The sequence below is a fragment of the Flavobacterium agri genome (assembly GCF_013401995.1).
GTDB lineage: Bacteria > Bacteroidota > Bacteroidia > Flavobacteriales > Flavobacteriaceae > Flavobacterium > Flavobacterium agri.
Genome location: NZ_JACBJI010000002.1, coordinates 173,015 through 230,685, shown reverse-complemented (window position 1 = coordinate 230,685; position 57,671 = coordinate 173,015). Strand labels below are relative to the sequence as shown.

Genomic DNA, 57,671 nt, shown 5'->3' with positions numbered 1-57,671 from the left:
GGCGGGAAATTACGTCCGAGAATGACCAATACTGGCGCGCCGATCACGACACCAAGCGCGTAGGCCGAAATCAAATGGCCCGCTTCGGGAATCGAAATCGACAGATCGGACGCGATATCGGGCAACAAACCCATGATCACAAATTCGGTAATTCCTATGGTGAGGCCGCCCAACATAAGCGGCAATAGACTTTTTTTCATGATTTTTCAGCGAAAAGAAGATGCAAATTTACGTCCCGCATTTCGTTCGGGCATACATTTTCGCTTCTTAAGGACGAATTGAATTCATCAGCAACAAATCAAAAATCATAATAAATATTTTATACCCCTATTTTTTATAATGCTTTAATCTTAATAACTTTATTTTTTTATATTTTTACCCCTGTATAAATAGGGGTTGATTTTAAATAAATTGAAATGAAAAAGCTAGAGAAACGTTGGATCATCTCCTTCCTGCTGATAACGATCGTCGCCATCGCCGGACTTTTTTGGCCCGAATCGCGCGAAAACGCTAAAACCGCCTCACAATTCGGAACGCTTGAACAGATCAACGTTGCCGATGTCGCGTGGTTGCTCGGCGCTTCGAGCATGGTGCTTTTCATGACGCCCGGGCTTTCGTTTTTCTATGGCGGGATGGTCGGCAAGAAAAACGTAATCTCGACTATGCTGCAAAGTTTCATATGCCTTGGCGTAGTAACCTTGCTATGGGTCGTGGTCGGATTCAGCCTTTCGTTCGGCGACCCTATCGGCTTTACGATCGACGGGAAATTCTACAGCTTCCTCGGCGATCCGACTTCGTTCGCGTTTATGGACAACGTCGGGGTTTTACCGCACAAGGTCATGGCCTCGACCGTGCCGTTCATGCTTTTCGCGTTGTTCCAGATGAAATTCGCCGTGATTACACCCGCGATCATCACCGGATCGTTCGCCGAACGCGTGCGCTTCATTTCGTTCATGCTGTTCATTTGCCTGTTCATCCTTTTCATCTATGCGCCGCTTTGCCACTCGGTCTGGCACCCGAACGGGATTCTGGCGACCTATTTCGGCGTCAAGGATTTCGCCGGAGGAACGGTCGTACACATGAGTGCCGGATTCGCCGCACTTGCCGGAGCGATTATGCTCGGAAAACGCAAAAACGCAAAACACATCCCAACGAACATCCCGTTTGTATTGCTCGGAACCGGAATGCTGTGGTTCGGTTGGTTCGGATTCAACGCCGGATCGGCACTTGCCGCGAACGGAACTGCCGCTATGGCTTTCGGGACGACGACTTCGGCATCGGCTGCAGCCATGCTCACCTGGATTTTCTTCGAACGATTGAACGGACGCAAGGTTTCGGCTTTGGGCGCTTGCGTGGGCGCGGTCGTAGGATTGGTCGCGATCACGCCTGCCGCCGGATTCGTCACGATTCCGCAAAGCATCTTCTTCGGATTCATCACGGCCATCGTTTCCAATAAAGTTTTGACGTCGAAAATCATGCAGAAAATAGACGATACGCTCGACGTTTTCGCGTGCCATGGCGTCGGCGGCATCATGGGTATGATCCTGACCGCGATTTTCGCCCAAGGAGAGAACGCGAGCCTGCTTCACGGCGGATGGAACGTTTTCGGGCATCACATGATGGCGCTCGTGCTCGTATCGGTTTTCACTTTTGCAGGCGCTTGGATTTTGTTCAAAGTGACCAACTATTTCATCCCGTTGCGCGTTTCCGAAGACTCTGAACATCTCGGGCTCGACCTTTCGCAGCACGACGAGACCATCGATCCGTCTAAACCCGAAAAACCTCTAGGTATATTGAACCTCATGCAATCTTAATAACTAGACAACTGTTGCAAACTCCCGCTTTCGATCTCGGCGGGAGTTTTTTTATGTAATTTAGTTGAAAATCGACAACCATGAAATACGTTTATTTTCTACTTCTTTTCGTTTCGGCATCGGTGTTTTCGCAAAAATCAGACATCGACAAAATACTCAACGATTGGCACAAAGCCGCTGCCGACGGGAATTTCAACGGCTACTTCGGTGCTTTTACGAGCGATGCGATCTTCATCGGGACCGAAGCTGCCGAAAACTGGAACATGGAACAGTTCAAAGCGTTTTCCAAACCGTATTTCGACAAAGGGAAAGCGTGGGATTTCAAGCCCGTCGAACGCCACATCTATTTAAGCGCCGACGGCAAAATGGCATGGTTCGACGAATTGCTCGACACCTGGATGAAAATCTGCCGCGGTTCGGGCGTCTTGGTCAAAGAAAACGACAAGTGGAAAATCAAGCATTATGTGTTGTCGATGACCATTCCGAACGACGACGTGGACGGTGTCATCAAAATCATAAGCAAAAACGAAGACGCGTACCTCGAGAAACTCAAACAGAAGAAATGATCGGGTCTTTCGTTTAGAAAATCGATGTTTTGGCGTGCCGGCAGCGCGGAACATTTGCGTTTACGGGAAGTCGCTGCAGCGCTGCCGTCGGGCTGCCCGCTTCTATCTTTTGGTGCCTCTCCCGACGTTTCGGGAGCGCTCGCCACCAAAAGTATATCCGCTTGCATCCCTCACGCGACTCACGTTCGAGAACGCAAATCAGGAATACAAAGCACATCCATCATCCGCAAAAAAGATCCGATATGGCACGATACACCTTACTTTTCGCTACCGCTTTCCTGCTTTTGAATTCGTGTTCGACATCAAACAAAAGCGTCACAAACCCGAACGAAGTCCAAAAAATACTGTTCACAAGCAAACGCGACGGCAACTTCGAGGTATATACGATGCATTCCGACAGCACGAACGTCAAACGACTCACCGACAACCCCAAAACCGATTATGCGCAAAACTGGTCGCCCGACGCGAAACACATCCTGTTCTACAGCGACAGGACGGGCAATGACGAAATCTGGAGAATGGACGCCGACGGTTCGAATACCGTAAACCTCACGAACAATACTGCAAACGAACGCAACGCAGCCTATTCACCAGATGGAAAAACGATCGTTTTCACCTCAGACCGCGACGGTAAAACCGACGACTTGTACCTCATGGATTCCAACGGCGGCAACGTTTCCCGGTTGACCCACAACAAAAGCTATTGCGAAAGCCCGGTCTGGACGCGAGACGGCAAGCATATCATTTTTACGCTCGAGCTGCCGAAAACCGCGACTTCAAAAGCCAACGGAGAACTTTTCATCATCGACAGCAACGGCCAAAACCAGAGGCAACTCACGCGCAAGGAAGGTTTCGATTCGGGAGCCGCGGTGTCGCCCGACGGAAAACGAATCGCGTTCTACGGCCGCTCCGACAAAGGCTTTACCGATATTTTCACCATGAACAGCGACGCGAGCGAAATGCAGAACATCACCAACGACGAAATCGAAGATTATTCGCCGTCGTGGTCGCCTGACGGCCGTTTCATTTCGTTCACTTCGGGAAACGCCTCGAATTACGACGTTTGGAAAATAGACGTGATTACCAGGCAAAAGTTTCGGCTCACGACGCATCCGAAAAGAGACGAATCGCCGATTTATATGCCTTCGAAAAAATAAAAAAACGCCCTTCGGAACCACATCCAAAGGGCGTTTTTATTTAAGGAATTGCTTCTTAAGCGTCTTTCAGATGCTCGAGCATGTCCCGGGTCATATTTTCCAACCCGAATTCGTGCTTCCAGCCCCAATCTTCACGCGCCGACGTATCGTCTATGCTCGAAGGCCAGCTGTCGGCGATCTTTTGACGGAAATCGGGGTTGTACGTGATTTCGAAATCGGGAATGTGTTTTTTGATTTCGTCCGCGATCTCTTTCGGCGTGAAATCCATCGCCGACAAATTATACGAAGAATGTATCTTGATCTGGTCGGCGGGCGCTTCCATGATGCCGATCGTGGCACGGATCGCATCGTCCATGTACATCATCGGCATGCGCGTATCTTCTTTGAGGAAACACTCGTACTTGCCGTCCGATAGTGCTTTGTAGTAAATATCGACAGCGTAATCGGTCGTGCCGCCACCCGGAGGAGTCGACCACGAAATCAATCCCGGATAACGGATGCTGCGTACGTCGACGCCGTAAATGTTGTGGTAATATTCGCACCAACGCTCGCCGCATTGCTTAGAAATCCCATAAACCGTCGACGGTTCCATGACCGTGTATTGAGGCGTTTGGTTCTTCGGGGTAGTCGGCCCGAAAACCGCGATGCTCGACGGCCAGAAAATCTTCTTGATCTTTTTCGCTTTGGCCAGGTTCAGCACGTGGAAAAGCGAATTCATGTTCAGATCCCAGGCGAAAGCAGGATTTTTCTCGGCAGTCGCCGAAAGCAAAGCCGCCATGAGATACACTTCGTCAACGTGGTATTTTTCGATGATGCTTTCGATCTGGTTGAAATCGAGCGCGTTGATCACCTCGAAAATCCCGTCGTTGACCACGTCGTTGTTGAGTTTGCGGATGTCGGAAGCGATCACGTTGTCGACACCGTATTTTTCGCGCAGTTTGTGCGTAAGCTCGGTGCCTATTTGTCCGCAAGCGCCGATTATCAAAATTTTGGGCATAGTTGTGCTGTATTTTGCACAAATATACGTTTTGGTTGCATTCCGTTATCGATTCGTTAATAATTCCTAACGGCTTGCGTGTAATTGCCTTGTGCTGATTACATTTGTACTCCTAATTTTTTGCGACATGGCGAAACGTCTTTTAAGCCTCCTGTTTATCGGCATTCTACTGTTTTCGTGTACAGACGAGGAAAAACGCGCCGCCGAACAGGTAAAAGAGCAAAAGAAAAAGGAGAAGGTTTTTGAAAGCATCAGCCTGAATTGGCGTTTCAACACGAATCCGACCAATCCTACATCCGAAAAATTGATCGCGACCTGGCCCGCTTGGCGTGATTTGTTGCGCGAAATGTCGCAAAAGCCGCAAAGCAGTATCGGGGCTTTCCAGAAAAAGGCGAAAATCCTTTCGGAACGTGCGCTCGCATTGCCGAACAACATTCCGGTAAATTACAACAAACCACAGGTCAAGGCCCGGATCGCCGTATTGACGACCAAAATCAATTCGATCAATCTGTTCATCAACCTCAACGATATCCCGGCCGATAAGGTAAATGCTTTGGTGGCCGACATCAATACCGAAATGCAGGGTTTTCAGGCCCAACTCAGCGAAATCGACCGCAAAACCAGCATTCCGAAAGAACAAGGAGAAGCCGACATGATCCGCATGCTAGACACCGCACGCGCGATTCCCGACGCCGGTTTCAAACCTGAAGACGTAACGCCTTCAAATTCCGCACAAAAACAACAACAAACGCCGCGCCCGAAAGGATTCATGGGAGGACGCGACAGAAAACTACCATAATTGAGCCAGGCAGCCTTATTCAACAAATACGATTCTTCTGCCAAACTGATCCGCATCGCACAAAGCCTCGAACAAAAAGGCCAAAAGTTGCAATTGCGTGGATTGGTCGGGTCTTCATTGTCTTTTGTGGTGCGTTCGCTGTTCAAAAAATCGGAATTGCCGTTTCTTTTGGTGCTTTCCGACAAGGAAGAAGCCGCGTATTACTTAAACGATCTGGAACAGTTGATCGGAGAGGAAGACGTGCTTTTCTATCCGGGTTCGTACCGTCGACCGTACCAGATCGAGGACACCGACAATGCGAACGTATTGCTTCGCGCCGAAGTTTTGAACCGCATCAATTCGCGCAAACGCCCGGCATTGATCGTAAGTTACCCCGAAGCGTTGTCCGAGAAGGTTGTCACGCGCCAACAGCTTGAAAAGAACACTTTGAAAGTTGCGGTCGGCGATAAGATTTCGATCGATTTCATCAACGAAGTGTTGCACGAATACGAATTCCGACGCGTCGATTTCATTACCGAACCCGGTGAATTTTCGGTGCGTGGCGGAATCATCGACGTGTTTTCGTTTTCGAACGACAATCCGTACCGCATCGAATTCTTCGGCAACGAGGTTGATTCCATAAGAAGCTTCGACGTGGAAACACAGCTTTCGATCGAAAAGAAAAAGAAAATCACGATCATACCGAACGTTGAGAATAAATTTTTTGAGGAAAGCCGCGAGAGTTTCCTGGATTACATAAGCGAAAAAACGGTGTTGCTCGTACAGGAACCCGAAATCGCGCTGTCCAAACTCGACAAGATTTTCCAAACGGCCGAGGATACCTTCCAAAAGCTCGATTCGACGATCAAACATGTGGAACCCGAACAATTGTTCGTCAATGCGAAGGCGTTCACGAAACGCGCGGAATTGTTTTCGGTGCTTGAATTTACGGCCAATCCTATGTTTGAGCCGCATCATACATTCGAATTCCACACCAAGCCGCAACCCGCCTTCAACAAGCAATTCGATCTGTTGCTCAACAATTTGGGCGACAACCATTCGAACGGTATCCGAAATTACCTTTTCTGCTCGAACGATACTCAGGCCAAACGTTTTCATGACATTTTCGAGAGTTTGGACGAAGCCAGCCATGAAGACGTTCGCAAACAATACGAAACGATCGTCACGCCTTTGTTCCAAGGTTTCATAGACGACGAACTGCAGGTCGCGTGTTATACCGACCACCAGATTTTCGAACGTTACCACAAATTTTCGATCAAGAACGGCTATTCGAAAAAGCAGACGATCACGCTTAAGGAACTCAATACGTTGTCGGTCGGCGATTATGTGACGCATATCGACCACGGCATCGGGAAGTTTGGCGGATTGCAGAAAATCCAGGTAGAAGGCAAGACACAGGAGGCGATCAAACTCGTGTATGCCGACAACGACATCGTATACGTGAGCATCCATTCGCTTCACAAAATTTCGAAATACAACGGGAAAGACGGCGCGCCTCCGAAAATTTACAAACTCGGCTCGGCGGCCTGGAAAACCCTCAAAAATAAAACGAAGGCGCGCGTCAAGCACATCGCTTTCAACTTGATCCAATTGTATGCAAAACGCCGATTGGAGAAAGGTTTCCAATACGGTCCGGACAGTTATTTGCAGCTCGAACTCGAATCGTCGTTCATTTACGAAGACACGCCCGACCAATTAAAAGCGACCCAGGAAGTCAAAGCCGATATGGAAAGCGAGCGTCCGATGGATCGCTTGGTGTGCGGAGACGTCGGGTTCGGGAAGACAGAAGTCGCGATCAGAGCCGCTTTCAAGGCTGTGGACAACGGAAAACAGGTCGCGATTTTGGTTCCGACGACGATTTTGGCGTATCAACATTACCGCACGTTTTCGGAACGTTTGAAGGAAATGCCGGTTTCAGTTGGTTATTTGAACCGATTCCGAAGTGCGAAACAAAAATCGGAAACGCTCAAGGATTTGGCAGACGGGAAATTGGACATCGTGATCGGGACGCACCAATTGGTCAGCAAAAATGTCAAGTTCAAGAATCTCGGGCTTTTGATTGTCGATGAGGAACAGAAATTCGGCGTAAACGTAAAGGATAAACTCAAGACGCTAGGCGCAAACATCGATACGTTGACGTTGACGGCGACCCCAATTCCCCGGACACTTCAGTTTTCACTGATGGCCGCTCGCGATTTGTCTGTGATCACGACGCCGCCGCCAAACCGTTATCCGATAGAAACCCATGTTGTCGGCTTTAGCGAAGAGACGATGCGCGACGCGATCTCGTACGAAATACAGAGAAACGGACAGGTTTTCTTCATCAACAACCGCATCGAGAACATACGCGAGGTCGCGGGAATGATCCAACGTTTGGTACCAAACGCGAGAATCGGTATCGGCCACGGCCAAATGGACGGCAAGAAACTCGAGGAACTCATGTTGTCGTTCATGAACGGCGAATTCGATGTTTTGGTGGCCACGACCATCATCGAAAGCGGACTCGACGTGCCGAACGCGAATACGATTTTCATCAACAACGCCAATAATTTCGGGCTTTCGGATCTGCATCAGATGCGCGGTCGCGTCGGACGAAGCAACAAGAAGGCGTTCTGTTATTTTATCACGCCTCCGTTTTCGGTGATGACAGAAGACGCGCGAAAACGTATCCACGCGCTTGCACAATTCTCGGAACTCGGCAGTGGTTTCAACATCGCGATGAAAGATCTCGAGATTCGCGGCGCGGGCGATCTGCTAGGAGGCGAACAAAGCGGTTTCATCAACGATATCGGTTTTGAGACGTACCAGAAAATCATGAACGAAGCCATCGAGGAACTCAAGGAGAACGAATTCAAGGATTTGTACCGCGAGATCGAGGGCGAACACGAAAAGGAATACGTCAAAGACATCCAGATCGATTCGGATTTTGAACTTTTGTTCCCTGACGAGTACATCAATACGGTTTCGGAACGTCTGAATCTGTACAACGAATTGAGCTTGATCAAGGACGAGGAAGCGCTTTTCCTTTACGAAAAACGTCTTGTCGATCGCTTCGGACCGTTGCCGAAACAGGCATCGGCATTGCTCAACAGTTTGCGCATCAAATGGATCGCGGCCAAAATCGGCATCGAGAAACTCGTGATGAAACAAGGCAAGATGGTCGGGTATTTCATTTCGGACCACGATTCGGATTTCTTCCAGTCGAAACAGTTCGACAACGTGATCGGATTCATCCAAAAAAATCCGAACCTGGCTCGAATCAAGGAAAAACAGACTACAAGCGGATTGAAGTTATTGCTGACTTTCGAGGATGTCAAATCGGTGAGCAAGGCTTTGGATTTAATGCAGAAAGTGGTTTCTTAACCTTTTTGGCAGATTTTCTGTAATTGGATTTTTCGTTTTTTGGAGACCTTTGAGGTTTTGAAAACCTCAAAGGTCTGGAACAATAAAAAAGCCCTTCCGTTTCCGAAAGGGCTTTTCCATTTATTTCAAATTCTTTTAGAATTTCATGATCTTGAAGTTTGCGCTGTATTCGCCAAATTTCAACTTGAAGAAATACGTTCCCGTAGCGTAAGCCGAAATATCGACTTTGGTTTCAAGTGTATTGGCTTTGTTGGCATACAACAATTGACCTGCGACATTATACACTTCCACGTTGGTTATCTCGGTTCTCGAAACGATATTTACCGCATCTTTGGCCGGATTCGGATAATACGTGAAGTCGATATTCTGGGTATCGTTCACGCCCAACAAATCCTGACATGCAACCGTAGCTGTATAACCGCTTGCCACAACACCTGGATCGGAAACGAAACGAAGTGTCAAAGCTCCGTCGGGAGACGTTGAAACGTAAGAAGGGAAAGGTGCAGACATATCTTCCCCTGTCAAACCTCCGAAAGTCAAGTCTGGAGATGAAGTCGAAGCTCCGTCGTACACATAGATATAATCGTAGTCCGTCTCAAGATCGAATTGAGTGAAATCAAGTTGGATTTTCTTGTTCGCTTGGGTAGGGATCATCACGCGTGTGTAATCCTGGTTGTCGGTATAATCTCCGGCAGTTCCTCCCGTATCGGTAATCGTCACTCCCGAACACCAGTTGGCCGGCGTCGCGAAAATAACCTGGCGAATGGCAGAAGTTACTCCAGACGGGCAAACAGGACGCACTCTTGCTTTGTAGAACGTATTCGGCTGCAAGCTTGAATTAGTGTACGTTTGAGCTGACACTGTCGTGTAGATGCCAAAATTACTCGCTAGTGGGTTCACCAAAACCTGCCATTGGCTGATTGATGATAATTCATCCCAAGTGATTGTCGCCGAGCTCGTCGTGATATTGTTCGCCGTGATGTTGGACACTGTATTGATACAAGTATTGATACAATCTGTACTCAAGCAGCTTCCTCCGTTAACTGCTGTAAGAATTCTTTGTGTAGGCTGAGTACCGAATCCGTTATTGAAATTGATCCCCACGTTGTTGATCAAGTGGCAATAACTCATGATCGTTCCTTTTACGACGCTGCTTGGAATTGGACCTTGTGCGCAGCTTCCTTCCACATAACCTGCCTGGGTGCCGCATCCGTCGATAGCCGTGTTGTTTCCGTTCCAATAACAGCCATGTGTGTGAGGAGAACCTAGCAAGTGCCCCAATTCGTGAGTGACGACTTCAACAGTCCATGAAAAAGTAGGTACCGTAGAATATCCTAAGTCGACATCTGAATAACTATGGTTGTCTCCGCTGCAAAGTCCGTTGATTGTGGCGGCAACACCACCGTTTCCTCCTGGATCAATTCCTAATAACATTCCAACATCACCATTGAACACCGGTCGCAAATCCTGGAACATGTTCAAATAATCACCGGAATTATCTCCCGTATAAGGATCATTTTCAGTCCAGATGAATGTACTTTTAAGTCCGACCGAAATGCCATCATTGGCGTACAGTGTAACGACATTGTTAAACACACCCGTAACCCAGTTTCCTACGTTAGTGGTGTTACTGCCGTTCTGCTGATACAGGTTATAATCGACCTCAAAATAAATGGTAACACAGCGCACGCTTTCTATCGATCTGTCTGTAGATTCTTCCCCTTGTTGGAAATTCGGATTTTCAGCATCAACTTTCATCCCGCAGTTGAATGGATTGGTTACCTTCATGTCGGCATCCGAATAAATGATGTAGTTTTCGGTATTGCCTGGTTTCTGCAATTTCCCGATCACAAGATTCCCGATACCATCGGCCGAAATGATTCCGCTAAGTTCATTGTTGAAAAAACTCAAGGCTACGATTGAATGGTTGTCATCCTTAACGATTCCTCTGTAATATGCCCCTTTTTGATAAGCTATATCTCTTTGTTTATCGGTATCGATTTGGAAAGAGCTGTTGAGAATGTCCGCTTTGTAGAGCTCTACTGTAATTTGGTTGCCCATGTAGGGAACGTCAACCTCTATGGTTTCAGGTTGTGTGCTGAAAATGGTATTTACGTCGGCAGTTCTGATTTTGGCAAAACTTGCCTTTTCGACGGCTTTGGAAACCTCAGCAGATGGCGCCTCATTGTTGGCATCCAAAACCGAAAAATGCCTAAAAACCGATTTAGCGCTTTTCAGTTCGGCAACCCTTTGGGCAACCTTTTGCTGAGAAAACAAATTGGCTGCCAAAAAACAAACCAACAGAGTAAAGATTTTTTTCATTTTTTATATAGTGTTGTAGGTAAAAGTGCGCAAATGTAGCGAATAAAATTATTTTTACCTTTTTTACACGGGTTAGAATTGTTAATTTTTCAGAAATAATAAAATGCATCGCACAAGTGTTCAATCTCATGCCCCGTTTGGGTTAGCGTTACCCCGATAATATCGAAACGCACCTCACAATCAAGAGCATAAGACTGTACGAATTCATTTACGGCCTTGGTCAACATCTGGATTTTTTTTGGTGTCACGAAATCCTGCGGAAGACCAAAAACTACAGAAGAACGGGTTTTGACCTCGACGACCGCCAAGAGGTTTCCCTTGCGCGCGATAATGTCGATTTCGGCTTTTCCGCATATCCAATTCGTTTCGAGGATTTCGTAACCGTGTTTGAACAGAAAAGCCACAGCCAACTCTTCTCCTTTTTTTCCGAGTTCATTGTGTAAGGCCATCGGTGTGTTTTGGCCAATGTAGCGGTTTGCCGAAAAACCCGATTACATATTTTCTGCCGAAATTGTTAAAGTCATTCAAATTTTACAGTCGAACCGTTTTCGCTCACGTCGATGGAGACCACACCTCCGATGATCAATGCCCGATTGTCCTTGATATGACCGGCCGGAAAATTATAGATGACGGGAAAATTATAATCCTTGAAAATGTCCTGTGCGATTTCGAGCGCGTCTTTGCCCCAAGGAATTTCATTGTCGTTCATTTCGGTCATCCCGCCGATGATTACGCCTTTGATGTTGTCGAAATAACCGTTGCGCTTCAGGTTGAAAAGCATGCGGTCGATGTGGTACAGATATTCGTCAAGATCTTCTATGAACAGGATTTTGCCCTTAACGTCTGCTTCCGATTTGGAACCGATAATGCTGTATAAAACCGACAAATTCCCACCCACGAGTTCGCCTTTCGCTTTTCCTTTCCGATTGAACGTATGTGCATCTAGTTTATACTCCGGCTTTTGGCCGAAAAGAGCTTTTTTGAGCGATTCTTTGGCGTCTTCGGTGGCGTTTTTCGCACTTACCCCGACAAGTCCGTGGATGGTTTGGTAGCCAAGCGTGTTCAGATGGGAATGCAAAACGGTCATATCGCTGAAACCGACGATCCATTTTGGTTTTTGCTTGAATCTGTTGAAGTTGACGCGGTCGATGATGCGCACGGTTCCATATCCGCCTTTTGCGCCGACTATTGCTTTTATCGACGGATTGTCGAGCATTTCCTGCAAGTCGGTGGCGCGTTGCCAGTCGGGGCCCGCGAGCTGGTTGTCGCTTTTGCCGATGGATTTGCCGAGGACGACGTTTAATCCCCAACTTTTGAAAAGATCGATTGCAGGCTGAAGGTTCACGGCTTCGACTTTGCGCGCCGTCGCGATGATTGCGATCGTGTCACCTTTTTTGAGGTTTGGCGGCGCTGTCGTTTTTCGAGTCTGGGCTTGCAAAAGTTGGCTTGTCAAGAGCAGCAGAAGCAGGAATGTTCTCATGTTTTCAAAGATAAGAGGCAAGTGGAAAATGGCATAGGATTTTTTGGTGGATTTGGGAAATGGGTTTAACAAAATGTACAGAAAAACTGTAATGAAGTCTCATAGCTGCATCTGAACTTTGTAGACCTAACAGGTTTTAAAAACCTGTTAGGTCTTACAACCCAAAAATCAGATGGGTTTTTGATGGGTCCGACTTTCGAATTCAAATCGGAAACTTCTTTCAAAAACGATCGCCCTAGCCCGGATGGCAGCGGCTAGCCTTTTGAAGACCCGAGAGCTATGCTCGAATTGTATGGAGCGCAGCGCAATAAAAAAGACTTGGTTTTTCTTGGGGTGAGGCAGCGACCGAAGGAGGCTCGTCCCGCCCTAAAGAAAACCGGCTTTTTCAAAAAAGCTAATAGCGGACAGCCGAAAAAAGCTTCTAAAAATCATTGTCTTTATCAGGATTCCGCAGGCTTTAACATCCGAACTTTTATGCGTAATTTTGCGCACATTTCAATCACTATGATCCAAAATCCTAAACGATATACGATTACGGCCGCATTGCCGTACACGAACGGACCGATCCACATCGGGCATTTGGCGGGCGTTTACGTGCCTTCGGACATTTATGCGCGATACCTCAGAATCCAGGGAAAAGACGTTGCGTTCATCTGCGGAAGCGATGAACACGGGGTCGCCATCCCGATGAAAGCGCGCAAGGAAGGTTTAACGCCTCAGGAAGTCATCGACAAATACGATGGCATCATCCGTAAATCGTTCGAGGATTTCGGGATTTCGTTCGACAATTATTCGCGGACTTCGCGCCAGGTACATTATGACACGGCTTCGGAGTTTTTCAGAAAATTGTACGACGAAGGAAAATTCATCGAGGAAGAAACCGAGCAGTTGTACGATGCAAAGGCGAACCAGTTTTTGGCAGACCGTTTCGTAACCGGAACTTGCCCGAAATGCGGCAACGAAAATGCTTACGGCGACCAATGCGAAAACTGCGGAAGTTCGTTGAACGCAACCGATCTTATCAACCCAAAGTCAACCATAACGGGCGACACGCCGATTTTGAAAAAGACGACACACTGGTTTTTACCGCTCGACCAATACGACGTTTTCCTCAATAAATGGATTCTCGAAGATCATGCGAAAGACTGGAAAAAGAATGTTTTGGGCCAAGTGAAATCGTGGCTCGACGACGGTTTAAAGCCGCGTGCCGTGACGCGGGATCTGGATTGGGGAATTCCCGTTCCGGTCGAAGGCGCCGAAGGAAAAGTGCTCTATGTTTGGTTCGACGCGCCAATCGGCTACATTTCGTCCACGAAAGAATGGGCGAAAAGAGAAGGAAAAGATTGGGAACCGTATTGGAAAGATGCGGATACGAAACTCGTCCACTTCATCGGAAAAGACAACATCGTGTTCCATTGCGTGATTTTTCCGGCGATGTTAAAAGCGGAAGGCAGTTTTATTTTGCCCGACAACGTTCCGGCGAACGAGTTTTTGAATCTCGAAGGAAACAAGCTTTCGACTTCGAAAAACTGGGCGGTTTGGCTGCATGAATATCTTGAGGACTTCCCGAACCAACAGGATGTTTTGCGCTATGCATTGACGTCAAATGCGCCCGAAACCAAGGACAACGATTTTACGTGGAAGGATTTCCAGGCCGGAAACAACAACGAATTGGTCGCGGTTTTGGGCAATTTCATCAATCGCGTTGTCGTTTTGACCAATAAATATTACGACGGAATTGTTCCTGAACCAGGAGATTTCACTGAAATAGACGAACAAACTTTAGCCGAAATGCGGGCTTATCCAGCCGTTATTTCGAGTTCGATCGAACGCTACCGTTTCCGCGAGGCTTTGGGCGAATTCATGAACGTGGCACGTCTCGGAAACAAATATTTGGCAGACGAAGAACCATGGAAACTCGTCAAGGAAAATCCGGAAAGAGTCAAGACACAAATGTTCGTGGCTTTGCAAATTGCAACGGCTTTGGCGGTTTTGGCGGAGCCTTTCTTGCCGTTCACTTCTACGAAATTGAGAAATATGCTCGGAATCCATCCGTCGCCAGCCGATGTTAACGATTGGGATGAAGTGGCGAAACCTCAGACAATTCTTTCTCCTGGAACGAAAATCGGGGTCGCGGAATTGCTGTTCTCGAAAATAGAGGACGAAACCATCCAAAAACAAATCGACAAATTGGAAGCGACCAAAACCGCGAATAAAATCGAAAATAAAAAAGTGGAACCACAGAAAGAAGCCATACAATACGACGATTTCGCGAAGATGGACTTGCGCGTCGGAACGATCATCGAGGCCGAGAAAATGCCAAAAGCGAACAAACTTCTGGTGTTGAAAGTCGATACGGGAATTGACGTACGCACGATCGTTTCGGGAATCGCCGAGAGTTTTTCTCCGGAAGAAATCATCGGAAAACGCGTGACTGTTCTCGCGAATCTCGCACCAAGAGCTTTGCGTGGCGTTGAATCCCAAGGCATGATCCTGATGACCAACAACGCGGAAGGCAAACTGGTTTTCTTGAATCCGGATGCGGAAGGTGTGATAAACGGGGAAACAATTAACTAAGAAAAGAGCCACGAATTTCACGAATTGGATTTGTACTATTTGTGTCATTCGTGGCTAAGAAACACGCATGGACATAAAAGTTATCGCATTCGACGCCGACGACACGCTTTTCGTCAATGAACCCTATTTCGTAGAAACCGAAGAGAAATTCCTCGAGTTGATGCAGGATTACCTGTCGCGCCAAAGTCTTTCGCAGGAATTGTTCAAAATCGAAATCGACAATCTTGGGCTTTACGGCTACGGAATCAAGGCATACACCCTTTCGATGATCGAAGCCGCTTTGAAGATTTCGGACAACACGATCAGTGTCGAAGCCATCGAGAAAATCCTTGAATACGGAAAAGAGCTTCTGCAACGTCCGATCGAACTTTTGGACGGAGTCGAGCAAACACTCGAAGCACTGTTCGGAAAATACAGGCTTGTGGTCGCTACGAAAGGCGATTTGCTTGACCAAAGACGCAAACTTCACAATTCCGGGCTTGGTAAATATTTCCACCATATCGAAGTGATGAGTGATAAAAAGGAACAGGATTATCTCGATTTGGTCAAACGTCTCGACATCAAGCCGGAAGAATTTTTTATGATCGGCAATTCGTTGAAATCGGATGTCTTACCCGTTTTGAACATAGGCGGACATGCGGTCCACATTCCGTTCCATACGACTTGGGCACACGAACGCATCGATCACGAAGTGAAACACGAGAACTTTCGGGCACTTGATAAAATTTCGGCCATCCTACCGATTTTCAACTTATGAAAACCCTGCTAGATTTAGACAGCTGGCCGCGAAAGGAGCATTTCGATTTCTTCCGCAAGTTCAGTGAGCCTTTTTTCGGATCGGTCGTCACGATCGATTGCACGAACGCTTATGATAGGGCCAAAACCGAAGGCGTTCCGTTTTTCGTCTATTATCTGCACAAAACCTTGATTGCGGCAAATGAAGTCGAACCTTTCCGGTATCGTGTCGATGGCGGCCAAGTCGTAATTCACGACCGCATCGACGCTTCGGCCACGATTGCCAGGGAAAACGCTTCCTTCGGCTTTTCTTTGATCAAGTTTTACGAGGACATCGAACGCTTCTCAAAAGAAGCAAAAATTGAAATCCATCGTGTCCAAAATACGCCAGGCCTTTTCACACGCGATTTTCCGAATGACAACCTGATCCATTTCTCGTCGATTCCGTGGTTGGATTTCACTTCGCTTTCGCATGCCCGAAATTTCGACTTCCCCGATAGTTGTCCCAAAATTTCGTTCGGAAAAATGACGATAAATCCCGATGGCAAGAGAACCATGCCCATGTCGGTACATGTACATCATGCCTTGATGGATGGTTATCACATGGCAGTTTTTGTCGATCGCTTTCGGGAATTGATGGGTTAGGCTTATCAGGATTAAATCTTGATTGCATGTCCAGACTTCAATGTTTTCAAGGGTTTTCGTAACTTTACTCAAAACCTTGAAATCATGTTATCAAAAAGTATTGAGACGCTACTTAATCAGCAGATTAAGATAGAAGCCGAATCTTCGCAGATTTATCTGTCTATGGCTTGTTGGGCCGATACGCACGGCCTTGATGGGATCGCCCAGTTCATGTATACCCAGTCGGATGAGGAGCGTACACATATGCTCAAACTTGTCCGTTATGTAAACGAAAGAGGCGGACATGCCCAAATTACCGAACTTAAAGCGCCAAAGACTATGTTCAACGCTTTTCAGGAAATGTTCGAGGAACTTTATAAGCATGAGGTTTTTGTTTCGGAGTCGATCAACAATCTTGTTCACGAGACTTTGTCGGAAAAGGATTATGCGACTCATAATTTCTTGCAATGGTACGTTTCTGAGCAAATCGAAGAGGAAGCCCAAGCCAAAACCATCCTCGATAAAGTGAATATGATTGGTGACGACAAGGGCGGCTTGTATTTGTTCGACCGCGATATCCAACAATTGCCCGTTATGAATGCGCTTAACTTCAATGCCAAATAGTTAAATTTATTTGGATTGATTCAAAACAAGCTATCTTTGTCGCAAACGAAGCGTGGTTTTGAGCAAGAAGGATAAAACGAAGGACAAGGACCAGAAAAAAAAGGAGTATAAAAAACTTCTCAAGAAGCTCAAGATTTCAGACAACTGTAAATCGAAGTGCTGCGAAAAATATCAAAAAAGCGAGGACAAACGTTGCGCACGTTGCCCAATGTTCGATTTGATCGAAAAACGTTTGGCCTGTAAAAAATAAGCCCTCCATTACGGAGGGTTTTCTTTTATTATGAAAAAATTGCTTCTATTCATTTCGTTTGTTTTCATACAAGGGTTTGCACAAACTTTGGTCTCGACTCAACACCTTGAGCTTAAAAAGCCTTGGGACAAGAGACAGATTATCTGCATTTCTGCCGAAGACGGAAATGCGTTTTACTCCTTCGCTTCAGACAAGCAACGTATTTACGCTCTTAAATACAATCAAGCACTATTTTTCCGCGACAGTCTTTCAACGACAAGGCCTTCGAAAGATGTCGATTATATTGCCGGGACGAGTTTCGACTCTTCCGGAAACCCTTTCGTTTACTGGTTCTCTGAAGACCGTTCGAAAATCGTCTCGACCGGTTTCGATTTCTCTAGCCGAAAATCGTTCGAGTATCCAACTTCTGTTTCGTTCGAAAAAGAAACATTCCTGAATGCGTTTTCGGCAAAGGGCAAATTCTTCCTGTTAACCGTTTCGGATGAAGAGCAACAGCTTTTCCTACGTTGCTTTACCGATGGCAAACCCGAATTGCATACGCTAGATTTCTCTAAATTCGAACTGGTTTCCCAAAAAGGCAAAAAGTTCAAGCTCGCCGAATTTTTCGAAGGAAATCCTTTGCAATTTATCGAACCCGAAGTGTTTTGTCCTTTGAACGTAGCCGCATCGGTTGCAAAACTTTATGTGAGTTCGGATTCACTCGTGCTATCGTTAGATCACGATTCGAGATTTTCCCAATTTTTCTTGATTGCACTCAGTGATTTCTCTGTAAAGGAAATCAGGAACAATCAACCGGAACTTTCTATAGAAAATACAACAAGCGCCAATTCATTCATCGTCGGGCAAAGCCTTTGCCAGCTTCGTTTTTCTGACAAAGAGCTTGCCCTATCCTTTGAAAATTCGCTTGATGGGAATACTGAACCGGTTGTTTACAGAACAAAAGTAGAAGAATCCATCAGTTTCAAAAGTTCTCCTTTGTTCGTCCAAAATGGCAATAACAAGTCATCCGAAATCAAAACCACAGCGAAATTCATGCGCCGTCTCGAAAACAGCAATCCAGCGATTTCGGCTTACAAATCGCCACAAGGAATCTTGGTTACTTGTGGAGGCGTCAAGCAAACGATGAACACCACTAATGTCATCCTCGGTGCGACACTTGGCGTCGGAATGATTGCGGCAGGCGGCGGATCTGTGAATCCGGGCGATTTTCTCGACGCTTCGGTGTTGCAACAAGTCTACTTCGAAAGCTTATTCGACGACTCCTTTAAGTTCGATACGAAAGACCAATTGCCAATCGCATCCGATTTCATATCGCAATTTTTAGACGAGAACGACGACATTACTACTTATTCCGTCGGGCGTTTCGGAAAATCTGAAATCCTTACTTATTACGATTCGAAGGACAAAACAATCGTTCTGCGAAAATTCACGGATGTTTCGAACGATGATCTTTTCGGCAACTGAACCCGACTAAAATCACTTTCCGCCCAGAAGCAAAAGATCGTTTGCTACAACTTCGGTGATGTACTTTTTCTCTCCGTTCTTGTCGTCATATTGGCGATGGACGAGTTTACCTTCGATGGCGATTTCCTTTCCTTTACCCACGTATTTCTCGATAATCTCGGCATTTTTTCCCCAAGCTATAATGCGATGCCATTGGGTTTCTTCGACTTTTTCTCCTCGTTCGTTCTTATAGACTTCGCTTGTGGCCAGATTGAAGTTCGCTTTTTTCTTGTCGTTTTCAAAATTCTTGATTTCCGGATCCTGACCAACATGTCCGATAAGCTGTACTCTGTTTCTCAATGCATTCATGGCGTGTAAAAATTTAGATGGTTTGCATTCGTGGAGCTTTTCCACGGCTTGATGTTGCAAAGTTGGGAAAACGTTCAAAAAACAGTCGGTAGTTAAACGTTTACTGTCATTTGTAGTCGCTTGTAAACGTTTGTTGTCGGATAAAACGGAGATAAATTCTTATATTTGAGACGCTTTTAGTATATCGGATGCCTTGAAAAACAAGGAATTGCCACATGCAAGAAGCAACATTCGAATCCATACAACCTTAATTACACGCCTTATGAAAACATGTTTGGAATGCGGTGAAAAATCTCTCGGCCGCGAAGACAAGAAGTTTTGCAGCGATGGCTGCCGCAACACGTACAACAATCGAATCAACAAGGACAGCACCAATTTCATGCGTAACGTCAACAATTCCTTGCGCCGGAATTACCGGATACTGACCGAACTCAATACACACGGGAAAACGACCATTTCCCGCGATAAGCTCGTGAACAAAGGCTTCGACTTCGATCATTTCACGGGCATCCGAACAACCAAAAAAGGCAGAATCTTCTATTATCTTTACGATCAGGCTTATCAGAACCTTTCGGGTAACGATTTCAGGTTGATCCGAGAAGAGCGATAGACCCCAAGCAAACAACCAACTACCAATGAAAAAAACCTATGCCGCCTTACTTTCAGCACTTTTCCTATTTGGGACTCTATGCTGGATGTATTTTGACCTCATGCCGCGACGCGTCCCCGACGAAACCGTACCGTTGTCTGAATTTTCAACCAAACGCGCCCTTGAAATCGTTAAGGAAATAGCCAAGACGCCTCATCATGTCGGATCCGGTAATCATAAGACCGTAGAGAGTTATATCGAAAGGGAACTGCATCAATTGGGACTGGAAACCGAAATCCAGGAAGGCACGACACTTACCGACTGGGGAAATCTGGTCAAGTCGCGCAATATAATCGCACGTATAAAAGGGACAATCAACGGCAAAGCGTTATTGCTTCTTTCACATTATGACAGCGCGCCGCATTCTTACTCACATGGTGCTGGCGACGACGCTTCGGGAATTGCCGTCATCCTTGAAAGCGTTCGCGCGTATCTTCACGACAAGACGGCCCACAAGAACGATATTTTTGTCGTTTTTACCGATGCCGAAGAACTCGGACTCAACGGAGCCGCACTTTTCGTAACCCAAAGCAAGTGGGCCAAGCAAATCGGGCTCGCATTGAATTTTGAGGCCAGAGGTACGCAAGGTCCTGGGTATATGCTCATGGAAGTCAACAACGGGAATTCGGGCATGGTCGAAGGTTTCGACGAAGCCGATGCCTCTTATCCCGTCTCGAATTCCCTGATGTACAGTATTTACAAGATGTTGCCCAACGATACCGATTTGACGGTTTTTCGCGAACAAGGCAAAATACAGGGTTTCAATTTCGCGTTTATCGACGGGCATTACAACTATCACACGGCACAGGACGATTTCGATCATTTGAGTCCTGAAACGGTCGCCCATCAGGGAAGTTATCTTGAACCGTTGCTCGATCATTTCGCCAATACAGACTTGCGAACACTCGATTCGGACGATGACCAAGTCTATTATAACACGCCTATCGGATTTTTCCACTATCCGTTTTCTTGGAATTTCGGATTGCTTACGATTGCTTTCGTGCTGTTCCTGTTCCTGGTTTTCGTAGGAATGGGTAAACGTTTGTTATCGCCTGCAGAAATGGGTAAAGGATTCATATTGTTCCTAGGCGCTTTGGTAACGGCGGGAGTGGTCGGCTTTTTCGGATGGAAAACGGTGCTCACGATCTATCCGCAATATTCCGACATTTTACAAGGCTTCACCTATAACGGACATTGGTATATCGTTTCGTTCGTATTGCTCAGTATCGGAATCGCGTTTTTATGGTACGTGCGCACGGGAACCGAAGTCGCCATAGGCAATTACAGTGTTGCGCCTTTGCTGATTTGGCTGCTCATCAATCTCGGTCTCGCAGCTTTCCTTCCGGGAGCGGGTTATTTCGTGATTCCTGTGTTTTTCAGCCTGCTCATGTTCGCTTTTTATATCGCGACCCAACATTCGAGTCCGTTGCTGAATACGATTTTCGCAATCCCGGCCTTTTTCATCTATGTACCATTCATCGTGATGTTCCCGATAGGACTCGGGCTTAAAATCTTGTACGGAAGCGCGGCACTGACCGTGTTGGTTTTCGGATTGCTGCTTCCCGTATTTGCCTACTTTCCGAAAAAAGGATTGTGGTCGGCCGTATTCATTCTAGCTTCGGCCGGATGTTTCGTCTGCGCCCATCTCGAATCGGGTTACGCGCACGGGAAAGCCAAACCCAACAGCCTGGTTTATGTGTACGATGCCGAAAACGACAAATCGGTTTGGGCGACTTATGACAAGAATCTCGACGATTGGACGCGCAATTACCTCACCGAAAGCCCGAAAGAAGATTCTACGTTGAATAAAATTCCGCTTTTCAGCAAATACGGTTCGACTTTTACGTATTCGTACGAGGCCATGCTGCGCGATATTCCGGAGCCTTACGTCGATTTCGTTTCAGACAGCATCATCGGCAACCAACGTTATCTGACCATAAAAATCACGCCGAACCGAAGTGTAAACCGTTATGACATATTCGCCAACGAAAATATGGTGCTGCACAACCTCAAGGCAAATGGTGCGACACTGCTCGGACAGAAAGGATCGGCCTATCCGAGAAACGGCAAAAAACTGCTGAGCTATTACGTGGTGGACAACGAACCGCTCGTTCTTCAGTTCAGCGTTTCAAAAAATACGGTTTTGGATATGGAAATGCTCGAATCGTCTTTCGATTTGATGACCAACCCGTTGTTTATCATGAAAAAACGCGCCGACTGGATGATGCCGATGCCATTCGTTTTGACCGACGCCATTTCGGTCAGGAAAAAAATCGCACCGACACCAAAAACCATAATTCCGGTGCCGTCAAGGCGTAATTTCACGTTGCCGTCGGCACAAAACGATACCATTCCCGATTTGGATGAGGAAATCCAAACCCCGTTACAAACGCCAAGCCAATCGGCACAACAGCCGTAGGCATACGAAAATCGAGCGGAAGCCGTTATGATAATGGCCTAACCGCTTGAACCGAATTTAAGATTACGACATTGCCCACAAAAAATAACATAAGCATTCTCGGATGCGGCTGGCTAGGATTGCCGTTGGCCAAAACTTTGGCTGCGCACGGATTCAACATTAACGGTTCCACTACTTCTTCCCAAAAGCTTGAGGTGCTACAACAGTCGGGAATCTATCCGTTTTTGATTGCACTCGAGGATCGTTCGATTTCGGGCGATATAACGGAATTCCTCAAAAGTTCGTATACGTTGGTTCTCGATGTTCCACCAAAAATAAAGGACGCCGCGCCGAATTCTTACGTTTTAAAAATAAGGACGCTCATTCCCGAAATCATAAATGCGGGAATCAAGAACGTCCTTTTCATCAGTTCCACTTCGGTTTACGGAAACGAGGCAGTAATCGCCACCGAAGAACTCGATCCGAAGCCTTCTACCGAAAGCGGCAAACAACTCTTCGCTTGTGAAAACCTGCTTCGAGAAACGCCCGATTTCCAAACCACGATCATCCGTTTCGGTGGGCTTATCGGCAGCGATCGGCATCCGATAAAACATTTGGCAGGCAAGGAAAACGTCGAGAATCCCGACGCGCCGATCAACCTGATCCATCGCGAAGATTGTTTGGGCATCATCATCAAGATCATCGAGAACAAGATTTGGGGCGAAACGTTCAATGCCGTCGCGCCTTATCATCCGAGCCGCGAGGATTATTACACCCAAAAAGCGCGCGCGATGAATTTGCCTTTGCCTACTTTCAACCGCAAAAACCAATCGACGGGAAAACAGATCAGTTCAGGAAAACTCATCCGTTTCATCAATTATAATTTCCTGCATCCGGAATTATAAACTGTCTATTCTGCCCTGACTTCCAAATCAGCGAACTTTCCGACAAAAACCCGATTCCAAAACCTCGTTGCCTTATCTTTGCCACATGCAAACCAAAGCCGAGCAAGCCGTAAAGACCACCTACCTCAGCATTGTGGGCAATTTGGGATTGGCATTGGTGAAAGGAGCGGTCGGTTATCTTGGGAATTCGTATGCGCTTATCGCTGACGCCATCGAATCGACCTCGGACGTTTTCGCTTCTTTGCTCGTATTGTTCGGCCTCAAATATTCCTCGCGTCCCGCCGATGAGAACCATCCGTACGGCCACGGAAAAGCCGAAGCGCTCGTCACGTTTGCCGTTGTCGGTTTTTTGGTCGTTTCGGCTACGGTCATCGCTTACGAAAGTATCGACCACATCCGCACGCCTCACAAAACGCCGGCTCCGTATACGTTGATCGTTCTGGGCGTCATCGTGATCATCAAAGAGGTTTTCTATCGCATCGTTTCCAAAAAAAGCGACGACACGAACAGTTCTTCACTCAAAGCCGATGCTTGGCACCATCGCAGCGACGCCATCACGTCGGCCATGGCTTTTATCGGGATCGCTATCGCAGTTTTTATGGGTCCGGGTTATGAAACCGCCGACGATTGGGCCGCGTTGTTCGCTTCGGGATTCATCATTTACAATGCGTATTTGATTTTCCGTCCGGCTTTGGGCGAAATCCTTGACGAGCATCTGCACCATGAGGTCGTCGCGCAAATCCGCGTCATCGCGCAAACCGTTCCGGGTGTGATCGATACCGAAAAATTACACGTACGCAAAACGGGAATGAATTATCTCGTAGATCTGCACCTTACCGTCAATGGCGACATCACGGTTACTGAAGGCCATGATATCGCGCACTGCCTCAAAGACAAGATCCAACAGGAAATGCCTGAGGTCGCCGATGTCCTTATCCACGTAGAACCTCATCATTTGGCACAAAAAATCCCGACCTAAGCCGGGATTTCAGTTCACAGTAGCAGTAGCAGAAAGCTGAACTTTCAGCAACTTCGTTAATTAATTACCAGATTTTTACGCGTTTGTCTGGAGTGACGTACAGTTTTTCTCCTGGTTTTATATCGAATGCCTGATAGAACGCATCCACGTTTTGCAAAGGCACGTAAGCCCTGAACATTCCCGGCGTATGCGTATCGGTCTTGACAAGGTTTTTGATGGATTCATCACGGATTTTGGTTCTCCAGATCGTAGCCCACGAAATAAAGAAACGCTGTTGTTGCGTGAAACCGTCGATTTTTCCCGGATCGCCTTTTTCTTTGAGGTAAAGTTCGAGCCCGTCGTAAGCTGCATTGATTCCTCCGAGGTCGCCGATGTTTTCGCCAAGCGTGAATTTGCCGTCGACGAAAGTGCCCGGAAGCGGTTCAAGTGCCGAATATTGGGCAGCCAAAGCCGAACCCAGATCGGTGAATTTCTTCAAATCTTCTTCAGACCACCAATTCACGAGGTTACCGTCGGCGTTGAATCTTGCTCCCGAATCGTCGAATCCGTGTGAAATTTCGTGTCCGATAACCGCTCCGATTCCACCGAAATTAACCGCAGCGTCGGCCCTGTAATCGTAAAACGGCGGTTGAAGGATGGCCGCAGGGAACACGATTTCGTTATTGGTCGAATTGTAATACGCGTTCACGGTTTGAGGCGACATGCCCCAACGTTCCTTGTCTACCGGTTTCTTGAGGTCTTTCAAGCTTTCGCGATGACGCCATTCGGCCATAGCCGTGAAGTTCGAGAAATAACTTCCGCCTTCTGCCGGAGATTTCAAAGTAAGGTCGGAATAATCGCGCCATTTGTCCGGATAACCGATTTTTACGCGGTATTTCTTGAGCTTTGCGATGGCCATGGCACGTGTTTTTTCGTCCATCCAAGGCAAAGCGTTAATACGGGTTTCGTAAGCGCGGAACAAATATTGGATGAGTTCTTCGGCTTTTGCCTTTGCCTCGGGCGGGAATTTTTGCTCTACGTACAATTTGCCCAATGCCTCGCCGACAGATCCGTTGACGGTTTGCAGCGCGCGTTCGTCACGCGGACGTTGCTTTACGGCTCCTGTAAGCGTTTTTCCGTAGAATTCCCAGTTGGCGTTTTCGAGTTCAGTAGAAAGCGCTCCGGCCGAACGGTTGAGCAACATCCAACGCAAATACGCCTTCCAGTCGTCCACTTTATTCTCCTTGAAAATATCGTTCAAAGCGGTCATGTATCGCGGTTGGGAAACATTCAACGTGTCAAGCTTAGGCATGCCGACGCCTGAGAGATAAGCTTCCCATTGGATGCTTGGCGTCAGTTTTTGCAAGTCGGCAACCGTCATCGGATTGTAGGTTTTGCGTCGGTCGCGTCTCTCTACACGATCCAGTCTCGGCTTGCTCATGGCGATTTCCAACGCAAGGATATGCTCGGCATCCGATTTGGCCTTCGCCGGACTTTCGCCCAGATATTGCAACATCCTCGTTACGTGCGCTACATATTTCTCACGTTTTTCCTTGGAATCGGCATCCTCGCCAACGTAATAATCGCGATCGGGCAAACCGAGGCTTCCCAAGCCAAGTCCGACCTGGTTCTTATTGCTGTTTTTGGAATCCGGGCCTACACCGACACCGAAGAATCCGAGACCGCCTTGAGGTTCCATCCAAATCAGGAAATTCTGCAAATCGGCAACCGACTTGATCGCATTGATCTTGTCGAGATACGGCTTCAATGGCTTTATGCCGGCTTTATTGCGCGCGACCGTGTCAAGAATCGACTTGTAAAGCGCGATTGCTTTTCCCTGATCGGTTTTCGAATTGTATTTAGGATTCGCTACGGCTGTTTTGAGAATCGCAAGCGCATCGTTGTCGGTATTCTGACGCAATTCGTCAAAGCTACCCCAACGCGTGCGGTCGGCCGGAATTTCGGTCTTGTCGAACCATGATCCGTTGACGAATCGGAAGAAATCGTCGCCTGGTTTCACTTTGGTATCCATGAGCGACAGGTTGATGCCCGGTTTTGATTGGGCTGATTGTGCGTAAATGCCCGAACAAGCGAGCAATGGCAGCATCAGCCAGAGTTTTTTGTTGCAGTTTTTCATACGATTGGGTTATGTTGGCTTAAAGTTAGGAAGTTAGTCTTTGGAAAATGCGTTTTGTTTCGCGACCAGAGCCAAAATGAGTGTTAATTGTTTCGAGTCGGGTCTGAATTCCTTCGTATTTTTGCGCCAAAATCCAAACATGCTTTCCTTTTTAAAGAAGTACCGCGTTTTTTTCATCACGATGTTGTTGGTTTCGGCTGTTTCAATTGCGGCTTTCTATCAGGTTCTGAAACCGAGAAAGACACTCAAAATTTTCAGTCCCGCCGACGTAAATCCTGAAATGGTCGACAGCACGCTTCAGGACATCAGGAAAACACATACGATAGCCGACTTTTCGTTCGTAAACCAAAACGGAAAAACCGTAACCCAAAAAGATTACGAAGGTAAGATTTACGTGGCCGATTTTTTCTTTACGACGTGCCAGTCGATCTGCCCGATCATGACGCGCAATATGGCCGATGTGCAGAAAGCCATCGCCAACAATCCGAAAGTGATGATTTTATCGCATACGGTGATGCCCGAAGTGGACAGCGTGCCCGTGCTTAAAAAATATGCGATAGAAAAAGGCGTGAACGATGCCAAATGGAATCTTGTGACCGGTGACCGAAAGAAAATTTACGAGATGGCACGCAAGTCGTATTTGGCCGTAAAACTCGGAAAACCCGAGGAATTGTACGACATGGTACATACCGAAAATTTCGTTCTGGTCGATGCGAAACGCCGTGTTCGCGGATTTTATGACGGGACGAAGCCTGAGGATGTGAAACGGTTGATAGAAGATATCAATTGGTTGAGTCAGGAAGGGAACGATTGAGATGCGCGTGGTCAACCCGTCGAAGCTTCGGGAGTAGAACACCGCAAGATCAAGCTCCTTAAAATTATCACAACGTTATATCTTACGAACGCGCAAACGGTAAACTCACGAACTTTTATCGTATTTTTGCGCTTTATTCAATCTAAATAAGGCTTGCACACGACCGTTGACCAACTGAAGAAAGGCGAAAAGGCCATCATCACGGAAATCGATTCGGACACGCTTCCGCTAAAGTTGCTCGAAATGGGCTGCTTACCCGGAAATACTGTCGAATTGCTGCAGATCGCACCTCTTGGCGATCCCATGTACCTTGACATCAACGGTGCGCGATTGGCCATCCGCAAGGAAACGGCAAAGCACATCTCGGTAGAGATCTAATGAGCAACGAAAACATCAATGTAGCGCTTATCGGGAATCCCAATGTTGGGAAAACGTCGGTATTCAATGCATTGACGGGCCTCAATCAACAGGTTGGGAATTATCCCGGAATCACCGTCGAGAAGAAAATCGGGTTTTGCAAACTGCCACACAACATAAAGGCGAACATTCTCGATTTGCCCGGAACGTACAGTTTGAACGCGAGTTCGATGGACGAAAACGTCGTGATCGAATTGCTGCTCAACAAAAACGACAAATTGTTCCCGGACGTGGCCGTCGTGGTTACCGATGTGGAAAACCTCAAGCGCAATTTGCTGCTTTTCACTCAGATCAAAGACCTTGAAATTCCCGTCGTTTTGGCCATCAACATGGCCGATCGTATGGAATACAAAGGGATTTCGCTCGACATTCCGTACCTCGAGGAACGCCTTAATACTAAAATCGCGCTCATCAGCACGCGCAAAAAACAAGGGATTGACGAGCTCAAGAACCTCATCGTTTCCTATAAAACGCTTTCCACCGAACCTTGTCTTAACGCTTCGGCTATCGACCAGGCGTATTTCGACGGATTGCGCAAAACCTTTCCGAACGAGCTTTTGTACAAATTATGGCTCGTGATCACGCAGGACGTGAATTTCCGCGGCATCGAGAAAAAGGAAATCCTTTCGGCCTTGCGCAAACCCGATTCGGAGCTCAAACGCCTGCAGCAAAAGGAAACCATCAAACGCTACCAGTTCATCAACGACGTGTTGCGCATCGGACAAACCATAGATGCGAGCGCAGCCAAGGATTTCGGAAGCCGACTCGATCGCGTGCTCACGCATAAAGTTTGGGGATACGTGATTTTCTTCTCTATACTTTTCGTGATTTTCCAGAGTATTTTCAGTTGGTCCGAATATCCGATGGATTTGATCGATTCCGGTTTCGGATGGCTCTCGAATGCCGTCGCGACACACATGCCATCTGGAATCTTGACCGATTTGATCGCCCAAGGTATCATTCCGGGAATCGGCGGAATCGTGATTTTCATCCCGCAGATCGCATTTTTGTTCCTGTTCATTTCGATACTCGAGGAAAGCGGTTACATGAGCCGCGTCGTGTTCTTGATGGACAAGATCATGAAGCGCTTCGGTCTTAGCGGAAAAAGCGTCGTGCCTTTGATTTCGGGTACGGCCTGCGCGATTCCGGCTATCATGGCCACGCGCAACATCGAAAATTGGAAAGAACGTTTGATCACGATTTTAGTCACGCCGTTTACGACTTGCTCGGCTCGTCTTCCGGTTTATACGATCATCATTTCGTTGATTATTCCGGATAAACGCGTACTCGGATTCCTCAATCTGCAAGGCCTCATGTTAATGGCGTTGTACGTTGCCGGTTTTTCGATGGCGATCCTGGCGGCTTACGTCCTGAACAAAGTCCTCAACATAAAAGGTAAGAGTTATTTTGTGGTCGAGATGCCGAATTACAAGCTTCCGCTGTTCAAAAATGTAGCGATCAACGTTGTCGAGAAAACAAAAGCGTTCGTCGTCGGAGCAGGAAAAATCATCTTGGCGATTTCGATCGTGCTTTGGTTTTTGGCTTCGTACGGTCCAGGCCACGATTTCGAAAATGCCGATAAAATCGTTGCCGACAACCTAAAAGCGCGCAACATCACATACGACGAACAAACGTTGACCAACGAAATCAATTCGTACAAACTCGAGAATTCCTACCTTGGGCTTACCGGAAAAATCATCGAACCCGTAATCAAACCGTTGGGTTACGATTGGAAAATCGGGATTGCGGTGTTGAGTTCATTCGCGGCCCGCGAAGTCTTCGTCGGCACTTTGGCCACGATTTACAGCGTCGGCGATACAGACGAACAAGATCCGATACGCGAGAAAATGGCCACCGAAACCAGAGCAGACGGTTCTCGTCTTTTCGACCTTCCGACCGGTGTTTCGCTTTTGCTTTTCTACGCTTTTGCGATGCAGTGTGCGAGTACGTTGGCCATCGTGAAAAAAGAGACAAATTCGTGGAAATGGCCCGCAATCCAATTTACGGTAATGAGCGTCATCGCTTACCTGGCCGCTTTCACCGCTTATCAATTGCTGCAATGATACAGGAAATTCTGGCTTTCGGGATTTTGGCCGCCGCCGTTTTCTTTTTGGCGCGCAAGTTCTTTTTCAAGAAGAAGAAAAAGGACGGATGCGGACCGGATTGCGGTTGTTCGTGAGAATTTTTTCTTGGGCGTGCCGGCGACTTTCATGTCCGCGATAGCATCACTGTTTTAGAAGCCGCCGTCGGGCTGCCGCTGCTATCTTTTTGAGGTGCCTCGACTGCGCTCGCCACCCCAAAAAGGATATCCGCTCACATCCCTCACGCAAATCCGACTTCGAATCACGTCTTTCTCACGAACAAATTCCCGGCGATCTTGTTCGAAATCGTCATTTCCGATCCGTTCGCTTTGATGCGCAACGACAAATCGAACGCTTCTTTCGATACGATATCGATTTTCGTCCCGAGCGAGATTTTCTGTTTGTCCAGATATTTGAGGAATTCCGAAGATGTATCTTTCACGCCGACACAAATCCCCGATTGGCTTTCCTCGAGTTCCGACAATAATTGCTTCTCGACCTTGACGATACGACCCAAAGCATCCGGAATCGGGTCGCCATGCGGGTCTTCTGTCGGATTCCCGAGAAAATCGTCGAGGCGGTTGATCAATTGTTCAGATTGTATGTGCTCGAGCTGTTCGGCTATGTCGTGTACCTCATCCCAATTAAAATCGAGTTTCTCCACGAGGAAAACTTCCCAAAGCCGGTGTTTGCGCACGATCATTTTCGCGGCCAGCAACCCTTGATCGGTAAGCGATACGCCTTGGTATTTCTTGTAACTCACGAGTTCCTTCTCGGCCAGTTTCTTGAGCATGTCGGTCACCGATGAAGCTTTTGTCTCCATTTTCTCGGCAATCGCGTTCGTACTCACTTCGGCGTCTGTCACGCTCGTGAGGTGGTAAATGGTCTTGAGGTAATTTTCTTCTGAAAAGGTCATTGTTAAATGTAAAATGTTGTTTGTGAAATGTTTGATGAGAAACCTGAGATGAGAAACTTGAGATGAGACGCATGTCTTGGTTTTACGAAACCTCACTCATTTTACGTTTCACATTTCAAGTTTCACCTCAAAATCACTTCTTTACAATCACAAGCGGAATCGAAATCCCGTGCCGCACTTTACTCACGGTCGTCCCGAAAAGCAAATCCTTGAAGCCCGAATGACCGTGCGTGCCCATGACCAAAACGTCGAAATTGCCCGCGTTTACGAGTTTCGCAATGCCTTTGCCCGGATTCCCGAACGCGAGTTTGGTTTCGATGGTATAGCCTTTAGACGTGAGCATTTCGTCGTATTCCTGCAACAATTGTTCGTCTACCGAAGTTTCGTGGTCGACGATCTCGTCTCCATACATGATTGCGCCCACCGTTTCCACTACGTGTATCAACGTGTATTTGGCATCGGTTCCGCCAAGCGCGAACGCATTGTTGAGCGCGTTCTCGTCGGCGGCCGAAAAATCAACGGTAACCGCTATGTTCTTTTTGGCCGATTCGCCCGTGTGGACGTATTTAAGTTTGAGATGGTGAGGCGAATGGTTGTAGATGTGTTCTTTCGGCTTGATCACGAACGGTTTGATCACGATGTACAGCAACAAAATCAGGAAAGCGATTGCCAACGGAACAACCGTAAACCACAAAAGCGTAGGATTTTCGGAGGTTTCGAGCCAGCCTTTGATTTCGGCGTACACCAATCTTCCGTTGAGCGAAACGATCACCAAAGCAATTAGCCATGCCGAAATTTGTGTGATGCGATTGATGTGGAAACCTTTCATTTTGGTCTTGTCGCTCACGAAATGGATCAACGGGATAATCGCGAATCCGAGTTGCAGACTCAAAATCACCTGACTCAAAATCAGCAGTTTTCCGGTAACGCTTTCGCCGAAATACGAAATGGTGATCACCGCCGGAACGATCGCGATCAGACGCGTCAAAATACGGCGAACCCAAGGTTGGATGCGCAGATTCAGATAACCTTCCATGATGATTTGGCCCGCAAGTGTTCCGGTGACGGTAGAACTTTGACCTGCGGCAATCAACGCGACCGCGAACAGGATCGCGGCCCATTTCGTGCCTAACATCGGCGCAAGAAATTTATGTGCGTCCTGTATTTCGGCAACATCGTACATTCCGTTCTTATAAAATGTCGCGGCGGCCAAAATCAGGATGGCGGCATTCACGAAAAATGCGAGGTTGAGCGCTATCGTCGAATCGATGAAATTGTATTTGAGCGCTTGCTTTACGCCTTCTTTGGTGCGGTCGAATTTGCGCGTCTGTACCAGAGACGAATGCAGGTATAAATTGTGAGGCATCACGGTCGCCCCGATAATCCCGATCGCGATATACAACGCGGCTTCTCCGGGCAACGAAGGAATCAATCCCGCGGCGATTTTGGGTAGTTCGGGTTGGGCGAAAATCATCTCGCAGATGAACGAAAATCCGATAATCGCCACTAGCGCAATGATGAAGGCTTCCATTTTGCGGATGCCTTTGTTGATCAGGAAAAGCAACAGGAAAGTGTCTAAAACCGTGATGAACACGCCGTGCAACAACGGAATGTCGAACAACAGGTTCAAACCGATGGCCATACCGAGCACTTCGGCCAGGTCGCACGCCGCAATCGCGATTTCGGCCAAAAAGTATAAAACATAATTGACGAAAGGTGAATAGGTTTCGCGTGAAGCCTGTGCCAGATCCCGCTGCGTGACGATTCCAAGACGCGCGCTCAAACTTTGTAAAAGCAGCGCCATGATGTTGCTCATGAGCAACACCCAAATCAGCGCATAACCGAATTGGCTGCCTCCGGCGATGTCGGTCGCCCAGTTTCCGGGATCCATATATCCGACCGAGATCAAATAAGCCGGCCCTAAAAACGCAAGGATTTTCCTAAAACCTTTGGCTTTGTTCTGCGTCGAGACCGATTCGTGTACTTCTTCGAGTGATTTACCCTTCACTTTGCAAATTTTAACCCAAATGTAAATTTTATTTTTTGTTTCGACAAATTTAATTTTTAGATTTGTCTAAATTTTAATTATTGTGAAACTAAACTTCCTTTTTGGATTTCTTTTTCTAAACCTGTTCGCTTTTTCCCAAGGAAGTGTTTCGGGAACCGTAAGACTCGACGGAAAACCGTTGGAAAACGTCGTGATCTCTTTAAAAAACAATTCGGTGATGACCGATTCCGTGGGGAAATTCCGTTTTGAAAATCTGCCAAAGGGGAAGCATCAAATCGCAGCTTCTTTCGTCGGAATGCAACGCCAATCCAAAAGCGTCACGGTTTCGGACGGTTCCGAAGCCACGCTCAATTTCGATCTCAAAGAAGACAATGCGCTCGAGGAAGTCGTCGTCACTGGAACATTGAAAGCGGTTTCGCGATCGGAAAGCCCGGTGCCTGTAGAAAGCTACAAACCTGCTTATTTCAAAAAAAATCCGACGGCGAATGTATTCGAAGCCTTGCAGAACGTGAACGGTGTACGTCCACAGCTCAATTGCAACATTTGCAACACGGGCGATATCCACATCAACGGACTTGAAGGCCCGTATACGCTCGTTTTGATTGATGGAATGCCCATCGTAAGCGGATTGTCGACGGTTTACGGATTATCGGGAATCCCGAATTCGATTTTGGATCGCATCGAAGTCGTGAAAGGCCCGGCTTCTTCACTTTACGGAAGCGAGGCCGTCGGCGGACTGATCAACATCATCACCAAAACCGCGCGCACAAGTCCGGCTTTTTATGCCGATGCGTTCACTACGAGTTGGGGCGAGACGAATGCCGATATGAGTTTCAAATTTACGGCTTCCGAAAAAGCAAGTGCGCTTACCGGAGTCAATTATTTCAACTACAGCAACCCGATTGACGAAAACGGCGACAATTTTACCGATGTCACGCTTCAGGACCGCATCTCGGTTTTCCAGAAATGGAATTTCGAGCGAGCCGACAACAAGCTGTTCTCGATCATGGGTCGCTATTATTACGAAGACCGTTGGGGCGGTGAGATGCAATGGAGGAAACGCCATCGCGGTGGAGACGAAGTCTATGGCGAAAGCATTTATACGAGCCGTTTTGAAATCGTCGGCGCTTACGAGCTTCCGATAAAGGAAAAAGTGCTTTTCCAATATTCGTATACCGACCATGACCAGAACGCGGCTTACGGCGATATCATGTATTTGGCGCGACAACGCATCGGCTTCGGTCAATTCACCTGGGACAAAAAACTCGACAGGCACGACCTGCTTTTCGGGGCGGCCTTCCGTTACCAATATTACAACGACAATACGACGGCTACCGAAAAAGCCGATCATATGAATATTCCGGGTTTTTTCGCCCAGGATGAAATCAAACTTGCCGAAAGACACAAACTGCTTCTCGGTGCGAGATACGATTACAACAACCGCCACGGATCGATTTTTACGCCTCGGCTTGCCTACAAATGGAGTTTCAAGGACGGCACGATTTTGAGGCTGAATTCGGGAACGGGCTTCCGCGTCGTGAATCTGTTTACCGAAGAGCATGCGGCCTTGACCGGAGCGCGCGATGTTGTGGTAGTCGGCGACATAAAACCCGAACGTTCTTGGAATGCCAACTTGAATCTGTTGCGCAAGTTCAGGTTCGAAAACGGAGGCGTACTGCATGTAGAGACTGCAGCCTGGTACACGTATTTCACGAATTCGATCCTGCCCGATTACGACACCAATCCGAACCAGATCATTTACAGGAATCTCGACGGACATGCGGTCACGAAAGGTATCAGCGGCAATGTCGACCTCGTGCTTCCGAATGGCATCAAAGCCACGATCGGCGCGACTTTCATGGATGTCACGCGTACCGAGAACGGAAAAACGACGCGTCAGGCACTTACCGAACGCTTTTCGGGCACTTGGGCGATTTCGTATCGAATCCCGGGAACAGCTTTCGACATCGATTACACGGGAAATATTTATGGTCCGATGCGACTGCCTTTGCTGGGTCCGTTAGATCCGCGCGACGATCATTCTCCTACATGGAGCATCCAAAACATACAATTCACCTATAAAGGCATACGGAATCTGGAATTGTATTTCGGGATAAAGAACTTGCTCGATTGGACACCGGCCAAAAAAGCACCGTTCCTGATTGCCAATGCGGATGATCCGTTCGACCATAACGTGGAATACGATTCGAACGGCAATGTGATCGCGACGCCTTCCAACCCCTATGCGTTGACTTTCGACCCGACGTATGTGTACGCTCCTAATCAAGGATTGCGTACATTTTGCGGGTTGCGATATACGCTCAATTGACATCATAGTCCAAACCTATGCACTTGATTGGTTTTTCCGATTGTGGATTGTCGGGTTATAATTAGCATTTCTGCGTATCTTTGTAGCCTAACTTTAGCACTTTTGTTATGTATCCAGAAGAATTGGTAAAACCGATGCGCGAGGAACTCGTTTCAGCCGGTTTTCAGGAATTATATAGCGCCGACGCTGTAGAATCGGCACTCTCGTTGCCCGGAACGACTTTGGTTGTCGTGAATTCGGTTTGCGGATGCGCCGCCAGAAACGCGCGTCCGGGAGCAAAAATGAGCCTTGACGGAAGCAAGAAACCCGATCATTTGGTAACTGTTTTCGCCGGAATGGAGCGCGATGCCGTAGACGCGGCCCGCGACAAAATGTTCCCTTTCCCGCCTTCTTCGCCAAGCATGGCTTTGTTCAAGGATGGTGAATTGGTGCACATGCTCGAACGTCACCATATCGAAGGTCGTCCGGCTGAGATTATCGCCGAGAACCTAAAGGATGCGTACGAGGAATATTGTTAATATCCGTTACAGAAGTTGAAAGGCCGCTTTTTTGAGCGGTCTTTTTTTTTGGAAAATCCCGAAGTTCAGAGACTGTCAAGTACAGTTTTTACTCCCTTTTTGTTAAAGGAATTTCCCATCAGCACCACAGTTTCGGGCGGCGTTAAAATCATGAACTGTTGCTCAAGGAAGTCTGTAAACTGTTGCATCTCTTGATCCAAACCATCAAAATTTCCCGAAAGCAGTCGTAGCACTTTCGATTTAGTTTCCGCATTGTTGAAATTGATCGTGAATTCGGTTTGACCGAGCTTGAGGATGCAATCGTCTACATTCCATTTTACATCCAATCCCGGATTAATCATCGGTTTGCTGGATTTTTCAGGAAATATCCGCTGCAACAATTTCAAGACCGCGCCCATAACTTTCGAAGGCGTGATCGACGACAGGCAAACCCGATCCTGACAATTGACCAAAATCCGGAAATCGCACGTCAAATCGCAATTGCCTTCTTTGCCGTACACGGTTTCATACATTTCGGCGAGGCTTCCCCAAACGCCTGGTCCGGTCGGCCCGTAAATCCCGACGGTTGGAATGTTGAACGCTTCGGCCAAATGCGTGATTCCCGAGTCGTTACCAATGTGGAAAATCGCTGCTTTCAAGGTTTCGGCTACGGCTTCAAGGTCTCCGTTCTCGATCGAAATCCTTGTATCAGAACGCAAAAACACTGTCGGATCAGGCTCGTCTTTGCCTAAAAAAATCCGACACTCCAATTCCGGGTAACGTTCCAGAATTTCGGCAATCACTTTCGCGAATTCCTTTGCCGGCCAAGCCTTGAGCAAAAATCCGGCGCCGGGATGAATCGTGAAATACGGTTTCTCCAGATTGGTTTTCTTTGGAAAATACGGATACTGGATTTTCGAATAATTGAGATCGCGATGCAGCCTCGACAATCCGTCCACATAATGTTGGGCCGCGTGCTGACGGATGCGTTTGTGCGTCGAATATTTTATGGCGTCAGGCAATTTTACGCCCATATAGGCCGGATAATTTCCGAGTTCTACAACCGTATCGAAATCCGATTCATCGACCAAATTCCTGTCGACAATCGCACTATTTTTCACATATCCGGACAAAAAAGAAACAAGCCGCGCTTCTACCGCAAAACTCACCTCATCGGCGGCCTGGTTCAATAAATTAAGTGCAGGCAGGCAAAAAAAGATGTCGCCCAATCCGCCCGAATTCTTTTTCACGAGCACTTTTCCCATAGTTGGGATTTCGGGTTGTGCCTTCCCGATAATTTCTTCGAGCCGGCTCCAGAAAATTTCGGGCGTCTCTTTCATTTCTTTTTTGGCGCGTTCGATGTCGTTCGGATAAAAATCGAACGAAAACGTACCGATGCGGTCGTTGGCGATGATCTCGCAACCCGACAAAAACGCTTCGGCGGCCAATCTTCCCGACGGTTCGGGCCAAAACGGCTGACAAAAAAACTGTTTCGTGCGACCCAAAATCTCAAGCACTTTTTCGTTGTCGATCATGTCGCGAAATTCGATATTGGTAGGAATCGCCAGATCGGTTTTGTTGCGCCCGTAAACCACAAATCGCTTTTGAGGATTGGCCGATGCGAATTCTACGAATGCCTTGGCGCCTTTCAGAAAACTTAAATCGCCGAAAAACGGGATTGTCGAATCGTCTTTTTGTGATGAAATCTGAAGCGAATCGACTTCGACTGTCGGTGGCATTATAAGTACATTTTCATGGATCGCTTCCCCAAAAAATTCCTTATGACTTTCGAGATGCCGTGGCGATTGGAAGCAATTGAGCAACGATTTCGAAAACAACTTTCGATATAAATGGAATTTTTCACCGTCGCAACATAGTTTTTGGTTTGGGTCCACCGTACAAATGATGTTGCGTCTCGAACAGAAGTTATAATCGTATTCCACTTTGGCGTAACCGATTCCGCTATCGATCAAAAAAACCAGCAATTCCTTTTCGAATTTGCATCGCGACGTGCTGTTTACGATGACCAAATCGGCAGAAAGAATGTTGTTTCTAGCGGATTCGAGATCCGTCAGCAAATCAGTTTCCACACGAAAACCTTTCCCCAAACCGAGATTCACGAGTTGGTTGATGGTAAGCTCGGCCCCGCGTTTAAGGGAAAGGTCGGTGTCGTGCAAAAACAGGATTTTTTTCAAGGTTTTTGTGGTGTTTTAGGTTTTTGGTTCAAATCCTGTGCTTTGGGTTGCTGTTTTTGGCGATCGTCGTAATAGCCGTCGTCATAGTAACCATCATCGTAGTAGCCGTCGTCATAATAGCCGTCATCGTAATAACCGCCATTGTAGTAACCGTCGTCGTCAGAACTGCAGGCCGTGAGCAAATTCCCGGTGACGAAAAGTCCCGACGTGACCAAAACGATCTTGGCCGAGCCTGTCAAAAAACTTCTTCTGTTCATAATCAATTGGTTTTGTGGTGATTGATAAATAAATGTAGGCCGAAATCAATCTGTAACTTTTTAAGTATTCCTGTTATACGTTGTAAGATTTCGAAGCCTGTTTTTAGAAGACAGATTTTTTGGGTTTGACCCTACCTGACTAAGGTATTTTAGGTTGGGATGGATGGGAATTTGATTGAGATTGTAAGGGTTTTCTACTTTACATTTCCACATCAGTTTTTGGGGTTGTAAGACCTAACAGGTCTTGAAGACCTGTTAGGTCTACAAAGGTCGCGCGCAAGCAGTCATCCAAATTACAGTTTTCACGTACATTTTCTTAAAATTTACGCGAATGGTTTGGCCAATACAATCTTATTACCAGTACATACCAACTTCCGAATTGCAAAATCCTAAAAACCACTTATCTTTGCGCCCGAAAAACTCCACTTAATCTGTTTATAGCATGCAACTGTACAACACATTGAGCGCAGAGGAAAGAGCCGCCCTTATCGACGAGGCCGGAAAGCAACGACTCACTTTGTCGTTCTATGCCTATGCGCGTATCGAAGATCCGAAAAAATTCAGGGACGATCTATTCATGGCTTGGGAACCGCTTGAGGTTTTGGGCCGGATTTACGTCGCCCACGAAGGCATCAACGCCCAATTGTCTTTGCCTGCCGATCATTTCTACGAATTCCGCGACACGCTCGAGACTTACGATTTCATGCAAGGCATTAGACTCAATGTCGCCGTCGAGCAAAACGACCATTCATTTTTGAAACTCACGATAAAAGTGCGCGATAAGATTGTGGCCGACGGATTGAACGACGACACGTTCGACGTCACCAACAAAGGCATCCATCTTGGTGCAGCCGATTTCAATGCGATGCTCGACGATCCGAACACGATCGTGGTCGATATGAGAAACCACTACGAAAGCGAGATCGGGCATTTTGTCGGGTCGATCAAGCCCGATGTGGACACGTTCCGCGAGTCGCTTCCGATCATCGAAACCCAACTTTCGGAATTCAAGGAAGGCAAAAACCTTTTGATGTATTGCACGGGAGGAATCCGTTGCGAGAAAGCAAGTGCGTACTTCAAACACAAAGGCTTCAACAACGTCTATCAGCTTGAAGGCGGAATTATCGAATATACGCGCCAAGTGAAAGCCGAAGGTCTGCAGAGCAAATTCATCGGAAAGAACTTCGTGTTCGATCACCGCTTGGGCGAAAGGATCACAGACGATATCGTCTCGAACTGCCACCAATGCGGAAAACCGTGCGACACGCATACAAATTGTGCGAACGAAGCCTGTCACTTGCTGTTCATCCAATGTGAGGAATGCGCGGAGACTTTCGAAGGCTGTTGCTCGACGGCTTGTAACGAAATCATCCATTTGCCCGAAGACGAGCAAAAAGCATTGCGTCGCGGCATCAAGAACGGCAACATGATTTTCAAAAAAGGAAAATCGGATGTTCTGACGTTCAGAAATTCTAGTCCAGGCGTGGTTGGCACGGCTGTTGCGGAACCGAAAAGACGTTTTGAGACGACAGCGAAAATCAAGAAAGCCTACGTTGGAAAAGGCATCCACTTTTTCCCGAAAGCATCGATAGGGCAATTTTTGGTGGAAGAAGGCGAATTGTACGTTTCGAATGAAATACTGATTTCGGGTCCGACGACAGGCGAACAAAAATTGATCATCGAGGAAATGTTCGTGAATGACCAACCGGCAACCACGGCAAGAAAAGGCGATCTGGTGAGTTTCAAATTGGATTACCGCATCCGTCTTTCGGATAAATTATACAAGATATTGTAATCGACGACATTTTCAACGCGAGAAAACCTGTTCCATTTGAGCAGGTTTTTTTTCGCGTTTGCGTTCGCTTCGCTCGTGTGGGATAGCGGTATCTGTTTGAGCTCTTTTGGATAAACCTCAAAGGTTTTGAAAACCTTTGAGGTTTCCGAAAAGCGAGTACCGACAGCCCGACGGCGGTTTAGAAAAATGCTACGCATCATCAGTTTTTGTTAATCATCTGAACGCCCAAACCTCAATACAGAAAGCAGTAACAGCAGCAGTTTCGGATTGTTCGCGCTTTAGCTTCTCTACTTTCGACTTTCAGACTAAAAACACTATCTTTACCCGCAATTCAAACGTGAAACGTAGCGGATTTTCCGCGATCATTATATAAAATATGGCATGTACAACTTGTTCGACCTCGGGCGGCGGATCCGTCAAAGGTTGTAAAAATAACGGCACGTGCGGAACTGACAGTTGCAACAAACTGACGGTTTTCGACTGGCTGGCCAACATGAATCTTCCCAATGGTGAAGCGCCTTTCGACTGTGTCGAGGTGCGTTTCAAGAACGGCCGAAAGGAATTCTACCGCAACGCGGAAAAACTCACGCTCAGCATGGGCGATATCGTCGCGACGGAAGCTTCTCCGGGGCACGATGTCGGAATCGTGACGCTGACGGGCGAGCTCGTGAAGATTCAGATGAAGAAAAAAGGCGTGGCTCCGAATGCGCCCGAAATCCTTAAAATTTACCGCAAAGCGTCCCAAAAAGACATCGACATCTGGTCGAATGCGCGCGACAAGGAAGAGCCGATGAAGGTTCGTGCGCGTGAACTCGCGATCATGCTCAAGCTCGAAATGAAGATTTCAGATATCGAGTTCCAAGGCGACGGATCGAAAGCAACATTTTATTATACCGCGAACGATCGTGTCGATTTCCGTCAGTTGATCAAGGATTTTGCACGTGAATTCAGCATTCGCATCGAGATGAAACAGGTCGGTTTCCGTCAGGAAGCATCTCGACTTGGAGGAATCGGATCTTGCGGACGCGAATTGTGCTGCTCGACTTGGCTGACCGATTTCCGCAGCGTGAATACATCGGCGGCGCGTTACCAGCAGCTTTCGCTGAATCCGCAGAAATTGGCCGGACAATGCGGAAAACTCAAGTGCTGTCTCAATTACGAGCTCGACACGTATATGGACGCGCTCCAGGATTTCCCTGATTTCGACACCAAACTTCAGACCGAAAAAGGCGACGCGGTGTGCCAGAAACAAGACATCTTCAAAGGCTTGATGTGGTTCGCTTACACCGACAATTATGCGAATTGGCATACGATCGGAATCGAGCAGGTAAAAGAAATAATTGCCGAGAACAAACAGAAACGCAAAGTTTCTTCGTTAGAGGATTATGCGATAGAAGTCGAAGTCGAGGCCAAGACCGAATTCAGCAACGTAGTCGGACAGGAAAGCCTTACGCGATTCGACGTTCCGAAACGCAGCAACAAGAAGCGCAAGAAAAAAGGCGGCGGAAGAGAAGGAGTCGAAGTTTCCGGAGGGAATCCGAACCAAAATAAAGGTCCACGCGAAAACAGAGGCCCGAGACCCGAAGGAAAAGGCCCGCAAGACCGTCGACCGCAAGGTGACAAACCACGTTCGGAAGGCGAACGAGGACCGAAACCGCAACAAAATCGCGAGCGAGGGCCGAAACCGGAAATGAGGCAAGACCAGCAAAGGCAACAACGTCCGGCACAGGCACCGAGGAACGATGCCGAACGCGGACCGAAACCACAAGCTGAAGGCCAAAACCCGAACGCCGAAGGTGCACCGAAAAAGAACAACAAAAACCGAAATAGGAACAGGAACCGCAACCGTGACAAAGGAAGCAGCAATGAACCTCAAAACTAGCATCATTCTTTTACTGGTCGGGATTTCTCTTTTTTCATGCGACAAAAAGAGGGTTTTCGACGAATACAAAAACGTGGGCAACGGCTGGCAAAAAGACACCGTGGTAAGTTTCGACTTGCCCGAACTCGATCCGCTCAAGACGTATAATTTGTTCGTGAACGTACGCGACAACGACAAATACCAATTCAACAACCTGTTCCTGATCGTTTCTATGGAACAACCGAAAGGCGTCGTGAAAGTCGATACGCTCGAATATGAAATGGCCGATGCGGAAGGCAACCTTTTAGGCGAAGGCTTTTCGGACATCAAGGAAAACAAGCTGTTCTATAAGGAAAACATGCGTTTCCCGAAAGGAAAATACAAAATCAACATTCGCCAAGCCGTGCGCCAAAACGGGAAAGTATCGGGCGTCGAAAAGCTCGATGGCATTACCGAAGTCGGTTTCCGCATCGAATCAACACCATAAGCCATGAAAAAATACATCCCAAAAAAATACGTTCCCAAAAAGAATTGGCTGCAACGGGACATGGCGTTCTACAAACGCAAATTCTGGCAATTCCTGTTTTACGGATTGGGTTTCATCATTTTATTTTTCCTGTTGGCCTCTTGGGGTGTTTTCGGATCGATGCCGTCGTTCGAGGAATTGGAAAATCCCGAATCGAATCTGGCCACCGAAATCATTTCGTCCGATGGCGTGACCATCGGTAAATTCTACAACGAAAACCGCACGATGGTCAAGTACGAAGCGCTTCCGAAACACCTTGTGAACGCTTTGGTCGCCACCGAAGACGAACGTTTCTACGAACATTCGGGAATCGACGGAAAACGTACCATCGGAGCGGCCGTACGACTCGGAACCAGCGGCGGTGCGAGTACGATCACGCAACAGCTAGCCAAGTTGCTTTTCCACGGAGAAGGTTCGAGATTTCCGCTTTTCCGCTTGGTGCAAAAAGCCAAAGAATGGATCATCGCCGTTCGCCTTGAAAGACAATACACCAAAAACGAAATCATCGCGATGTACTTGAACAAAGCCGATTTCGTGAACACAGCCGTAGGAATCCGCTCGGCTGCGAAAGTATATTTCAATAAAGAGCCCAAAGATTTGTCGGTCGAGGAAAGCGCGATGCTCGTCGGGATGCTCAAGAACCCGTCGTTGTTCAATCCCATCCGACGTATGGAAAAGACGCGTTTGAGACGAAATGTCGTTTTGGGGCAAATGGTCAAAAACAAGTTCCTTACCGAAGCCGAAAAGCAGGAATTGGAAAACAAGCCGATCGTGCTCGACTTCCATCCGGAAAGCCATAAAGAAGGAATAGCGACGTATTTCCGCGAATATTTGCGCGAATTCATGAAGAAATGGGTCAAAGACAACCCGAAACCCGACGGTTCCGATTACGACATCTACAGCGACGGCCTTAAAATTTACGTGACGCTCGATTCGCGCATGCAGGAATATGCCGAAGAAGCCGTCTCGAAACACTTGCCAAACCTTCAAGTCGAGTTCGACAACCAGCAAAAAGACAACAAGAACCGACCTTTCGTGAGGATTTCGGATGCCGAGACGCAGAAAATCATGATGTCTGCCATGAAAAATTCCGACCGTTGGAAAGAAATGGAAGCCAACGGGAAAAGCGAGGAAGACATCATCAAATCGTTCGGCGTGAAAACCAAAATGACGGTATTTACCTGGAAAGGCGAGAAAGATACGGTGATGACACCGACCGATTCCATCCGTTATTACAAAGGTTTCCTACAGACGGGAATGATGGCGATGGAACCAAGAACGGGCCACATCAAGGCCTGGGTCGGTGGCATGAACTACAAATATTTCCAGTACGACCACGTGGGCCAAGGCGCACGTCAAGTGGGTTCAACGTTCAAACCGTTCGTATATGCGACGGCGATCGAACAGCTCAACTACTCGCCTTGCGACTCGATCCTGGATTCGCCTTTCACGATCCCGAAAGGACGCCACCACGTGACCGAAACCTGGACGCCGAACAACTCCGACCACCAATATCGCGGTATGGTGACGCTAAAGAAAGCACTCGCGTTGTCGATCAATACCGTATCGGCCAAACTGATCGATAAGGTCGGACCTGAAGCCGTGATCGACTTGACGCATAAACTCGGCGTGAAATCGGAAATTCCGGCACAGCCATCGATCGCACTTGGAGCCGTTGAAATCACGGTTATGGACATGGTCGCCGCATACAGCACATTCGCCAATCAAGGCGTCTACATGAAACCGCAATTCATCTCGAGAATCGAGGATAAAAACGGCACTCTGATTTACGAACCGATGCCGGAATCGCACGACGTGCTTAATAAAGATGTGGCTTTTGCCGTGATCCGATTGCTAGAAGGCGTTACCGAAAGCGGTTCGGGTGTGCGTTTGCGTACCCAGGGCGGTGGTTACGGATATGAGCGTGTGACGGGTTATCCGTATGTGTTCAAAAACCCGATTGCAGGAAAGACAGGAACATCGCAAAACCAGTCCGACGGTTGGTTCGTGGGTATGGTCCCGAATCTGGCCGCAGGCGTTTGGGTAGGTTGCGAAGACCGATCGGCGCGATTCAAGAGCATCACGTACGGACAGGGTGCGGTCGCCGCGCTTCCGATTTGGGGTATGTTCATGAAGAAATGTTACGAAGACAAAGATCTAGACGTTTCGACCAAAGATTTCGAACGACCGTCGAACCTGTCGATAAAAGTCGATTGTTGGGCGCCTGTGCAGAAAGATTCGACGGCTGTAGACAGTACGGCTCAGGATACGGACGAGTTCGAAATACAATAAAAAAATCGCTTTTTTGAGTTGTTTAAACCTAACAGGTTTTGAAAACCTGTTAGGTTTAAATTTATGAACTCCCGCCAAACGTCGATTACAGATTTTCTGCCTCAAATCTTAAAATCCAAACTTTAACTTTTATTGCTTCGAATTGCTAAGGGCGCGATTGCGAAATCGTTTGAGAAGCGTATTTTTGCAAAGATTTTTTCAAATCCATCAACTCATGATCAATAAGAAAGTCAATTCGGTACACGAAGCATTAGACGGAATCCAAGACGGCATGACCATCATGCTAGGTGGTTTCGGTTTGTGCGGAATCCCTGAAAACTCTATAGCCGAACTCGTGCGCAAAGGCACGAAAGACCTTACCTGTATTTCGAACAATGCCGGTGTGGACGATTTCGGACTCGGTCTTTTGCTACAAAAAAAGCAGATCAAAAAAATGATCTCGTCTTATGTAGGTGAAAACGCCGAATTCGAGCGTCAGATGCTATCGGGCGAACTCGAAGTCGAACTTACGCCTCAAGGCACACTTGCCGAAAAATGTCGCGCGGCCCAATGCGGAATTCCCGCTTTCTACACCCCGGCCGGTTACGGAACCGAAGTGGCCGAAGGAAAAGAAGCGCGCGAATTCAACGGAAAGATGCACATTCTCGAAGAAGCGTTCAAAGCCGAATTCTCGATCGTGAAAGCATGGAAAGGCGACGAAGCCGGAAACCTGATTTTTAAAGGAACGGCGAGAAACTTCAACGCGCCTATGGCCGGAGCCGGAAAAATCACGATTGCCGAAGTTGAGGAACTGCTCCCGGTAGGCAGTCTCGATCCGAACCAAATCCATATTCCGGGCATTATGATCCAACGGATTTTCAAAGGAGAAACGTTCGAAAAACGCATTGAGCAAAGAACCGTGCGCGTTAGAAAATAAATTATATATTTGGCCGCCTTTGGGCAGAAACCATTTACATAATTATTTAACTATCCCTATTTTAAATGAGAAAGATTTTTACATTACTTTTTGTGGCAGTAGCCTTATTGCAAGGTTGTTCGGGCGGAGATGAAGGCTCAAGCTGCTCTAAAATCGATTCGTTCAGCGTAACGTCCCAACTTGACAAATTGCATTTCAACATCGTCGCGGAAGGCGATGCAGGTTTTTACGAAATCAGCTTCGGTCCTTCTGACCAGGCATATCCAGGCGGCGGATACACGACCACCACACAAGCAACGACGGGCGATCTCGACCTAGAGGAGTTCACCGATTTTTCGAATGGCAGTACAATTACCATTTACGCACGTGCCGTATGTCCTGATGGAAGCAAAAGCAAATGGACGCCAGGTGTAACCGTTTCCATAAACGATTACTGCAGACGACCGGACAACATCAACTATACGCTTGAGCTTTCGTGGGACAACAGGAATTGGGGAGAAAATGTCTCACAATACCAAATCAAATACGGCGAATCCGGATTTACCGGAAACGGAACCGTCTTCACGACCAACAATACGTTTTACGACGGAATCCCGATGGCGGCCCAAACGTCTTACGACTTCTACGTTCGTGCGAATTGCGGCGGAAGCAGCTGGAGTTCTTGGGAAGGTCCGTACACGTATTTTTCGCAAACCAACCAAAACATGTGCCTGCAGCCGAGCAACGTCTCGTATACCATCGAATACACCAACGGTAGTTTGTGGGGCGCCAATTTCAGCTATAACGGCAATGGAGAAGATCAGTTCGAATACGCTCTGATGACAGGTACAGCCGCTCCGACCAATGCCCAGTTGAGCACGATCAGCTCCGGATTCACGCCAACCTATACCGGTTTGAACGTAAACACAACCTATAAGTTCTGGATCCGCGGTATTTGTGACGATGGAAGCCGCACGGCCTGGAGCACGATTATGGTTACACACTAATTAGACAACACCTCATTAACGATACTATGCTCGGCAAAGAAGACATCGCAAAACGCATCGCGCAAGAAGTAAAAGACGGATATTACGTCAACCTCGGAATCGGCATCCCGACATTGGTCGCCAATTACGTGCGTGAGGATATTTCTGTTGAATTCCAATCGGAAAACGGTGTGCTCGGCATGGGTCCGTTCCCGTTCGAAGGAGAAGAAGACGCCGATGTCATCAACGCCGGAAAGCAAACGATCACGACATTGCCTGGAGCGAGTTTCTTCGATTCGTCTTTCAGTTTTGGGATGATCCGCAGCCAACACGTAGATCTGACGATTCTTGGCGCGATGGAAGTTTCCGAGAACGGCGACATCGCCAACTGGAAAATTCCCGGAAAAATGGTGAAAGGAATGGGTGGCGCGATGGATTTGGTGGCTTCGGCCGAAAACATCATCGTCGCCATGATGCACGTGAACAAAGCCGGGGAATCGAAAATCCTAAAGCGTTGCACGTTGCCTTTGACAGGAGTCGGATGCGTCAAAAAAGTCGTAACCGAACTCGCCGTCATGGAAATCACGCCTAGAGGTTTCAAACTTTTAGAGCGCGCTCCCGGTGTTTCGGTCGATGAAATCGTAAAAGCTACAGAAGCCGACCTGATCGTCGAAGGAGAAATTCCCGAAATGGTCATTGGTTAAAAAATAAAAGGCGGAACTTAATTGCTCCGCCTTTTTTATTTCTTTCCTACCATTCCGATTGCAAGCCGTTCTTTAACGCATCGCGATACTTTTCCGCGTCGAAACGATACAGATCGGGTGCTTTGTGCGCACCGCCCTTTCGCGATTCGTTGAGCTTCTCGAGAATGTCATAGCGCAATATCTTTCGGTAGAAATTACCACGGTTGAGTTTTTTGTCCAGAATGATTTCGTACAGTTTCTGCAATTCGGGCATCGTGAATTTTTCGGGAAGCAAATTATAGCCTATCGGCTTGTAATTCAACTGCTTGCGCAAAGTCACGAGCGCTTTGTTGAATATGAAACGATGATCCATCATGAGATCGGGCAAATCACCTATGTCTTTCCATTCGCATTCAGCCGACACGGAATCCTTTACGGGCGTGACTTCGGCATAATTCACCAAAGCGTAATAGCCGATCGAGATGAAACGTTGCTTGTGCCACAAATCGTCTGGATAATCGGCAAAAAAACCTTCGGATCGTTGGGTTTGCCCGAACGTACGGAATTGCTGCAAGTACAAATTATCTACAGCGGTGCGCTCCTTGAGCATGCGATAGGCCGCGTCGTCTACATTTTCGTCCTTTCTCACATATCCGCCCGGAAGTGCCCATTGCTGCTGATCTTTCAACCGAAGCAGCAAAACCTTGAGCGCGTTGTTGTCGAAACCGAAAATCACGCAATCGATCGAAACGTGAGGCAAAAAATCACGCCACATGTTTTCGGAACGTTCTATCAGGGTTTTTCGCAATTCCATATCGCAAAGTAAACAAGTTTGATGGTGTCAAGCTCTATTTGAGTACCTTTTTACCAACATGTTGCAAATATCAAAATTAAAACTTAATATTGTTTCACAATGAAGCAATGAAAATTTCATCTTATGAAAAATTGTATTCTCCTCTTTTTGCTTTTCGGATGGACGATCTACGCACAGGAAAACGTGAGTTTCGGCCAACAGAAGGAAATTATTTCGCCCGAAATCAACGCCGATAATTCCGTCACGTTCCGCCTCGACGCCAAAGAAGCCAAAAAAGTTTCGGTTCAGGGCGATTTTTTGCCGCCTAACGGATTCGCTACCGGTTCGGCCGATTTGGTCAAAGGCGCAGACGGCATCTGGTCGTTCACAACGTCTAAACTCGCTTCAGAATTGTACAGCTATTGGTTTGTGGTCGACGGTGTGAAGGTACACGATCCGAACAATGCGTACCTGATCCGCGATGTAGCCACGATCGTCAATATTTTCATCATCGGAAACGGAAAAGCCGACGATTACAAAACGAAAGATGTGCCTCACGGATCGGTCGTTCGACGTTGGTACGATTCGCCGACTTTGAAACTCAACCGACGCGTCACGATTTATACGCCACCCGGATATGAAACCTCGAAAGAATCTTATCCTACGCTTTATCTGCTTCACGGAGCCGGCGGTGACGAGGAAGCCTGGATCGCGCTCGGACGCACGGCCCAAATCATGGACAACCTCATCGCCCAGAAAAAAGCAAAGCCGATGCTTGTCGTGATGACCAACGGAAACGCGAGCCAAACCGCAGCTCCGGGCGAATCATCGTCCAAAATGGACAAACCGGTTTTCCTTCAGCCCGACATGTTCTCCGGAAATACCGAAAGAGCGTATCCCGATGTCGTAAAATTCATCGAATCGAATTACCGCGTCAAGAAAGACAAGGCGAACCGTGCGATTGCGGGTTTGTCGATGGGTGGCATGCACTCACTTGTAATTTCGGCCAACAATCCCGATACGTTCGATTATGTGGGCGTGTTCTCGTCTGCCATGCTGCAACCCAAAGATTCGAAAGCCGACGTGTATGCGAGCTTCGATCAAAAGCTCAAAACCCAGAAAGACAAAGGCTATAAATTGTATTGGATTGCCATCGGAAAGACCGATTTCCTGTATAAGCAAGATATGGAATTCCGTGAAAGGCTCGATTCGATCGGTTTCAAATACACGTACAAAGAATCGGAAGGCGGCCATACGTGGTCGAACTGGCGCGATTATTTGACCGAATTCGCCCCTAAACTATTCAACTAAAAACAGCCACCATTACTCGGATTAGAACAAATCATTAGTGACATTCGTGTAATTCGCGGCAACAGAAACTATGTCCGAAACCCTAAAAACCAAACCGCATTTCCCGATCCTCGACGGATTGAGAGGTGTCGCGGCCATCATGGTCGTGATTTTCCACCTTTTTGAAACCCATGCGACAAGCCATCAGGACCAAATCGTGAACCACGGTTATCTCGCCGTCGATTTCTTTTTCCTGCTTTCGGGATTCGTGATCGGTTATGCATACGACGATCGTTGGCACAAGATGAGCGTGGGTGATTTCTTCAAAAGGCGTCTGATCCGATTACAGCCGATGGTTATCGTCGGAATGCTCATCGGAGGTGCGCTGTTCTATTTCCAGCAAGCCCCGATTTGGCCCAACATAGCCGAAACGCCGATCTGGAAAATGATTTTGGTCATGCTGATCGGCTGTACGCTCTTGCCATTGCCGCTTTCGATGGACATTCGCGGCTGGACCGAAATGCATCCGCTCAACGGCCCGGGTTGGTCGTTGTTCTATGAATATATTGCGAACATTTTGTATGCATTGGGTATCCGCAAATTCTCCAAGACCGCACTGACGGTTTTGGTCGTCTTGTCTGGCACGGCCCTTGCCCACTATGTCATCACGAGCCCCGGTGGCGATATTGTGGGTGGCTGGGCTTTGACAGGCGAACAGATGCGCATCGGTTTTTCGCGTGTGATGTTCCCGTTTTTTGGTGGATTGTTGTTGTTCCGGATTTCGAAATTGGCTAAAATCCCGAACGCATTTTTTTGGAGCAGTTTGCTAGTGGTGATCGTTCTCGCATTCCCGAGAGTCGGCGGAACAGAAACCCTGTGGCTCAACGGTGTTTACGAAGCCATCGCTATTTTATTGGTGTTTCCGTTGATCGTTTACATTGGCGCGAGTGGCAGCTTGGTTTCGAACGCTTCAAAGAAAACCTGCAAATTTCTGGGCGAGATCTCCTACCCGATTTACATCACGCATTATCCGCTGATTTATGTGTACACCGCCTGGGTATCCAGGACAAAACCGACTTTATCGCAAGCCTTGCCGTACTTATGCCTGACCTTCGTTTCGGCTGTCGTATTGGCTTACGTTTGCTTGAGGTTCTATGATATTCCGGTGCGAAAATGGTTCCAACAAAAATTCCAACGATAACTTTTCTGACATGAAAATAGTTTACGCCGCTACAGTCGCGCTACTGTTCGCCATTCCGTCCAATGCCCAAGCGCCGTTGCCACAGTTGGGAAAAGATCCAATCGATAAAGTCATCGACGCGCTTACCGATGAGGAAAAAGTCGGGCTCGTGATGGGAACCGGAATCAAAGGCTTCGGCGAAAAAATAGAAGCTGTTGGCGACGTCGACGGACGCGTTCCCGGAGCGGCCGGCAATACGTTTCCCGTAACCCGACTTGGCATCCCGAGCATCGTTCTCGCAGACGGACCGGCCGGATTACGCATTTCCCCGACGCGAAAAGACGATCCAAACACCTATTATGCGACGGCATTTCCGGTGGGCACAGCTTTGGCTTCGACATGGAATTTGTCTTTGGTGGAAAATGTCGGAAAAGCGATGGGCAACGAAGTCAAGGAATATGGAGTAGATGTGTTGCTCGCGCCCGCGTTGAACATCCACCGCAATCCTTTGTGCGGACGTAATTTCGAATATTATTCCGAAGATCCGATCGTGAGCGGAAAAATCGCCGCTGCCATGGTCAACGGTGTGGAATCGCAAGGTGTCGGGACTTCGGTAAAACACTTTGCGGCGAACAATCAGGAGAACAACCGCATGTCGGTCAACGCTCATGTTTCGGAACGTGCGATGCGTGAAATCTATCTGCGCGGCTTCGAAATTGCGGTAAAAGAATCCCAACCGTGGACGATCATGTCGTCTTATAACAAAGTGGACGGCCAATATACGTCGGCACGAAAAGACCTGCTCACCGATATTTTACGTGACGAGTGGGATTTCAAAGGCCTTGTAATGTCCGATTGGTTCGCGGGTTATGGCGGCTGGAAAGACTTGAAGGACAACAACTTTTCAAGCGACGTCGTGGCGCAACTTTCGGCTGGAAACGATTTGATCATGCCCGGAATGAACGCCCAACGCAAAGCCATTCTAGTTGCTCTAAAAGACGGAAAACTATCGCGCGAAACGTTGGATAAGAACGTCAAACGTGTGCTCGAACTGATTCTCGAATCGCCTCACTTCAAAAAATACAAGCCTTCCAACAAACCCAACCTCAAGCAAAATGCCCAACTCACGCGTGAGGCCGCGACCGAAGGCATGGTGTTGCTCAAGAACGACGGCGCGCTTCCGTATAGCGACAAAACAAAACAGCTTGCGCTTTTCGGCACCACGTCGTACAACTTCATTTCGGGCGGAACCGGAAGCGGCGACGTGAACGAAGCCTACACGATTTCTTTGCTCGACGGACTTAAAAACGCGGGTTTCAAAATCAATTCCGACCTCGAAAAACTTTATGTTCCGTATACCGCCGACCTCAAATCGAAAGACGACGAAAGACGCAAAAAAGAAGGCATCCTCGCTCTTGCAAAACGTTTCCCTGAACTACAGCTTGAGCGCGATGCCATCGAAAAAGCGGCTATCGACAGCGATTTCGCGATCATTACGATCGGACGCAATTCCGGGGAAAACGGCGACCGCATCGTTTCTGAAGACTTCGATTTGGCCGATGACGAACAACATTTGATCAACTCGGTTTCGTCGGCTTTCCACAAACGCAGCAAAAAAGTTGTCGTGATCTTGAACGTCGGAGGCGTTATAGAATCAGCGAGCTGGAAAGACCGCGTCGATGCCATTTTGCTCGCTTGGCAACCGGGTCAGGAAGGCGGGAATTCGGTCGCGGACGTGTTGTCGGGAAAAGTCAACCCGTCGGGAAAATTGACGATGACGTGGCCAGTTGCTTATACGGATGTTTCGTCTGCGAAGAATTTTCCGGGAACGCCCGAGAACGATCCGCAAGACGTCACGTACGAAGAAGGCATTTATGTCGGATACCGTTATTACCAGACGTTTGGCGTGAAGCCGTCGTATGAATTCGGGTTCGGGAAATCGTATACGTCTTTTGAATATTCCAATCTCAAAATCGGTTCGAAAACGTTCAAAGACAACGTGAAAGTTTCGGTTACGGTGAAAAACACGGGCAAAATCGCCGGGAAAGAAGTCGTGCAATTGTACGTTTCGGCTCCTTCGAAAACCATCGACAAACCCAAAATGGAACTCAAGGCATTTACCAAAACGAAATTGCTCAAACCCGGAGAAAGCGAGACGTTGACCGTAACCTTGCGCGAAAAGGATTTGGCGTCGTTCGTTGAAAACAAAAGTGCTTGGGTAGCCGAAAAAGGAATATACACGGTTTCGATCGGTGCTTCTTCGAGCGATATAAAACAAAGCGCGGGTTTCGATTTGCCTTCGGAAATCACCGTCGAAAAAACGACAAAAGCGTTTGCGCAGGACAAAAGCTTTACCGAATTGAGACCGTAAGATAATTTTAGTTATTGATTTTTTGGGTGGACTACAAACCTCAAAGGTTTTAAAAACCTTTGAGGTTTCTACCCTAAACCCCGAACTGCGTGAAATGGTGATCCAAATGCACGTAATGCAGTTTGCCCCATTCGTCGTCGGTCATCGTGCCGAAAAACGGATGCGTTTTGTTGGCGACCGCGTCGGGACCTTTTTCCCCAAACTTGCGGATTTGCGCCTCCAAAACCGATTTTTCCTTCTCGAAATCGGGCGTTCCTTTGATTACGAATTCTTTTGCCGTGGGCGAATTCTTGCTGATCGGTTTTCCGCTCAGGAACTGCTTCTTGACCATTTTGCCAAACAGTTTTCCGATGAACGAATGCGGAAGTTTGAGCGTTCCTTCGGCCACGTCTAAAGGTTTTTGGCAATGCGTGACCATTTGGGATGCGTTCATTTTGCCCCAATTCGGTACGGTTTGGGCCGTGATTTTTGAAAGCCGTTCCAGAAGTTCGGCGTTGGTTTCTTGATTGAAGATTGATTTCATTTGTTCGTTTTTTGATTCAACCGATAAGACTTTTCACTCCAAATATTGTTACATCAAAAGAACCAGCCCGCGACCAAAATGGCGGCGATGACGCAGATCAGATCGACAAGCAGCATCGCTCCAAGCGTATAACGCGTGTTCTTGATCTTGACCGATCCGAAATACACCGCGATCACGTAAAACGTGGTTTCGGCCGAACATTGGAAAATACACACGAGTCTTCCGGTGAACGAATCCGGGCCGGCCTGACGCATCGCATCGATCATGAAACCTCTCGATCCGCCCGATGAGAACGGACGTAAAAGCGCAACGGGAAGCGAATCGGTGATTTCTTTTGCCACGCCGATGTTCGCGAAAAACAGCGCAATCCAATTCGAGATGATTTCGAAAAGTCCCGAATTCCTGAACAATGAAATTGCGACGAGCATTCCCAAAACGTAAGGGAAAATCGTGATTCCGGTCTTCAATCCGTTGTTGGCTCCGGTTACGAACGAGTCGAAAATCGTGGTTTCCTGCTCGACGAATTTCTTTTCGTTGACGAAAGCGAAAACCAACGTCACCCCGATAATCCCGACGAGCATGATGCCCGAAAGATTCGACGTGAACACGTTCTTGCCGATCAGATCAAGGCTGTTCACGTAAAACAGGAGTCCTACGATTGCTGCAATTATGGTCATCAAAGCGGTTATCAGCGACACGCTTTTGAAGTTGATTTTTTGTTTGATTCCGATGATCAGAAATGCTGCCAATGTTCCGATGAAAGACGTGATGATACACGGCAACATCACATCGGCCGGATTCGTGGCATTTTCGGCAGCGCGATATCCGATAATCGATGTCGGGATCAATGTCAAACCGGCCGCGTGCAGACACATGAACATGATTTGGGCATCGCTGGCCTTATCTTTATTGGGATTGATTTCCTGCAAGCTTTCCATCGCCTTAAGCCCGAATGGCGTCGCGGCGGAATCGAGTCCGAGGAAATTCGCGGCAAAATTCAAGGTCATGTACGAAATCGACGGGTGGTTTTTTGGAACCGACGGAAATACTTTCACGAACACCGGACTGAGTTTCTTGGCGAGTTTTTCGGCCGCTCCGGAATCGATCAAAAGCTGCATCAATCCGCAGAAAAACGCGAGATAGGCGATCAACGGGATGATCAGGTCGAGTACGGTGCTTTTGCACGTGGGCAGCAACCCGTCGGATTTTTGGACGCCGCTGTAGATTTTTACCGTTTTGTTCTTGTACACATAAGACGTGTCGAGATTCGTGGTGTCGCGGTTGATCACGAACGTATTTTCGTCTGCTTTCTGGATGCTGTCCTGAAGGAAACGCGGCAGTTCATTGAGATACTTTTCGCCGATCTGGATCGGGTCGTCTTTCTTGCCGTTGATGATATAGTCGAGACCGTAATGATGGCCTATTGAAACACCGACGAGAATAAAAAGGATGGACGAGATGAAAATGGCGAGCCAGAACCTGCTTAGGACCATAATTGGGATTTTTTGCTAAAATACGCGATTTTGGGTGATGGTTTTCTGGATAATAGATAATAGACGAAAAGATGATAGACGCTCCTGAGTAGGAGAAGTCGGTGATTAAAGACTTAATGGTTTGTTGGCCCTTTTTAGCTTTTCCTCTTTTAGACGAAATTCCGATTTCAGACCGAAGCCTAGCCCGGATGCAAGCGGTTAGCCTTTTGAAGAAAAACGCTTGGTTTGGCAGGCGTTTGCGGGCGACCGCAGGAAGCCCGTAAAACGGCTAGCGAAACCGCGTTTTTAGAGAAAGCTAAAAGCGGGCAGCCGGAAACAGCTTCTAAAAAATCATTTCTTTATCGCAAAACGAAGGCCGATGTAATAATACGCGATCGCCACAATCCCGATCGAAAACGGAATCACGGCGTAATACCGCAGGCTGTCGTCTGTGGTGAAGAACTCGGTAATCATCCAGTAGGCGTTCGCGATGATCCAGAAAAACACGGCGATGTTGTGCAATAATTCGCTTTTGATGTGGCGCGTTTGCCAAGTGATCAAAGCCGCCGCACCTATCGTCGGGACGATCATCACCAAGCCGAGCGGACGCCAAAGCATCACCCAACACAAGTCTTTGAGCAGCCAGAAAACGATGTGCAGGTTCTCGATTTTGCGATAGCGTTCGGGGATGACGTAGAGCGGTTCGTTGCTTTCCATGGATTGGTTTTTGCCAAAAATATTGAAATTCCAAAACAAAAATTCCAAATTCCAATCAGATTGCTCCTTCGTCGGAATCCGTATGAACCAAAAACTTAAACGTGAAGAATCTCGTCGTCCACAAGCAATTCCTCGCGTCTCATTTTTAGGAAAACCTGTGCCGTCGCGATCACGTCTTTTTCGCAATACGTGATGATGCGGTCGATGTCTTTCTCGACGTAAAACACATGCGCGACCTGGCTTCCGTCTATATCGCCTTTCGACGACGGAATGCCGAGGATTTTCGTGAGCAATTTCAGGGACGTGAAGTGTTTGTAATCGCCGAATTTCCACAGTTCAAGCGTGTCGAGATGCGGCACTTCCCAAGGTTTCTTGCCGAACAGGTTGAGCTTTTCGGGCAATTGTATGCCGTTGATGATCATGCGGCGGGCGATGAACGGAATGTCGAATTCTTTGGCGTTGTGTCCGCAAAGGATGTGTTGGGCGCGCGAGAAATGGTTGCCCAGCAGGTTCGAGAAATCGAGCAGCAATTGTTTTTCTTCACCGAAAAAAGACGTGACCCGAAAATTCCGGATGTCGTTCTTCAAAACGAAATAGCCGACCGAAATGGTGATGATCTTTCCGAATTCGGCCCAAATTCCGGCACGTTCGTAAAACGCTTCGGGCGAGAATTCGTCTCGTCTTTGGTATTGGGTTTTTTGTTCCCACAGCAATTTCATCTCGTCGTCGAGGCTGTTGAAATGTTGTTCGAAAGGAACGGTTTCGATGTCGAGAAACAGGATGTTCTCCAGAGGGATTTTTTGGATCATGGCGTATACATTTAAAATTGGCGTGTATTACTTCCTGAGTGAAAGCATTTTATAAGTCTCATCCAAATATACATAAAAATCGTTGCTGTGATACTTTCCCGGATCATTTACGTTTCCGGAATGGCCGAGGCGCACGATGATCAGATCGTCTTCTGGCACGACAATTACATATTGGCCCAAATGGCCGCGCATGTAAAAAACCTGTTTGTCACGGTAGGTTTCAAGCCACCAGCCGTAGCCGTATTGCGGGCTTTCGACGAAGCGAGGCGTTGTGCAGGTTTTGACGAACGCACTATCCAAAATTTGTTTGCCGTTCCATTTGCCGTGTTGTTTGTACAGTTTCCCGAAGCGTGCAAAATCGCGTGCGTCCGAAGCGATGCAACAATACGCTTTCACGATGCCGTCTTTGTGGTCGGTTTGCCAAAATGCGTCGTTTTCGGCTCCCATCGGTTGCCAGAAATTGCGCGAAACATAACTCGCCAGATTTTCTCCGGTGGCTTTTTCGATGCACATCGCGAGCAATTGCGTACTGCCGCTCGAATATTGGTAATACGTTCCGGGTTCATGCACGACCTTTAGGCTGCGGATGAATTCGGGAAGATCGGTGTCGAAATACGCACGCGTGGTCTTAGAGAACGGGCTGTAATATTTCTCGTCCCAATCGAGTCCGGACGACATCGAAGACAAATCGCCAACGGTCAATTTTTCGGCATAACCCGTACCGAATTCGGGAAAATATGTGCTGACTTTGGTGTCGAGACTTGCGATTTTTCCGTCCATGATCGCCTTTCCGAGAGCTGCCGTGACGATGCTTTTGGCCATCGAAAACGAATTGGTGTGCGAGTCTTTCCCGTAACCGTCGTAATAGCTTTCGTGCCAGATGCTGTCGTTCTTGATGATCAGGAACGCGATCGAACCGATGGCTTTGTGCACGCTGTCCAATCGTTTGGTCTCGTTGACCGAATTGTAATCCTTCGCGATTTTCCACGGCTGCGGATTCGGGCTTTTGGCGATGATGCGGTTGTCGAAATGTTCGTAATCGTCGAGGTAAGCCGTTTCGTGTCCGTGCAGGTACGTGACCCAGACGCCTCTCAAAATATAACCGTTATTGGTGATGAACAGGATTCCGACGACCAAAACAAGGATCGTCAGGATGCCGATGAGGAACCGTTTGATGAATTTCATAAATCAGAAAAGGCTTTGTTGGGTTGGAGGCGTTTCGTGCTCGAGCAGCCATTTTTTGCGCCACAATCCGCCGGCGTAACCGGTGAGCGAACCGTCAGATCCGATCACGCGATGGCAAGGCACGACAATCCAAAGCGGGTTTTTGCCGTTGGCCGACGCGACCGCGCGTATGGCTTTGACGTCACCCATTTTGTTGGACAAATCCATATAGCTTGTGGTTTTTCCGAAAGGGATTTTGAGCAGTTCTTTCCAGACTGATTTTTGGAAATCGGTACCCGACGGATTCATCTCAAACGTAAAATCATGTCGTTTCCCTTCAAAATATTCATCAAGTTCCTTTACGGCTTGTTTAAGATTTTTTGGGATTTTGGCCGACGTGGGAATTTCTTCGTCAAGAATGGAAATGACCGAAACGCCATTCTCGTCTCCTTCGATTTTCGCAATGCCGACGGGTGTTTTTATAAAAGCGGTTTCCATCAACGCGGTGATTTCATAAGGGTTTGCTGCATCACGTCTCTCGAAGCGTCGGGCAAAGGAGAACGACCAAGTGCATCGTAATTGTATTGGTAATAAGCGGCTTTTTTAAAACTCTCGTTTCTTCGGATGTCTTTT

49 protein-coding genes (2 of these 49 running past the window's edge) are annotated in these 57,671 nt (G+C 47.6%); 30 read left to right on the top strand and 19 right to left on the bottom strand.

Translation table 11 applies throughout. The annotated features are described in order from the left end of the window. A protein-coding gene (locus HZF10_RS05070; protein WP_176005098.1) for an MFS transporter crosses the window boundary here: on the bottom strand, positions 1 to 200 show its start. The gene continues 961 nt to the left of window position 1, outside the view; only the first 200 of its 1,161 coding nucleotides appear in the window; the start codon lies at positions 198 to 200; the stop codon falls past the left edge of the window. A 216-nt stretch (positions 201 to 416) separates the two neighbouring features. Between HZF10_RS05070 and HZF10_RS05065 the strand changes: the two genes are divergently transcribed. From HZF10_RS05065 to HZF10_RS05055, 3 genes are all read left to right on the top strand, one after another. Beyond that, positions 417 to 1,814, top strand: coding sequence for an ammonium transporter (locus HZF10_RS05065; RefSeq protein ID WP_176005097.1), 1,398 nt, complete (start codon positions 417 to 419; stop codon positions 1,812 to 1,814). Between the two features lie 80 nt (positions 1,815 to 1,894). Beyond that, entirely contained in the window at positions 1,895 to 2,380 is a 486-nt protein-coding gene (locus HZF10_RS05060) for a nuclear transport factor 2 family protein (protein ID WP_176005096.1), read from the top strand. Positions 2,381 to 2,622: 242 nt separating this feature from the next. Next, complete coding sequence (locus HZF10_RS05055) at positions 2,623 to 3,537, top strand: TolB family protein (RefSeq protein ID WP_176005095.1); 915 nt, start codon at positions 2,623 to 2,625, stop codon at positions 3,535 to 3,537. Between the two features lie 55 nt (positions 3,538 to 3,592). On the opposite strand, the gene HZF10_RS05050 is transcribed toward HZF10_RS05055, so the two are convergent. Further along, the gene (locus HZF10_RS05050) at positions 3,593 to 4,534 is read right to left on the bottom strand and encodes an L-threonine 3-dehydrogenase (protein WP_176005094.1); all 942 of its coding nucleotides are present in this window, start codon (positions 4,532 to 4,534) and stop codon (positions 3,593 to 3,595) included. 127 nt (positions 4,535 to 4,661) lie between these two features. Here HZF10_RS05050 and HZF10_RS05045 point away from each other — a divergent pair, with 127 nt between their 5' ends. Continuing rightward, complete coding sequence (locus HZF10_RS05045; protein WP_176005093.1) at positions 4,662 to 5,333, top strand: hypothetical protein; 672 nt, start codon at positions 4,662 to 4,664, stop codon at positions 5,331 to 5,333. A 45-nt stretch (positions 5,334 to 5,378) separates the two neighbouring features. Further along, positions 5,379 to 8,696 carry a transcription-repair coupling factor gene (gene mfd / locus HZF10_RS05040; protein ID WP_371315643.1) on the top strand — a complete coding sequence of 1,106 codons (3,318 nt, stop codon included), beginning with the start codon at positions 5,379 to 5,381 and terminating at the stop codon, positions 8,694 to 8,696. A gap of 135 nt (positions 8,697 to 8,831) precedes the next feature. On the opposite strand, the gene HZF10_RS05035 is transcribed toward mfd, so the two are convergent. The 3 genes from HZF10_RS05035 to HZF10_RS05025 form a co-directional block, all read right to left on the bottom strand. Then, a complete protein-coding gene (locus tag HZF10_RS05035) occupies positions 8,832 to 11,018 on the bottom strand; it encodes a M12 family metallo-peptidase (RefSeq protein WP_176005091.1) in 2,187 nt (728 codons plus the stop codon). An 89-nt stretch (positions 11,019 to 11,107) separates the two neighbouring features. Continuing rightward, on the bottom strand, positions 11,108 to 11,467 hold the full coding sequence (locus tag HZF10_RS05030; protein WP_176005090.1) for a YraN family protein: 360 nt from the start codon (positions 11,465 to 11,467) through the stop codon (positions 11,108 to 11,110). Between the two features lie 71 nt (positions 11,468 to 11,538). Further along, the gene (locus tag HZF10_RS05025) at positions 11,539 to 12,498 is read right to left on the bottom strand and encodes a S66 peptidase family protein (RefSeq protein WP_176005089.1); all 960 of its coding nucleotides are present in this window, start codon (positions 12,496 to 12,498) and stop codon (positions 11,539 to 11,541) included. A gap of 504 nt (positions 12,499 to 13,002) precedes the next feature. On the opposite strand from HZF10_RS05025, the gene metG reads away from it, so the two are divergent. The 5 genes from metG to HZF10_RS05000 all read left to right on the top strand — a co-directional run bounded on the left by metG (position 13,003) and on the right by HZF10_RS05000 (position 18,772). After that, on the top strand, positions 13,003 to 15,075 hold the full coding sequence (metG, locus tag HZF10_RS05020; RefSeq protein ID WP_176005088.1) for a methionine--tRNA ligase: 2,073 nt from the start codon (positions 13,003 to 13,005) through the stop codon (positions 15,073 to 15,075). 67 nt (positions 15,076 to 15,142) lie between these two features. Further along, entirely contained in the window at positions 15,143 to 15,832 is a 690-nt protein-coding gene (locus HZF10_RS05015; RefSeq protein ID WP_176005087.1) for an HAD family hydrolase, read from the top strand. Next, on the top strand, positions 15,829 to 16,455 hold the full coding sequence (locus HZF10_RS05010; RefSeq protein WP_176005086.1) for a chloramphenicol acetyltransferase: 627 nt from the start codon (positions 15,829 to 15,831) through the stop codon (positions 16,453 to 16,455). Before HZF10_RS05015 ends, HZF10_RS05010 begins: the two co-directional genes overlap by 4 nt. An 84-nt stretch (positions 16,456 to 16,539) precedes the next feature. Further along, positions 16,540 to 17,058 carry a ferritin gene (locus HZF10_RS05005; RefSeq protein WP_176005085.1) on the top strand — a complete coding sequence of 173 codons (519 nt, stop codon included), beginning with the start codon at positions 16,540 to 16,542 and terminating at the stop codon, positions 17,056 to 17,058. Between the two features lie 280 nt (positions 17,059 to 17,338). Beyond that, the gene (locus HZF10_RS05000) at positions 17,339 to 18,772 is read left to right on the top strand and encodes a hypothetical protein (protein ID WP_176005084.1); all 1,434 of its coding nucleotides are present in this window, start codon (positions 17,339 to 17,341) and stop codon (positions 18,770 to 18,772) included. Between the two features lie 12 nt (positions 18,773 to 18,784). Here the strand turns inward: HZF10_RS05000 and HZF10_RS04995 are convergent, their stop codons facing one another. Beyond that, complete coding sequence (locus HZF10_RS04995) at positions 18,785 to 19,120, bottom strand: single-stranded DNA-binding protein (protein ID WP_176005083.1); 336 nt, start codon at positions 19,118 to 19,120, stop codon at positions 18,785 to 18,787. A 262-nt stretch (positions 19,121 to 19,382) separates the two neighbouring features. On the opposite strand from HZF10_RS04995, the gene HZF10_RS04990 reads away from it, so the two are divergent. The 4 genes from HZF10_RS04990 (at position 19,383) to HZF10_RS04975 (ending at position 24,051) form a co-directional block, all read left to right on the top strand. After that, positions 19,383 to 19,730: a hypothetical protein gene (locus tag HZF10_RS04990; protein ID WP_176005082.1), complete on the top strand. Its 348-nt coding sequence runs from the start codon at positions 19,383 to 19,385 to the stop codon at positions 19,728 to 19,730. 25 nt (positions 19,731 to 19,755) lie between these two features. Continuing rightward, a complete protein-coding gene (locus HZF10_RS04985) occupies positions 19,756 to 22,188 on the top strand; it encodes a M28 family peptidase (RefSeq protein WP_246282475.1) in 2,433 nt (810 codons plus the stop codon). A gap of 71 nt (positions 22,189 to 22,259) precedes the next feature. After that, the gene (locus HZF10_RS04980; RefSeq protein ID WP_217703348.1) at positions 22,260 to 23,072 is read left to right on the top strand and encodes a Rossmann-fold NAD(P)-binding domain-containing protein; all 813 of its coding nucleotides are present in this window, start codon (positions 22,260 to 22,262) and stop codon (positions 23,070 to 23,072) included. Between the two features lie 85 nt (positions 23,073 to 23,157). After that, positions 23,158 to 24,051: a cation diffusion facilitator family transporter gene (locus HZF10_RS04975; protein ID WP_176005081.1), complete on the top strand. Its 894-nt coding sequence runs from the start codon at positions 23,158 to 23,160 to the stop codon at positions 24,049 to 24,051. Positions 24,052 to 24,115: 64 nt separating this feature from the next. Here the strand turns inward: HZF10_RS04975 and HZF10_RS04970 are convergent, their stop codons facing one another. Then, positions 24,116 to 26,167, bottom strand: coding sequence for a M13 family metallopeptidase (locus HZF10_RS04970; protein ID WP_176005080.1), 2,052 nt, complete (start codon positions 26,165 to 26,167; stop codon positions 24,116 to 24,118). A 139-nt stretch (positions 26,168 to 26,306) separates the two neighbouring features. Here HZF10_RS04970 and HZF10_RS04965 point away from each other — a divergent pair, with 139 nt between their 5' ends. The 4 genes from HZF10_RS04965 to HZF10_RS04950 all read left to right on the top strand — a co-directional run bounded on the left by HZF10_RS04965 (position 26,307) and on the right by HZF10_RS04950 (position 29,577). Further along, positions 26,307 to 26,981 (top strand): SCO family protein, encoded by a 675-nt coding sequence (locus HZF10_RS04965; RefSeq protein ID WP_176005079.1) that lies wholly within the window; start codon positions 26,307 to 26,309, stop codon positions 26,979 to 26,981. A gap of 153 nt (positions 26,982 to 27,134) precedes the next feature. After that, entirely contained in the window at positions 27,135 to 27,359 is a 225-nt protein-coding gene (locus HZF10_RS04960) for a FeoA family protein (protein WP_176005078.1), read from the top strand. Further along, complete coding sequence (gene feoB / locus HZF10_RS04955; RefSeq protein ID WP_176005077.1) at positions 27,359 to 29,461, top strand: ferrous iron transport protein B; 2,103 nt, start codon at positions 27,359 to 27,361, stop codon at positions 29,459 to 29,461. The genes HZF10_RS04960 and feoB overlap by 1 nt, the downstream gene beginning before the upstream one ends. Next, positions 29,458 to 29,577 (top strand): FeoB-associated Cys-rich membrane protein, encoded by a 120-nt coding sequence (locus HZF10_RS04950; protein WP_176005076.1) that lies wholly within the window; start codon positions 29,458 to 29,460, stop codon positions 29,575 to 29,577. The genes feoB and HZF10_RS04950 overlap by 4 nt, the downstream gene beginning before the upstream one ends. A gap of 164 nt (positions 29,578 to 29,741) precedes the next feature. Here HZF10_RS04950 and HZF10_RS04945 read toward each other — a convergent pair whose 3' ends face one another. Both HZF10_RS04945 and HZF10_RS04940 read right to left on the bottom strand, forming a co-directional pair. After that, on the bottom strand, positions 29,742 to 30,395 hold the full coding sequence (locus tag HZF10_RS04945; protein WP_176005075.1) for a metal-dependent transcriptional regulator: 654 nt from the start codon (positions 30,393 to 30,395) through the stop codon (positions 29,742 to 29,744). 133 nt (positions 30,396 to 30,528) lie between these two features. Beyond that, entirely contained in the window at positions 30,529 to 32,403 is a 1,875-nt protein-coding gene (locus HZF10_RS04940) for an Nramp family divalent metal transporter (RefSeq protein WP_176005074.1), read from the bottom strand. A gap of 82 nt (positions 32,404 to 32,485) precedes the next feature. On the opposite strand from HZF10_RS04940, the gene HZF10_RS04935 reads away from it, so the two are divergent. Beyond that, entirely contained in the window at positions 32,486 to 34,732 is a 2,247-nt protein-coding gene (locus HZF10_RS04935; protein WP_176005073.1) for a TonB-dependent receptor, read from the top strand. Positions 34,733 to 34,839: 107 nt separating this feature from the next. Further along, positions 34,840 to 35,250: a BrxA/BrxB family bacilliredoxin gene (locus HZF10_RS04930; RefSeq protein WP_176005072.1), complete on the top strand. Its 411-nt coding sequence runs from the start codon at positions 34,840 to 34,842 to the stop codon at positions 35,248 to 35,250. Positions 35,251 to 35,315: 65 nt separating this feature from the next. Here the strand turns inward: HZF10_RS04930 and HZF10_RS04925 are convergent, their stop codons facing one another. Then, complete coding sequence (locus tag HZF10_RS04925) at positions 35,316 to 37,424, bottom strand: glycosyltransferase family 9 protein (protein ID WP_176005071.1); 2,109 nt, start codon at positions 37,422 to 37,424, stop codon at positions 35,316 to 35,318. Continuing rightward, on the bottom strand, positions 37,421 to 37,681 hold the full coding sequence (locus HZF10_RS04920) for a hypothetical protein (RefSeq protein ID WP_176005070.1): 261 nt from the start codon (positions 37,679 to 37,681) through the stop codon (positions 37,421 to 37,423). The genes HZF10_RS04925 and HZF10_RS04920 overlap by 4 nt, the downstream gene beginning before the upstream one ends. Before the next feature lie 442 nt (positions 37,682 to 38,123). On the opposite strand from HZF10_RS04920, the gene trhO reads away from it, so the two are divergent. The 7 genes from trhO to HZF10_RS04885 all read left to right on the top strand — a co-directional run bounded on the left by trhO (position 38,124) and on the right by HZF10_RS04885 (position 46,740). Further along, complete coding sequence (gene trhO, locus HZF10_RS04915; RefSeq protein WP_176005069.1) at positions 38,124 to 39,476, top strand: oxygen-dependent tRNA uridine(34) hydroxylase TrhO; 1,353 nt, start codon at positions 38,124 to 38,126, stop codon at positions 39,474 to 39,476. 376 nt (positions 39,477 to 39,852) lie between these two features. After that, positions 39,853 to 41,358: a regulatory iron-sulfur-containing complex subunit RicT gene (gene ricT, locus HZF10_RS04910; RefSeq protein ID WP_176005068.1), complete on the top strand. Its 1,506-nt coding sequence runs from the start codon at positions 39,853 to 39,855 to the stop codon at positions 41,356 to 41,358. Beyond that, positions 41,342 to 41,824, top strand: coding sequence for a gliding motility lipoprotein GldH (locus HZF10_RS04905; RefSeq protein WP_176005067.1), 483 nt, complete (start codon positions 41,342 to 41,344; stop codon positions 41,822 to 41,824). The genes ricT and HZF10_RS04905 overlap by 17 nt, the downstream gene beginning before the upstream one ends. Before the next feature lie 60 nt (positions 41,825 to 41,884). Continuing rightward, entirely contained in the window at positions 41,885 to 44,155 is a 2,271-nt protein-coding gene (locus HZF10_RS04900; protein WP_246282492.1) for a penicillin-binding protein 1A, read from the top strand. A gap of 214 nt (positions 44,156 to 44,369) precedes the next feature. Next, the gene (locus HZF10_RS04895) at positions 44,370 to 45,071 is read left to right on the top strand and encodes a CoA transferase subunit A (protein ID WP_176005065.1); all 702 of its coding nucleotides are present in this window, start codon (positions 44,370 to 44,372) and stop codon (positions 45,069 to 45,071) included. A 65-nt stretch (positions 45,072 to 45,136) separates the two neighbouring features. Then, positions 45,137 to 46,057, top strand: coding sequence for a hypothetical protein (locus tag HZF10_RS04890; protein ID WP_176005064.1), 921 nt, complete (start codon positions 45,137 to 45,139; stop codon positions 46,055 to 46,057). 26 nt (positions 46,058 to 46,083) lie between these two features. Next, complete coding sequence (locus tag HZF10_RS04885; protein WP_176005063.1) at positions 46,084 to 46,740, top strand: 3-oxoacid CoA-transferase subunit B; 657 nt, start codon at positions 46,084 to 46,086, stop codon at positions 46,738 to 46,740. Positions 46,741 to 46,786: 46 nt separating this feature from the next. Here HZF10_RS04885 and HZF10_RS04880 read toward each other — a convergent pair whose 3' ends face one another. Beyond that, a complete protein-coding gene (locus HZF10_RS04880; protein WP_176005062.1) occupies positions 46,787 to 47,533 on the bottom strand; it encodes an NUDIX hydrolase in 747 nt (248 codons plus the stop codon). 123 nt (positions 47,534 to 47,656) lie between these two features. On the opposite strand from HZF10_RS04880, the gene HZF10_RS04875 reads away from it, so the two are divergent. The 3 genes from HZF10_RS04875 (at position 47,657) to HZF10_RS04865 (ending at position 52,353) form a co-directional block, all read left to right on the top strand. Further along, complete coding sequence (locus HZF10_RS04875) at positions 47,657 to 48,823, top strand: esterase (RefSeq protein ID WP_176005061.1); 1,167 nt, start codon at positions 47,657 to 47,659, stop codon at positions 48,821 to 48,823. A gap of 70 nt (positions 48,824 to 48,893) precedes the next feature. Then, positions 48,894 to 50,003 (top strand): acyltransferase family protein, encoded by a 1,110-nt coding sequence (locus HZF10_RS04870; protein WP_176005060.1) that lies wholly within the window; start codon positions 48,894 to 48,896, stop codon positions 50,001 to 50,003. 10 nt (positions 50,004 to 50,013) lie between these two features. Next, a complete protein-coding gene (locus tag HZF10_RS04865; RefSeq protein ID WP_176005059.1) occupies positions 50,014 to 52,353 on the top strand; it encodes a beta-glucosidase in 2,340 nt (779 codons plus the stop codon). Between the two features lie 73 nt (positions 52,354 to 52,426). Here HZF10_RS04865 and HZF10_RS04860 read toward each other — a convergent pair whose 3' ends face one another. From HZF10_RS04860 to HZF10_RS04830, 7 genes are all read right to left on the bottom strand, one after another. Then, the gene (locus tag HZF10_RS04860; protein ID WP_176005058.1) at positions 52,427 to 52,876 is read right to left on the bottom strand and encodes a DUF1569 domain-containing protein; all 450 of its coding nucleotides are present in this window, start codon (positions 52,874 to 52,876) and stop codon (positions 52,427 to 52,429) included. A 53-nt stretch (positions 52,877 to 52,929) separates the two neighbouring features. Next, positions 52,930 to 54,369 (bottom strand): spore maturation protein, encoded by a 1,440-nt coding sequence (locus HZF10_RS04855; protein ID WP_176005057.1) that lies wholly within the window; start codon positions 54,367 to 54,369, stop codon positions 52,930 to 52,932. A 330-nt stretch (positions 54,370 to 54,699) separates the two neighbouring features. After that, on the bottom strand, positions 54,700 to 55,065 hold the full coding sequence (locus tag HZF10_RS04850) for a hypothetical protein (RefSeq protein WP_176005056.1): 366 nt from the start codon (positions 55,063 to 55,065) through the stop codon (positions 54,700 to 54,702). A 95-nt stretch (positions 55,066 to 55,160) separates the two neighbouring features. Next, positions 55,161 to 55,874: a 3'-5' exonuclease gene (locus HZF10_RS04845; RefSeq protein ID WP_176005055.1), complete on the bottom strand. Its 714-nt coding sequence runs from the start codon at positions 55,872 to 55,874 to the stop codon at positions 55,161 to 55,163. A gap of 27 nt (positions 55,875 to 55,901) precedes the next feature. Further along, on the bottom strand, positions 55,902 to 57,059 hold the full coding sequence (locus HZF10_RS04840) for a serine hydrolase domain-containing protein (RefSeq protein ID WP_217703346.1): 1,158 nt from the start codon (positions 57,057 to 57,059) through the stop codon (positions 55,902 to 55,904). Positions 57,060 to 57,062: 3 nt separating this feature from the next. Continuing rightward, positions 57,063 to 57,536 carry a methylated-DNA--[protein]-cysteine S-methyltransferase gene (locus HZF10_RS04835; protein ID WP_176005054.1) on the bottom strand — a complete coding sequence of 158 codons (474 nt, stop codon included), beginning with the start codon at positions 57,534 to 57,536 and terminating at the stop codon, positions 57,063 to 57,065. Next, positions 57,536 to 57,671, bottom strand: the 3' portion of a protein-coding gene (locus tag HZF10_RS04830; protein WP_176005053.1) for a hypothetical protein. Its footprint extends 230 nt past the window's final position; only the last 136 of its 366 coding nucleotides appear in the window; its start codon lies off the right edge, out of view — the gene reads right to left on this strand; it ends in the stop codon at positions 57,536 to 57,538. Before HZF10_RS04830 ends, HZF10_RS04835 begins: the two co-directional genes overlap by 1 nt.

Excerpts from the sequence above, each read along its gene's own strand:
- HZF10_RS05035 (WP_176005091.1), bottom strand. The coding sequence starts at position 11,018 with ATGAAAAAAATCTTTACTCTGTTGGTTTGTTTTTTGGCAGCCAATTTG.
- HZF10_RS04895 (WP_176005065.1), top strand. The coding sequence starts at position 44,370 with ATGATCAATAAGAAAGTCAATTCGGTACACGAAGCATTAGACGGAATC.
- HZF10_RS05005 (WP_176005085.1), top strand. The coding sequence starts at position 16,540 with ATGTTATCAAAAAGTATTGAGACGCTACTTAATCAGCAGATTAAGATA.
- HZF10_RS04870 (WP_176005060.1), top strand. The coding sequence starts at position 48,894 with ATGTCCGAAACCCTAAAAACCAAACCGCATTTCCCGATCCTCGACGGA.
- feoB (WP_176005077.1), top strand. The coding sequence starts at position 27,359 with ATGAGCAACGAAAACATCAATGTAGCGCTTATCGGGAATCCCAATGTT.
- HZF10_RS04945 (WP_176005075.1), bottom strand. The coding sequence starts at position 30,395 with ATGACCTTTTCAGAAGAAAATTACCTCAAGACCATTTACCACCTCACG.
- HZF10_RS04875 (WP_176005061.1), top strand. The coding sequence starts at position 47,657 with ATGAAAAATTGTATTCTCCTCTTTTTGCTTTTCGGATGGACGATCTAC.
- HZF10_RS04865 (WP_176005059.1), top strand. The coding sequence starts at position 50,014 with ATGAAAATAGTTTACGCCGCTACAGTCGCGCTACTGTTCGCCATTCCG.
- HZF10_RS05000 (WP_176005084.1), top strand. The coding sequence starts at position 17,339 with ATGAAAAAATTGCTTCTATTCATTTCGTTTGTTTTCATACAAGGGTTT.
- HZF10_RS04900 (WP_246282492.1), top strand. The coding sequence starts at position 41,885 with ATGGCGTTCTACAAACGCAAATTCTGGCAATTCCTGTTTTACGGATTG.
- HZF10_RS05010 (WP_176005086.1), top strand. The coding sequence starts at position 15,829 with ATGAAAACCCTGCTAGATTTAGACAGCTGGCCGCGAAAGGAGCATTTC.
- HZF10_RS05060 (WP_176005096.1), top strand. The coding sequence starts at position 1,895 with ATGAAATACGTTTATTTTCTACTTCTTTTCGTTTCGGCATCGGTGTTT.
- HZF10_RS04880 (WP_176005062.1), bottom strand. The coding sequence starts at position 47,533 with ATGGAATTGCGAAAAACCCTGATAGAACGTTCCGAAAACATGTGGCGT.
- HZF10_RS04905 (WP_176005067.1), top strand. The coding sequence starts at position 41,342 with ATGAACCTCAAAACTAGCATCATTCTTTTACTGGTCGGGATTTCTCTT.
- HZF10_RS05045 (WP_176005093.1), top strand. The coding sequence starts at position 4,662 with ATGGCGAAACGTCTTTTAAGCCTCCTGTTTATCGGCATTCTACTGTTT.
- HZF10_RS05025 (WP_176005089.1), bottom strand. The coding sequence starts at position 12,498 with ATGAGAACATTCCTGCTTCTGCTGCTCTTGACAAGCCAACTTTTGCAA.
- HZF10_RS04985 (WP_246282475.1), top strand. The coding sequence starts at position 19,756 with ATGAAAAAAACCTATGCCGCCTTACTTTCAGCACTTTTCCTATTTGGG.
- HZF10_RS05055 (WP_176005095.1), top strand. The coding sequence starts at position 2,623 with ATGGCACGATACACCTTACTTTTCGCTACCGCTTTCCTGCTTTTGAAT.
- HZF10_RS05050 (WP_176005094.1), bottom strand. The coding sequence starts at position 4,534 with ATGCCCAAAATTTTGATAATCGGCGCTTGCGGACAAATAGGCACCGAG.
- trhO (WP_176005069.1), top strand. The coding sequence starts at position 38,124 with ATGCAACTGTACAACACATTGAGCGCAGAGGAAAGAGCCGCCCTTATC.
- HZF10_RS04970 (WP_176005080.1), bottom strand. The coding sequence starts at position 26,167 with ATGAAAAACTGCAACAAAAAACTCTGGCTGATGCTGCCATTGCTCGCT.
- HZF10_RS04835 (WP_176005054.1), bottom strand. The coding sequence starts at position 57,536 with ATGGAAACCGCTTTTATAAAAACACCCGTCGGCATTGCGAAAATCGAA.
- HZF10_RS04995 (WP_176005083.1), bottom strand. The coding sequence starts at position 19,120 with ATGAATGCATTGAGAAACAGAGTACAGCTTATCGGACATGTTGGTCAG.
- HZF10_RS04885 (WP_176005063.1), top strand. The coding sequence starts at position 46,084 with ATGCTCGGCAAAGAAGACATCGCAAAACGCATCGCGCAAGAAGTAAAA.
- ricT (WP_176005068.1), top strand. The coding sequence starts at position 39,853 with ATGGCATGTACAACTTGTTCGACCTCGGGCGGCGGATCCGTCAAAGGT.
- HZF10_RS04920 (WP_176005070.1), bottom strand. The coding sequence starts at position 37,681 with ATGAACAGAAGAAGTTTTTTGACAGGCTCGGCCAAGATCGTTTTGGTC.
- HZF10_RS05030 (WP_176005090.1), bottom strand. The coding sequence starts at position 11,467 with ATGGCCTTACACAATGAACTCGGAAAAAAAGGAGAAGAGTTGGCTGTG.
- HZF10_RS05065 (WP_176005097.1), top strand. The coding sequence starts at position 417 with ATGAAAAAGCTAGAGAAACGTTGGATCATCTCCTTCCTGCTGATAACG.
- HZF10_RS04930 (WP_176005072.1), top strand. The coding sequence starts at position 34,840 with ATGTATCCAGAAGAATTGGTAAAACCGATGCGCGAGGAACTCGTTTCA.
- HZF10_RS04975 (WP_176005081.1), top strand. The coding sequence starts at position 23,158 with ATGCAAACCAAAGCCGAGCAAGCCGTAAAGACCACCTACCTCAGCATT.
- HZF10_RS04855 (WP_176005057.1), bottom strand. The coding sequence starts at position 54,369 with ATGGTCCTAAGCAGGTTCTGGCTCGCCATTTTCATCTCGTCCATCCTT.
- HZF10_RS05015 (WP_176005087.1), top strand. The coding sequence starts at position 15,143 with ATGGACATAAAAGTTATCGCATTCGACGCCGACGACACGCTTTTCGTC.
- HZF10_RS04845 (WP_176005055.1), bottom strand. The coding sequence starts at position 55,874 with ATGATCCAAAAAATCCCTCTGGAGAACATCCTGTTTCTCGACATCGAA.
- HZF10_RS04890 (WP_176005064.1), top strand. The coding sequence starts at position 45,137 with ATGAGAAAGATTTTTACATTACTTTTTGTGGCAGTAGCCTTATTGCAA.
- HZF10_RS04950 (WP_176005076.1), top strand. The coding sequence starts at position 29,458 with ATGATACAGGAAATTCTGGCTTTCGGGATTTTGGCCGCCGCCGTTTTC.
- HZF10_RS04840 (WP_217703346.1), bottom strand. The coding sequence starts at position 57,059 with ATGAAATTCATCAAACGGTTCCTCATCGGCATCCTGACGATCCTTGTT.
- HZF10_RS04850 (WP_176005056.1), bottom strand. The coding sequence starts at position 55,065 with ATGGAAAGCAACGAACCGCTCTACGTCATCCCCGAACGCTATCGCAAA.
- metG (WP_176005088.1), top strand. The coding sequence starts at position 13,003 with ATGATCCAAAATCCTAAACGATATACGATTACGGCCGCATTGCCGTAC.
- HZF10_RS04990 (WP_176005082.1), top strand. The coding sequence starts at position 19,383 with ATGAAAACATGTTTGGAATGCGGTGAAAAATCTCTCGGCCGCGAAGAC.
- HZF10_RS04965 (WP_176005079.1), top strand. The coding sequence starts at position 26,307 with ATGCTTTCCTTTTTAAAGAAGTACCGCGTTTTTTTCATCACGATGTTG.
- HZF10_RS04860 (WP_176005058.1), bottom strand. The coding sequence starts at position 52,876 with ATGAAATCAATCTTCAATCAAGAAACCAACGCCGAACTTCTGGAACGG.